This window comes from Micromonospora sp. NPDC001898, assembly GCF_042891255.1.
Classification (GTDB): domain Bacteria; phylum Actinomycetota; class Actinomycetes; order Mycobacteriales; family Micromonosporaceae; genus Micromonospora.
The window spans coordinates 1-57,671 of record NZ_JBIATC010000007.1 but is presented as its reverse complement, the minus strand read 5'-3'; the positions used below and the strand labels follow the sequence as shown (position 1 = coordinate 57,671).

The 57,671-nt window shown below is 72.6% G+C and carries 42 protein-coding genes and 1 pseudogene (1 of these 43 running past the window's edge); 18 read left to right on the top strand and 25 right to left on the bottom strand.

Annotated elements, in window-relative coordinates:
* Both ACFYZF_RS17805 and ACFYZF_RS17800 read right to left on the bottom strand, forming a co-directional pair.
* Nucleotides 1-1,878: the 5' portion of a tetratricopeptide repeat protein gene (locus ACFYZF_RS17805; RefSeq protein ID WP_387021721.1), read on the bottom strand. It extends 330 nt beyond the left edge of the window; the window shows 1,878 of its 2,208 coding nt (coding positions 1-1,878); its start codon is at nt 1,876-1,878; the stop codon falls past the left edge of the window.
* The gene (locus tag ACFYZF_RS17800; RefSeq protein ID WP_387021718.1) at nt 1,878-3,533 is read right to left on the bottom strand and encodes a trypsin-like serine peptidase; all 1,656 of its coding nucleotides are present in this window, start codon (nt 3,531-3,533) and stop codon (nt 1,878-1,880) included. Before ACFYZF_RS17800 ends, ACFYZF_RS17805 begins: the two co-directional genes overlap by 1 nt.
* Before the next feature lie 996 nt (nt 3,534-4,529).
* Between ACFYZF_RS17800 and ACFYZF_RS17795 the strand changes: the two genes are divergently transcribed.
* Both ACFYZF_RS17795 and ACFYZF_RS17790 read left to right on the top strand, forming a co-directional pair.
* Nucleotides 4,530-5,774 (top strand): MFS transporter, encoded by a 1,245-nt coding sequence (locus ACFYZF_RS17795; RefSeq protein ID WP_387021716.1) that lies wholly within the window; start codon nt 4,530-4,532, stop codon nt 5,772-5,774.
* A 137-nt stretch (nt 5,775-5,911) separates the two neighbouring features.
* Nucleotides 5,912-6,838 carry an alpha/beta fold hydrolase gene (locus tag ACFYZF_RS17790; protein WP_387021713.1) on the top strand — a complete coding sequence of 309 codons (927 nt, stop codon included), beginning with the start codon at nt 5,912-5,914 and terminating at the stop codon, nt 6,836-6,838.
* 95 nt (nt 6,839-6,933) lie between these two features.
* Here ACFYZF_RS17790 and ACFYZF_RS17785 read toward each other — a convergent pair whose 3' ends face one another.
* Nucleotides 6,934-8,163, bottom strand: a complete 1,230-nt coding sequence (locus ACFYZF_RS17785) for a PucR family transcriptional regulator (protein ID WP_387021710.1) — start codon at nt 8,161-8,163, stop codon at nt 6,934-6,936.
* 86 nt (nt 8,164-8,249) lie between these two features.
* Between ACFYZF_RS17785 and ACFYZF_RS17780 the strand changes: the two genes are divergently transcribed.
* Together ACFYZF_RS17780 and ACFYZF_RS17775 are read left to right on the top strand one after the other, a co-directional pair.
* The gene (locus ACFYZF_RS17780) at nt 8,250-9,341 is read left to right on the top strand and encodes a ferredoxin reductase (RefSeq protein WP_387021707.1); all 1,092 of its coding nucleotides are present in this window, start codon (nt 8,250-8,252) and stop codon (nt 9,339-9,341) included.
* A 14-nt stretch (nt 9,342-9,355) separates the two neighbouring features.
* Nucleotides 9,356-10,498 (top strand): fatty acid desaturase family protein, encoded by a 1,143-nt coding sequence (locus tag ACFYZF_RS17775; RefSeq protein WP_387021704.1) that lies wholly within the window; start codon nt 9,356-9,358, stop codon nt 10,496-10,498.
* Nucleotides 10,499-10,501: 3 nt separating this feature from the next.
* Here ACFYZF_RS17775 and ACFYZF_RS17770 read toward each other — a convergent pair whose 3' ends face one another.
* A complete protein-coding gene (locus tag ACFYZF_RS17770) occupies nt 10,502-12,667 on the bottom strand; it encodes a tetratricopeptide repeat protein (protein ID WP_387021701.1) in 2,166 nt (721 codons plus the stop codon).
* A gap of 194 nt (nt 12,668-12,861) precedes the next feature.
* On the opposite strand from ACFYZF_RS17770, the gene ACFYZF_RS17765 reads away from it, so the two are divergent.
* From ACFYZF_RS17765 to ACFYZF_RS17750, 4 genes are all read left to right on the top strand, one after another.
* Complete coding sequence (locus tag ACFYZF_RS17765; RefSeq protein WP_387021698.1) at nt 12,862-13,416, top strand: hypothetical protein; 555 nt, start codon at nt 12,862-12,864, stop codon at nt 13,414-13,416.
* 258 nt (nt 13,417-13,674) lie between these two features.
* Complete coding sequence (locus ACFYZF_RS17760) at nt 13,675-14,388, top strand: cupin domain-containing protein (protein ID WP_387021695.1); 714 nt, start codon at nt 13,675-13,677, stop codon at nt 14,386-14,388.
* Nucleotides 14,389-14,422: 34 nt separating this feature from the next.
* A complete protein-coding gene (locus ACFYZF_RS17755) occupies nt 14,423-15,280 on the top strand; it encodes a TauD/TfdA family dioxygenase (protein WP_387021692.1) in 858 nt (285 codons plus the stop codon).
* On the top strand, nt 15,277-16,866 hold the full coding sequence (locus ACFYZF_RS17750) for a pyridoxal phosphate-dependent aminotransferase (protein WP_387021690.1): 1,590 nt from the start codon (nt 15,277-15,279) through the stop codon (nt 16,864-16,866). The genes ACFYZF_RS17755 and ACFYZF_RS17750 overlap by 4 nt, the downstream gene beginning before the upstream one ends.
* Here ACFYZF_RS17750 and ACFYZF_RS17745 read toward each other — a convergent pair.
* Nucleotides 16,853-18,235, bottom strand: a complete 1,383-nt coding sequence (locus ACFYZF_RS17745; RefSeq protein WP_387021687.1) for an aldehyde dehydrogenase family protein — start codon at nt 18,233-18,235, stop codon at nt 16,853-16,855. The two genes, ACFYZF_RS17750 and ACFYZF_RS17745, sit on opposite strands and share 14 nt — an antisense overlap.
* 177 nt (nt 18,236-18,412) lie before the next feature.
* Here ACFYZF_RS17745 and ACFYZF_RS17740 point away from each other — a divergent pair, with 177 nt between their 5' ends.
* The 4 genes from ACFYZF_RS17740 to ACFYZF_RS17725 all read left to right on the top strand — a co-directional run bounded on the left by ACFYZF_RS17740 (nt 18,413) and on the right by ACFYZF_RS17725 (nt 22,367).
* Nucleotides 18,413-19,222, top strand: coding sequence for a BtpA/SgcQ family protein (locus ACFYZF_RS17740; RefSeq protein WP_387021684.1), 810 nt, complete (start codon nt 18,413-18,415; stop codon nt 19,220-19,222).
* Entirely contained in the window at nt 19,219-20,274 is a 1,056-nt protein-coding gene (locus ACFYZF_RS17735) for an SIS domain-containing protein (protein WP_387021681.1), read from the top strand. Before ACFYZF_RS17740 ends, ACFYZF_RS17735 begins: the two co-directional genes overlap by 4 nt.
* Nucleotides 20,275-20,337: 63 nt before the next feature.
* Nucleotides 20,338-21,360 (top strand): LLM class flavin-dependent oxidoreductase, encoded by a 1,023-nt coding sequence (locus tag ACFYZF_RS17730; protein ID WP_387021678.1) that lies wholly within the window; start codon nt 20,338-20,340, stop codon nt 21,358-21,360.
* Nucleotides 21,357-22,367 (top strand): aldose epimerase family protein, encoded by a 1,011-nt coding sequence (locus ACFYZF_RS17725; RefSeq protein WP_387021675.1) that lies wholly within the window; start codon nt 21,357-21,359, stop codon nt 22,365-22,367. The genes ACFYZF_RS17730 and ACFYZF_RS17725 overlap by 4 nt, the downstream gene beginning before the upstream one ends.
* Nucleotides 22,368-22,420: 53 nt before the next feature.
* On the opposite strand, the gene ileS is transcribed toward ACFYZF_RS17725, so the two are convergent.
* The 5 genes from ileS to ACFYZF_RS17700 form a co-directional block, all read right to left on the bottom strand.
* On the bottom strand, nt 22,421-25,543 hold the full coding sequence (gene ileS / locus ACFYZF_RS17720) for an isoleucine--tRNA ligase (protein WP_387021672.1): 3,123 nt from the start codon (nt 25,541-25,543) through the stop codon (nt 22,421-22,423).
* Between the two features lie 338 nt (nt 25,544-25,881).
* Nucleotides 25,882-26,874: an NAD(+) diphosphatase gene (nudC, locus tag ACFYZF_RS17715; protein ID WP_387021670.1), complete on the bottom strand. Its 993-nt coding sequence runs from the start codon at nt 26,872-26,874 to the stop codon at nt 25,882-25,884.
* A 2-nt stretch (nt 26,875-26,876) separates the two neighbouring features.
* Nucleotides 26,877-28,490, bottom strand: coding sequence for a class I adenylate-forming enzyme family protein (locus ACFYZF_RS17710; RefSeq protein ID WP_387021667.1), 1,614 nt, complete (start codon nt 28,488-28,490; stop codon nt 26,877-26,879).
* Nucleotides 28,491-28,492: 2 nt separating this feature from the next.
* Nucleotides 28,493-28,795 carry a phosphopantetheine-binding protein gene (locus tag ACFYZF_RS17705; RefSeq protein WP_387021665.1) on the bottom strand — a complete coding sequence of 101 codons (303 nt, stop codon included), beginning with the start codon at nt 28,793-28,795 and terminating at the stop codon, nt 28,493-28,495.
* 130 nt (nt 28,796-28,925) lie between these two features.
* Complete coding sequence (locus ACFYZF_RS17700; RefSeq protein WP_387021662.1) at nt 28,926-29,450, bottom strand: GNAT family N-acetyltransferase; 525 nt, start codon at nt 29,448-29,450, stop codon at nt 28,926-28,928.
* A 91-nt stretch (nt 29,451-29,541) separates the two neighbouring features.
* On the opposite strand from ACFYZF_RS17700, the gene ACFYZF_RS17695 reads away from it, so the two are divergent.
* The 3 genes from ACFYZF_RS17695 (at nt 29,542) to ACFYZF_RS17685 (ending at nt 34,541) form a co-directional block, all read left to right on the top strand.
* On the top strand, nt 29,542-30,723 hold the full coding sequence (locus ACFYZF_RS17695) for a hypothetical protein (RefSeq protein WP_387021659.1): 1,182 nt from the start codon (nt 29,542-29,544) through the stop codon (nt 30,721-30,723).
* A 96-nt stretch (nt 30,724-30,819) separates the two neighbouring features.
* Complete coding sequence (locus ACFYZF_RS17690) at nt 30,820-32,688, top strand: ABC transporter ATP-binding protein (protein ID WP_387021657.1); 1,869 nt, start codon at nt 30,820-30,822, stop codon at nt 32,686-32,688.
* A complete protein-coding gene (locus ACFYZF_RS17685) occupies nt 32,685-34,541 on the top strand; it encodes an ABC transporter ATP-binding protein (protein WP_387021653.1) in 1,857 nt (618 codons plus the stop codon). The genes ACFYZF_RS17690 and ACFYZF_RS17685 overlap by 4 nt, the downstream gene beginning before the upstream one ends.
* 78 nt (nt 34,542-34,619) lie before the next feature.
* On the opposite strand, the gene ACFYZF_RS17680 is transcribed toward ACFYZF_RS17685, so the two are convergent.
* The 10 genes from ACFYZF_RS17680 to ACFYZF_RS17635 all read right to left on the bottom strand — a co-directional run bounded on the left by ACFYZF_RS17680 (nt 34,620) and on the right by ACFYZF_RS17635 (nt 50,687).
* Nucleotides 34,620-35,813, bottom strand: coding sequence for a glycosyltransferase (locus ACFYZF_RS17680; RefSeq protein WP_387021650.1), 1,194 nt, complete (start codon nt 35,811-35,813; stop codon nt 34,620-34,622).
* A 30-nt stretch (nt 35,814-35,843) separates the two neighbouring features.
* Nucleotides 35,844-37,004, bottom strand: coding sequence for a BtrH N-terminal domain-containing protein (locus ACFYZF_RS17675; protein ID WP_387021647.1), 1,161 nt, complete (start codon nt 37,002-37,004; stop codon nt 35,844-35,846).
* 139 nt (nt 37,005-37,143) lie between these two features.
* Nucleotides 37,144-39,126, bottom strand: coding sequence for a B12-binding domain-containing radical SAM protein (locus tag ACFYZF_RS17670; protein WP_387021645.1), 1,983 nt, complete (start codon nt 39,124-39,126; stop codon nt 37,144-37,146).
* 707 nt (nt 39,127-39,833) lie between these two features.
* Nucleotides 39,834-41,516, bottom strand: a complete 1,683-nt coding sequence (locus tag ACFYZF_RS17665; protein WP_387021642.1) for a long-chain-fatty-acid--CoA ligase — start codon at nt 41,514-41,516, stop codon at nt 39,834-39,836.
* Between the two features lie 142 nt (nt 41,517-41,658).
* On the bottom strand, nt 41,659-41,838 hold the full coding sequence (locus tag ACFYZF_RS17660; protein ID WP_387021635.1) for a hypothetical protein: 180 nt from the start codon (nt 41,836-41,838) through the stop codon (nt 41,659-41,661).
* Between the two features lie 95 nt (nt 41,839-41,933).
* A complete protein-coding gene (locus ACFYZF_RS17655) occupies nt 41,934-42,647 on the bottom strand; it encodes a spermidine synthase (RefSeq protein WP_387021633.1) in 714 nt (237 codons plus the stop codon).
* Nucleotides 42,648-42,880: 233 nt separating this feature from the next.
* Nucleotides 42,881-43,249: a DUF4180 domain-containing protein gene (locus ACFYZF_RS17650; RefSeq protein ID WP_387021631.1), complete on the bottom strand. Its 369-nt coding sequence runs from the start codon at nt 43,247-43,249 to the stop codon at nt 42,881-42,883.
* A complete protein-coding gene (locus ACFYZF_RS17645) occupies nt 43,242-43,700 on the bottom strand; it encodes a helix-turn-helix domain-containing protein (RefSeq protein WP_387021628.1) in 459 nt (152 codons plus the stop codon). The genes ACFYZF_RS17650 and ACFYZF_RS17645 overlap by 8 nt, the downstream gene beginning before the upstream one ends.
* A gap of 128 nt (nt 43,701-43,828) precedes the next feature.
* Nucleotides 43,829-49,294, bottom strand: a complete 5,466-nt coding sequence (locus tag ACFYZF_RS17640; protein WP_387021625.1) for a carboxyl transferase domain-containing protein — start codon at nt 49,292-49,294, stop codon at nt 43,829-43,831.
* 301 nt (nt 49,295-49,595) lie between these two features.
* Entirely contained in the window at nt 49,596-50,687 is a 1,092-nt protein-coding gene (locus ACFYZF_RS17635; RefSeq protein ID WP_387021623.1) for a GH25 family lysozyme, read from the bottom strand.
* Nucleotides 50,688-50,901: 214 nt separating this feature from the next.
* Here ACFYZF_RS17635 and ACFYZF_RS17630 point away from each other — a divergent pair, with 214 nt between their 5' ends.
* Entirely contained in the window at nt 50,902-51,786 is an 885-nt protein-coding gene (locus tag ACFYZF_RS17630; RefSeq protein ID WP_387021621.1) for a peptidoglycan DD-metalloendopeptidase family protein, read from the top strand.
* A 45-nt stretch (nt 51,787-51,831) separates the two neighbouring features.
* Here the strand turns inward: ACFYZF_RS17630 and ACFYZF_RS17625 are convergent, their stop codons facing one another.
* From ACFYZF_RS17625 to ACFYZF_RS17615, 3 genes are read right to left on the bottom strand one after another with little or no spacing between them, the layout of a single operon-like run.
* Nucleotides 51,832-52,572, bottom strand: coding sequence for a class I SAM-dependent DNA methyltransferase (locus ACFYZF_RS17625; protein ID WP_387021618.1), 741 nt, complete (start codon nt 52,570-52,572; stop codon nt 51,832-51,834).
* Between the two features lie 51 nt (nt 52,573-52,623).
* A complete protein-coding gene (locus ACFYZF_RS17620) occupies nt 52,624-52,815 on the bottom strand; it encodes a DUF397 domain-containing protein (protein ID WP_350888303.1) in 192 nt (63 codons plus the stop codon).
* On the bottom strand, nt 52,806-53,573 hold the full coding sequence (locus tag ACFYZF_RS17615) for a DUF5753 domain-containing protein (protein WP_387021615.1): 768 nt from the start codon (nt 53,571-53,573) through the stop codon (nt 52,806-52,808). Before ACFYZF_RS17615 ends, ACFYZF_RS17620 begins: the two co-directional genes overlap by 10 nt.
* A 361-nt stretch (nt 53,574-53,934) precedes the next feature.
* Between ACFYZF_RS17615 and ACFYZF_RS17610 the strand changes: the two genes are divergently transcribed.
* Nucleotides 53,935-54,198, top strand: coding sequence for a hypothetical protein (locus tag ACFYZF_RS17610; RefSeq protein ID WP_387021612.1), 264 nt, complete (start codon nt 53,935-53,937; stop codon nt 54,196-54,198).
* Nucleotides 54,199-54,401: 203 nt separating this feature from the next.
* On the opposite strand, the pseudogene ACFYZF_RS17605 reads toward ACFYZF_RS17610, so the two are convergent.
* Nucleotides 54,402-55,031: pseudogene (locus ACFYZF_RS17605) on the bottom strand (aldo/keto reductase); the annotation flags it as partial.
* A gap of 216 nt (nt 55,032-55,247) precedes the next feature.
* Here ACFYZF_RS17605 and eccB point away from each other — a divergent pair.
* The gene (gene eccB / locus ACFYZF_RS17600; protein WP_387021609.1) at nt 55,248-56,627 is read left to right on the top strand and encodes a type VII secretion protein EccB; all 1,380 of its coding nucleotides are present in this window, start codon (nt 55,248-55,250) and stop codon (nt 56,625-56,627) included.
* A 148-nt stretch (nt 56,628-56,775) separates the two neighbouring features.
* On the opposite strand, the gene ACFYZF_RS17595 is transcribed toward eccB, so the two are convergent.
* Entirely contained in the window at nt 56,776-57,393 is a 618-nt protein-coding gene (locus ACFYZF_RS17595) for a class I SAM-dependent methyltransferase (protein WP_387021607.1), read from the bottom strand.
* Nucleotides 57,394-57,671: the final 278 nt, after the last annotated feature.

Genomic DNA, 57,671 nt, shown 5'->3' with positions numbered 1-57,671 from the left:
CGTCCCGAGCACCCGGGTGGCGGCGATCCGGGCGGCGTCGTAGTGCCGGGAGACGCGGGGGACCTCGTCGAGACACCGCACCGCCGCCGCGCGGTCACCGGTGGCCAGCCGGAGCCGCGCCAGCCCGAACGCGGCGCTGGCCGCCGACTGGTCCCGACGCCACACCGTGTGGTAGTACCGGCCCGCCAGCTCCGCCCTGCCCTGCTGCTCGTAGCAGTAGCCGAGCGCCAGCTTCGGCGCCACCTCGCCCGGCAGCTCGCGGTACGCCTCGTCGAACCTTCCGGTGGCCTCGGCCACGTCGGACCGGGTCAACGCCAGCAGCCCCTCGTGCCAGGTCAACCGCCAGTCGGCCACCGCGTCCTCGCGGAGCAGGGCACGGGCGGCGGCCAGCGCTTCCCCGGCCGGGCCCGGCTCGGCCAGCTCCAGGTGGGCCCGACAGCGGGCCAGGTGCAGCTCGACCGACTCCGCCTCGACGGCCGCGAGCCGGGCCAGCAGGCCGCGCGGGTCAAGGGCGCCGATCAGGGCCAGGGCCGGCGTGGCCGGGTCGCCGGTCGCGGGCCGGGGCACCGGCAGGCCGACGGCCACGGCGGCCGGGTCCGGGCGACCGTGGTACGGCAGCTCACCGGCCGCCGGCTCGATCCACGTGGCCAGCGGCGGCACCACGCCGAGGCCCGCGTCGAGCAGCGCGGCGGTGGGTGCGAACACGGCGGACGGCTCCTGCGCCCGGCCCGCCGGCAGATCCGGTAGCAACTCGCGCAGCACGCCCCTGAGCTGCTCGGACATCTCGGTGGCGGACGCGAAGCGGCGCCGCCACCCGGCCTTGGCCCGGCCGACCAGCCGGCGGAAGGACTCCTCCCCGACCGGGTCGGGGGCCAGCGGTCGGGCGACGGGTTTGCTCAGCTCCTCCAGCAGGACCCCGGCCGCGTACAGGTCCGACCGCACGGTGAACCCGTGCGTCGCCATCTCCTCGTCGCCGACCCGGTACGGGTGGGGGGTGAGGACCCGCGGGCTGGTGTCGTCGTCAGCCCGGCGCGCCCCGCCGAGGTCGATCAGCTTGATCCGGTCCCCGGTCCGGATGACGTTGCCCGGGTGCAGGTCGATGTAGAGCAGGCCCTTGCCGTGCAGGTACTCCAGCGCGGTCAGGATCTCGTGGCCGTACGCGAGGATGTCCACCAGCGACAGCGTGACGCCCGCCCGGCCGAGACGGACGGCCAGGAGCAGCTCGTGCAGCGACATCCCGGCGAGGTACTCCATCACGATGTAGCTGGTCTGCCCGCCGAAGAGCCGGTCCTCGGCGGTGACGAAGTTGAAGATCCGGACGATGCTCGGATGGTCCAGTGTGGTCAGGAACCGCCGTTCGGAGACCTCGATCGCCAGCGCCCCCGCGCTGGTCTTGTTGAGCAGCCGCTTCAGGGCGACCGGGTTGCGGTCCAGGTGGGTGTCCTCGGCGAGGTAGACCTGCCCGAGACCGCCCCGGGCCAGGTACCCGACCACCTCGTACTGGTCGGCCACCAGGTCGCCGGGATGCAGGGCGGGCACGAACGCGAAGGGCGTCCCGCAGGCGGGGCAGTAGCCGTGGTCGAGCCGGTCGGCCCCACCCCGACCGACCCGGCCCCCGCACTGGGCACAGGACCGGCTGCCCTCGGGCACGCTGAGCTGGGGCGAAACCCGGCCGTGCCGGGGGAAGGACAGCACCGGCAGCGACACGAGGCCGGCCACCGTCCAGGAGCTGTCCCCGACCGGCTCACCGGCCACCGGACCGCCCGGGAGCACGGGCTGCGCCGCCGGCCGCCCGGGCTCGGGCGTGAGGCCGCAGACCGTGCAGAAGCCGTCGGCGTCGACGTCCCCGAGGCACCCGGGGGTACGCGGGCAGCGCATCAGGACGGCCCTCCTTCCTGCTGGTCGTCGAGGGCGCGCCGGACCTGGTCGGCGTACCCGTGCACGGCGGCGGTGGCCTCGGCGAGCTCGCACTGGCCGCCCCGGAGCAGGTCGTGGGCCCGCCGGTAGGACGCCCCCAGTTCGTGGTGCTCGGTGAGCCCGCCGACGCCGGCGCGGGCCCGTTGCGCGTCCAGCAGCCCCCGCAGCCGCTGGTGCGTGGCCGCCAGCTCGGTCAACCGACGCTGCAGCTCCACCACCTCGTGCAGCGCCTGGTCGGCGGCCCGCTCCGCAGCAGCCAGGTGTTCGGGCAGCGGGCCCGGGTCGGGCTGCCCGGCTGCGGCGCGCAGGGCGGTGAGCCGGACCCGCAGCCGGGTGGCCCGGGCGGGCACCGTCGGCAGCCCGGTCAGCTGCGTTGCCAGCTCGCGGTGGTGCGCGCGGGCCAGGCCCTCGGCGGCGCGCAGCCCGGCGATCCGCCGGGCGAGCAGCCTGAGCCGGACGTCGATCGCGGGCCCCCGGAAACCCAGCAGCACCCGCAGGTCGCGTTCGGCCGCCCGGTCGACGATCGGCCCGACCACCTCGGTGAGGAGCTCGTCGGGGTCGGTGGACTCGTCCACGCCGTCGATCAGCACCGATCGTGGCGCCGCCGCGCCGACCAGGTCGCCCACCGGGCCCGCCGCCGGCTCGCCCGCGCCGACGAACTCCAGGATCCGTTCGGCCAGCTCCCGGGGCGGCTTGCCGGAGGCGTCCAGCGACAGGTCGATGCTGCCCAGCGGCGGGACGGTGGGGTCGCCGTCGGGCTCGGCCGGTCCGGCTGAGGCCGGCCGCAGCTCCCGGCTGGACAGCACCACCGCCCGGCGCAGCGCCGCCGACACCGTGGACCCGGGTCGGCCGGTGACGATCACCAGGACGTTCTCGGGGGAGTGGCGGGCGTAGAGCCGGGCGATCCGCAGCTCAGCCTGGCCGTCCCGGTGGCCCGGGCTCAGCGAGGCGAGCTCCTCGTCCACCGAGGACCCGCCGACGACCCACCGCGCGACCGCGGGCGCGTGGCGCAGGATCGTCTCGACCGGGACCATGTACGAGCGGCCGGCGGTCGGGTCGCTGTAGTAGGAGACCACCATGCCGACCACGTGGCCGGTCCGCTCGTCGACGGCCGCCGCCCCGCTGAACCCGCCCCGCACCCACAGGCCGGGGTTCGCCGGGGTCATCTGCACCTGCTCCCCGCCCGGCCCGACCTGCCCGTCGAGGACGGCATGGACCGTCTCGCCATCGCTGAACTCCCTCGGGAAGCCGAAGGCGTAGACGTGCTGCTGCCAGAGGGGGAGCCGGCGCAGCTCGGCGCCGTGCTGGCCGGGGACCGGGTCCGCCAGTTCGAGCAGGGCGACGTCGCCGTGGCCGTCCCCGTCCAGCGGGGCCCACCCGCCGGGGGTCACGCGCGCCGGCCGGGTGGCCAGGTGCGGCAGCCGGACCAGGTCGACCATGACCCGGGTGGCGGGCGGGCCGCCCGTCGCCGCCCCCCGCCGGCCGGCCGAGCTGTCGATGACGTGGGCGCAGGTGAGGACGTGCCGGTCGCCCAGGAGCGTCCCGCTGCCCAGAATCAGGCCGCTATCCCCACGGATGCGCACCGGCCATGGCTGGCGACCATGACTCTCCTTCACCCAGAGCATGGTATTCGCACAATCTTCATTCGGTGGGGCACGGCATCGACCGTTGTAAGAAATGCGACTCGGGTGCGGAACGATTCCGCCCCCGCGAGGGCCTGTGTCGGAGGTCGGAAGCGGGTGAGGTCTTCGGTAGCTGGTTCAGCGAGGAAGCAGGACCTGAAAGCCGGAGACCTTGTGGGCACCCAGTCGCCACCCGCTTCGACAAGCTCGCCGTGCGCTACGAAGCCACCGTGCAGATCGCCGCCATCAACGAGTGGCGGTGACTGACTTCGACACAGGCCCCAGGGCCCCGTAGCGACACTCACCATCATGGTTGTCGGTGCGGTAGCTGCGGCTTGATCGATAGATCGCGGCGAAACCCCTGACCAGGGTTGTAGGTCCTGGCCGATGTGGGTGGGCGTGTGAGGTGTGGGACAGCGGGCCCGCCGTCCAAGCGGCTGACGGGCCAGGTGGGTGATGCCCCCTCGCCCCCTTTGCTCTGCTGCCGCCACCGCAACACCAGCACCGCCCGCACAGCATCGCCCGCACAGCATCGCCCGCACCAGCACCGCTGTGCAGCACCAGCACCAGCACCAGCGTGGTGCAGCCGCTTCGCGTCGGGCGCCGGCAGTGAGGCCGGCAGAACCGTCACGCTCCGCGAGCGTTGCGCCGGGGGCAGCAGAGCAAAGGGGGCGGTGCGGGGTTGTCCGCCGGTCGGCGACGACACCCGCGTCGGCGCCCCGCCCCCGCGCCCTAAGTGGGGTGGGCTTCACGATCGTCTGCTGATTTTGGAGAGCTCGCCCGGCGTGTCGTCTCATAAATCAGCAAACGATCACGCCACGACAGGACGCGACGTTACCGCGCACATCGTCGCGACCACAGGGTGGTTGCATCGACGATTTCGACACAGGCCCTAATTCGGCTAATTGCGGATGGCGCAATTCCCGCCGACCGCGGTCGGCCGAAGTGGCCCGCCCGCCCGCCGCACCGCCGTCGGCTACCCTCGTCCCGGTGACGGTCACCACGGGGGTGTCGGCCGCGCCCGCCTCGCTGTGGCGCAACCGCGGCTTCAACGCGTTCTGGTCGGCGCAGATCCTCTCCGTGCTCGGCGACTCGTTCTCGCAGCTCGCCGTACCGCTGCTGGTGCTCGACGCGACCGGCTCGATCGCCACGGCCGGGCTGCTCACCGGCGTCTCCGGCACGGCGGCGGTGGTCGCCGGCCTGCTCGCCGGGGTCGTGGTCGACCGCTTCGACCGGCGGGCGCTGCTGATCGGCGCCGACGTGGCGCGGATGCTGCTGTTCGCGGCGGTCCCCCTCGTGTGGTGGCTGGCCCCGGCCCCGCCGATCTGGCCGCTGTTCGTGCTGCTGCCCCTGGCCGCGGCGGCCGGGATGCTGTTCCAGGTCGCCGCCGTCAGCGCGATGCGCGGCCTGGTCCCCGGCCCGGAGCTGACCCGGGCGAACGGCCGGCTGTACGCCGGCACCGCCCTGGCCTCCGTCGGGGGGCCCGCGCTGGCCGGCCTGGTGTCCGGCTGGCTCGGCCCGGCGAGCGCGATCGCCGTCGACGCCGCGAGCTTCGGGCTCTCCGCGGCGCTGTTGATGCTGGTGCGGTTGCCCGGGCGGGCCGTCCCGTCGGCCGAAGCGGGCGACCGGACGGGGCCGTTGGCGGAGTTCCTGGCCGGCGCGCGGTTCCTGCTCCGTCACCCGGTGCTGCGCCCGCTGACCGCGCTGCTGACCGTCTTCCTTCTGCTCACCTACGGCATGGACGACGTGGTCATCTACCACCTCAAGCACGGCCTCGGCCAGTCCGACGGCATGGTCGGCCTGGTGCTCACCGCCGGGGCGGCCGGGACGGTGACCGGCTCGCTGGTCGTCGCGCCGCTGCGCCGGCGGTTCGGGTTCGGCGCGTGCTGGATCGGCGCGGTCGCGGTCACCGGCGTCGCCGTCTCTGCCCTTGCGTTGACCGGCCGGCCCGTCGAGGTCGGCGCGCTGATGCTGGTCTACTTCGGCTGCCTGAGCATCGGCGGCATCTGCTCGCTGTCGCTGCGCCAGGAGGTGACGCCGGAGCATCTGCTCGGTCGGGTCACCGCCGCGTTCTGGACGATCCACTTCTCGCTCGGCGGCGTCGGCGCGGCGGTGTTCACCTGGCTGGCCCAGCGCCACGGGGCCCCGCTGACGTTCGCCCTGGCCGGCGGCGGCTGCCTGGCCGTGACCCTCGCCGCCCTGTTCACGGCGGTCCGCCGGGCGGGCCCGGCCTGACCGGAAACCGCAGTGGAGGTCGCGACAGACGCGACTGAGGTGTACGAGCCGACGCGTCGACGACGGGCAGCCACCCGATCGGGTGACCGCCCGTCGTTGCGGCTCGGGGTCGCACGGTCGCTGTCAGACTCGGCCGCATGTCCAGCACCGGGGAGATCATCGCGCTCAGGGACGGCCGCCGTGCTGTGGTGCACCGGCTCGGGGCGGGCGGCAACCGGGTGGTGGTGTTCTGCCACTCCGCCCCGGGGGCGGGCGCCTTCGATCCGGACCCGGCCGTCACCCGCGCCGCCGGGGTCACCCTGCTCGCTGTGGACCGGCCCGGCTACGGCGGCTCCGACCCGGCCACCGGCTGGGCCGACGTGCCCGCAGCCGCCGACGACCTCGCCGAGGTGCTCGACCAGCGGGGCCTCGGCCCGGTGCCCGTGGTGGGCTGGTCGGGCGGGGGACGGGTCGCCCTCGCGCTGGCCGCCCGCCGGCCGGAGCTGGTGAGCCGGCTGGCGGTGCTGGCCACCCCCGCCCCCGACGAGGAGGTCCCCTGGGTCGACCCGGGGCAGCGGGACATGATGGCGACGCTGCGCGGCCAGCCGGTCGACCAGGTCCGCGCCCGGCTCGACGCCGGGCTGGCCGGGATGGTCCCGGCCGACCCGTGGGACGCGCGGGCGTACCGGATGCTGCTCGGGGCGGGCCCGGCCGACCAGCCCGCGCTGGACGCCCCGGGCGCCGCCCGCCGGATCGGCGACATGCTGGCCGAGGCGTTCGCGCAGGGCGCGCGGGGGATGGTCGACGACATCGCCGGGTACGTGCTGCGCCCCTGGGGCTTCACCCCCGACCAGGTACGCGCGGCCACCCTGCTGCTGTACGGCGCCGACGACGGTCTGGCCGGGCCGGAGCACGGTCGGTGGTGGCGCGACGCGTTGCCCGACGCGCGCCTGGAGGTCGTCCCGGACGCCGGTCACCTGCTGGTGGTGCCGGCCTGGTCCCGGGTCCTCAACCACCTGGTCGGGCCGCCGGCGCGAAGCACCTCCGCCCGGGAGGCGGTCGCGTTCATCCTGCGCGCCCCGTGATCCCCGGGTCCGCGCCCGCACCCCCGTGCCCCTGAGTCGACGACGGCCCGCTGCCCGGCCGGGGCCTGCCGGCCGTGCCGGCCCGGCCCGGGCCGTCAGTCCGATTCCGTCGGGGCGGGCAGGATCGCCAGGGCCAGCGTCAGGTCCAGCACGGTCGCCGGGTCGTGCAGCCGGTCGCCGTACATCTCCCGCACCTTGGCCATCCGGTAGCGCACGGTCTGCGGGTGCACGAACAGGGTCGCCGCCACGTCGTCGCGGCGCCCCTGGTGCAGCAGCCAGGCGCGCAGCGTCTCGGCGAGCCGGTGGGCGGTGGCCGGCGGCAGCGACGCCAGCGGGCGCAACACCTGGGCGCGCAGGTCGGCCAGGGCCTCCGGGTCGGTGCTGAGCAGCAGCTCGGCGAGGTGCTGCTCAGTGTCCAGCGGCGCATCGGCCCCGACGCGGGGCAGCCCGAGCCGCAGTGCCCGGGTGGCCCGCACGTACGACCCGGCCACCCGGTGCCACGGCCGCGCGGGCCCCAGCACCGCGCGGTGCCCGTGCAGCACCCGGGCGAGCGGCCGTCGCCGGCCGCCGTGCGCGTCCGGCACCAGCAGCACGGCCAGTTCCTCGGTCGGGTCCACCCCCGGCATGTCCTCGCCGCTCTCCAGCGTGTGTGGGCTCAGCGCGGTCAGCACGGTGCGCAGGCTGCTGCGGGGCAGCAGGACGACGGTCAGGGTCTGCGGCACCGGCCAGTCCGCCCGCTCGGCGCCGAGGCGCAGCACGTCCTCGGCCTCGCCGGCCAGCAGTTGCTGGCTCAGCCGCTCCAGGTACCGCCGCCGGGCCCGGCCGACGGTGGCCAGCTCGTCGGCGTGCCCCGCCACGCTGGCGGCGGACAGCTCGTCGATGTAGGCGAACATCAGCTCGGCGAACTCGGCGACCGTCGCCGCGGCGAGCCCGCCGCGCACGGTGGTGGTGGAGACCTCCCGCCAGGACACCCGCGCTCCCACCCGGTACGCGGCGAGCAGCGCGTCCATGCTGCGCCCGGAGCGGGCCTCGCCGCTGCCCAGCGCGTACGCGGCCTCCAGGGCCGAGAGCAGCGGGGCGCTCGGCTCCGAGGGCTGGGGACGCCCGAGGAGCTGGAGGAACGTGCCCAGCGCGATGCGAACGGCGTTCTCGATCTTCGCCCGCATCTGGCCGGTCAGTGCGCCGGAGTAGGCGGGCACCTCGGCGGTGATCGCGGTGATCGTCCGCTCGGCGACCAGGGGCAGCGCGGCGCGTAGCCGGGCGGCCATCGGCTCGTCCAGTTCGAGGTGGGCAGCGCGGCGGCTGGTCCCGGACCCTTCCGACATAGATTGTTCTCCCGGAACAAGACCCTACGGTTGATTCACCTTCCTTGGCCAAGATGTTATGCGACCGGGCGGGTCACCCTGGTGGCATGACCACCACCGTCCCGCGCCCGCCCGGCAAGCTCACAGTCCGGGACAGGCTGTTCCGGCTCGCCGAGACGGCCACCACACCGCTGCTGCCCGAGGACTACCTCGACCTGGTCGCCCCGCTGCGTTCCGGGGCAGCCCTGCGCGGGCGGATCGTCGATGTCCGCCCCGAGACGCGGGACGCGGCGACGGTGACCATCCGGCCGGGGCGGGGCTGGCGCGGGCACACCCCCGGGCAGTACGTCCGCCTCGGCGTGGACGTCGACGGGGTCCGCCAGTGGCGGGCGTACTCGCTCACCTCGGTCCCCGGCCACCGCGACGGGCTGATCTCGATCACCGTGAAGGCCATCCCGGACGGCCGGGTCAGCAACCACCTGGTCCGCCGGGTGCGGCCCGGCACGATCGTCCAGCTCGACCAGGCCCAGGGCGACTTCGTGCAGCCCGCGACCGCCCCGGACCGGATCCTGTTCGTCACCGCGGGCAGCGGCGTCACCCCGGTGATGGGGATGCTCCGCGCCGGCGCGACCGGCCCGGCCGACGTCGTGCTGGTGCACTCCGCGCCGACCCCGGCCGACGTGGTGTTCGCCGACGAGCTGCGCGGCCTGGCCGGGCGGGGCGCGATCCGCCTCGTGGAGCGGCACACCGACACCGACGGCGTGCTCGGCGTGGCCGAGCTGGCCGACCTGGTGCCCGACCACCTCGACCGGCAGACCTGGGCGTGCGGCCCGGTCGGCCTGCTCGACGCGGTCGAGGCGCACTGGGCCGCCCACGGGGCGGCCGACCGGCTGCACACCGAGCGGTTCCGGCCCACGGTGATCTCCCCGGGGGCCGGGGGCGCGGTCACCTTCACCCGGGCCGGGGTCACCGTGGACGCCGACGGCGGCGCGGCCCTGCTCGACGTGGGCGAGGACGCCGGGGTGCTCATGCCGTCCGGGTGCCGGATGGGCATCTGCTTCGGCTGCGTGGTGCCGCTGCGCCAGGGCGCCGTCCGTGACCTGCGCAACGGTGACGTCACCACCGCCGTTCCCGGTGACGGCGTGCTCATCCAGACCTGCGTGTCGGCGGCGGCCGGTACCTGCGACATCGACCTCTGACAGGAGAATCGGACTTGACCACGATCCAGAAGAAGCCCGTCAACCCGATCGCCCACCTCACCGCCGAGGACATCGACACCCTGGGCAGGGAGCTCGACGCCATCCGGGACCGGGTGGTCGCCAGCCGGGGGGAGTCCGACGCCGCCTACATCCGCCGGGTGATCTCCACTCAGCGCAGGCTGGAGCTGGGCAGCCGGGCCGTGCTGCTGTTCTCGCTCTTCCCGCCGGCCTGGCTGGTCGGCACCGCCGGCCTCGCCGTGGCCAAGATCCTGGAGAACATGGAGATCGGCCACAACGTCCTGCACGGCCAGTGGGACTGGATGCGCGATCCTAAGATCCACTCGACCACCTGGGAGTGGGACCACGTCTCCCCGGCCGAGCAGTGGAAGCACTCGCACAACGAGCTGCACCACACCTACACCAACGTGATCGGCAAGGACAACGACCTCGGGTACGGCATCATGCGCGTCGACGAGGAGCAGCGGTGGTACCCGATGCACCTGGGCCAGCCGCTGTGGAACCTGATCAACGCCTGCTTCTTCGAGTACGGCATCGCCGCGTACGACCTTGAGCTGGGCCGCAACCTGCGCAAGGGCCGGCACAAGGCCCCCGAGTTCCGGGCCCGCGCCCGCGCGGTCGGCCGTAAGATCCGCCGCCAGTTCCTCAAGGACTACATCATCCACCCGCTGCTGTCCGGGCCGTCGTTCCTCAGCACCCTGGCCGCCACCTTCACCGCGAACCTGATCCGCAACCTGTGGAGCCACTCAGTGATCATGTGCGGGCACTTCCCGGAGGGGGTGGAGACCTTCGAGAGGAGGTCCATCGTGGGCGAGACCCGGGGCGAGTGGTACCTGCGGCAGATGCTCGGCTCGGCCAACATCAGCGGCAGCCGGCTGATGCACATCATGACCGGCAACCTGTCGTTCCAGATCGAGCACCACCTCTTCCCGGACCTGCCGAGCAACCGGTACCAGGAGGTCGCCCCCGAGGTGCGGGCGCTGTTCGCGAAGTACGGCCTGACGTACACCGTCGGCCCCCTGCCGAAGCAGGTCGCCTCGGCCTGGTGGAAGGTCATCCGGCTCTCCCTGCCCAACCGCTCCACCCCGGCCCCGCGCCCGGTGGACGACCTGCCCACCCCGGCGCTGGCCCAGGTGTAACCGTCAGAGCGGCCCCGGCCGGGTGCCACGATGGACCAGCCCCTGCCGGGTGGCCCGGGTCTCGGGGTGGTCGACGCCGAGCACCCGGCACTGTGCCTCGAACACGCTGTCCCGCTCCCGCCGCGCCTGGGCGACGTGCCCGCGCGCCTCCGCCAGCACCGCCAGGTTCGCCCGGATGGCGAGGGTGTCCGGGTGCTCGTCCCCGAGCAGCCGACGTTCGACGTGGTAGACCTCGTCGTACTCGGCCTGGGCCTCGGCGAGGCGGTTCTGGGCGTGCAGGCACAGGGCCAGGTTGTGCCGGGTCGCCAGGGTGTGCCGGTAGTCGGGGCCCATCGTCCGCTGCTGGGCATCGAGGATGGCGCGGTAGTCGGCCTCCGCCGCGGCCAGCCGGCCGGTGTCCTGCTTCAGCCGGGCGAGGTTGTGCCGGGTCGCCAGCGTGTGCCGGTCATCCGGACCGCGGACCCGGATGCGGTCGGCGAGCACCGCCTCGTACTCGGCCTGGGCCTCCGCGTGGCGTCCCAGTTCGTGCCAGACCAGGGCCCGGTAGTGCCGGCTGCGGATCGTCTCGACGTCGTCGGGGCCGAACACCTCGTGACGCGCGGCGTAGACCCTCTCGTAGGCGTCCAGCGCCTCCCGGTACCGGCCCCGCGCGTGGTGCACGACGGCCTGGTAGTGCAGCGCGCGGAGCGTCTCGGCGTGCCGCTCGCCCAGATCCCGGGTCGCCAGCCGCCCGATCCGCTCCAGCTCGGCGTCCGCCGCCAGGTACAGGCCGCGGGCGTGCATGGAGCGGGCGGCGAAGTTGGCCGCGTAGCAGGCGTCCTCGACGACCTGCGCCGGTTGCCCCGGATTCCGCAGCAGCATGGTGATCATGTGCAGGGCGTGCGGGGTGACCGACTGCCACGTCGGCCAGCTGGAGATGTCGTCGGGCGTGACTCCGGCGACGGTGCTGGACCGGCGGACCAGGGTGGTCAGGACGACCAGGTCGCCCGGCTCGGCGGGAAGCTCCCGCTCGGCAGCGTCGCGTACCAGCGGGTGCAGGGCCAGCGACGCCCGCCCGTCGGACGACAGCAGGTCGATCAGCCCCAGGTCGCGCAGGGCTGCCGCGGCCCGGCCGAGCTGCTGGTTCGTCGTCCCGGGGAGGCCGGCCAGGTTCAGGCTCGTGGCGTTGAGGACGTCGGGGCAGGGGATGGGTGCCGGGGCCAGGTGGGCGGCCAGGCGCAGCAGCGTGATGGTCAACGGTGGCTCGCGCCGCCGGAGCAGGTCGAGGGACATGTCCCAGGCGCGGTCGACGAACTGCTGTCCCGGGCGGACGAGGTCCGGGTCCCGCAGGGCGACGCGGCCCGCGTCGACCGCGACGAGGTAGCCGCGGAACGTCGAGGGCACCGCTGGGTCGGGCCAGGCCGTGTCGCGCGCCTGGCTGAGGTACGCCCCGGCGAGCCGCAGCGCCAGCGGCAGGCGACCGAGGCGATCGACCAGACGGCGCGCGTCCTGCGGATCGTCGTCGTCGACGCCGATGTGGTCGCGGAGGACGGCGACGGCGTCCGCCTCGCCGAGCATGTCCACCTTGTGCCGCACACACCAGTGCCCCCACCCGCTCGGATCCGACGACCGGCTCATGATCAGCACCATGCCGTTGCTGCCCTGGTAGGGCCGTACCCAGCCCCTCCCGTCGGACAGCGGCCCGGTAGCGGCGGCCAGCAGCGCCGGATCGTCGGCGTTGTCGATGACGAGCAGCCACCTGGTCGTGACGTTCGCCAACGCCAACCAGAGATGGTCCGCGGGATGACCGCTGAGCATCTCGACGTCGCTGACGCCGACCCGGCGCAGCAGCGCGCGCATGTGCTCGACCAGGCTCGGCTCGTCGTCCGCCTTCGCCCACCAGGTGGTGACGCCGGCGCCGAGGGCGCGCTGCACCAGTTCCAGGGCGATCGCGGACTTGCCGCTGCCGCTGAGCCCGTGCAGGACGTGCACCCGGGGACCCGATCCGGCGAGCGCGCCGCTCAGCTCCTCCAACACCAGGTCCCGGCCGCGGATGGGTAGGTGCGGGTTTCGCCGGCCCATCGGCGGGGTCAGCGACGCCGCCGTGGCCTTCCGGTCAGCCGCGACGGCGCGCTCCGAGCGGTCAGCCGTCACCACGGCGTCGGGCGGGCTGTGACTCTGCTCCACCATGCCCCATCCTCGTCGCCACGGACCGAGCGCCGGCAGGCTCCGGCGCACACCCTGCCAATGATCGTCAACGGTGGACGGGAGGGCCAGCCCTGTCGTGTTTCCGTCAACGCTCCGTGCGGTGCGCCGACCGACGTACCGGAGCGGGCCGCGGGGGAGGGGCGCCGTCGACCGGTCCGGTCCGGGACACTGTGCGGATGTCCCTGTCGACACCTCTGTGGGTGGCACTGGCGGTGGCCGCCCTCGGCGTCCTCGGCACCCTCGCCGCGTCGATCGTCACGCAGGTGCTCACCCGCAGGCGCGACGACCGGCGCTGGTCCCTGGAGCGCGAGGAACGCGCCCGGCAGTGGCAGCGGGAGGACGCCGCCCGCTGGCTCGCCGACCGGCGGGCCGCGTACACCGAACTGCTGGTGGTCCTGCACGAGCAGGACCGGGTCCTGGAGGCGGTGCGCCGACGGCAGGCGCAGGCCCTGACCCTCGACGGCCCGGTGTCCGCGCGCCTGGCGGCGCTCAGCGACCCGATCGACCGGGCCTGGCACGCGGTCGAGCTACTCGCTCCCGGTGAGGTGACCCGGATCGCCGGGGAACTGACCAGGGAACTGCGGGATCAGGGCGACCAGGTGCTGGGGAGGGTCACCGGTCCGCCCGGCGGCCCGGCTCCGGGGGACCGCCAGGAACGGTTCGCCGCGCTCGGTGCGGCGATGCGGAAGGACCTCGGGGTCCAGATCCGGGAGCCCGATCCGCTTCGCTGACCGGCCTCCGGTCGCCCAGCAGGCCAGCTCGCGACCGGGCGTGGCCTCTTTGCGCCCCAGCGTCATCAATTTGCGCCCCGGCGTCATCAAAAGGACACGGCCAATGGCTCCATGGTTATCGGAACTGCCCCCGTTGTGGGCACCCTGACCTGGATGTATGACATTGCGTCAATGTGTTGGAGCTTTCGGTGACTTCATAAGTGTTTCGAGCTTCGGTAGCCTGATCAACAATCGGCGTGTTGACTACGGAGGGTATCAATGGCGCAAACACACCGCTCCGTCGTTTCCATGGTGGATTCCTTGAGTCACGAGCTCGAACACCTCGATCCGGTCGAGCGTCGACAGCTGTTGATGCAGATGGTGCGACTCCTGGCGGCCACCCCGGGAACGCAGCTCCAACTCGGTGACGGTGCGTCCGACCGGGCCGGAGAGAACCGTGCGGTGGCGCTCTGCGAATGGGCACTCGATGCAGGGGCCACGGAGAGTGAGCAACTGCTCAAGGTCGACATGCGACCCGGCGAGATCCAGATAGCCAAGACGCGCGAGGCGACCGGCCGGTCTCTGATCACCAACGGGTTCCTCGGCGCCGACCTCATCCATGTTCCCGCGGGCGAGGGATTCGCTCCGCACACCCACCCCGGCGATCACCTTCTCTTCGTGGTGGGCGGTCGCGGCACCATCACCGCCGCCGGTGAGATCCTGGAGACGACTCCGGGGCTGGTGTACATGGTGGACGGCGCGCAACCGCATGCGGTCGGCGCGATCACCGACCACGTCCTGCTCTCGGTGGGCGTCGCCCACCAGCCGCTCGACAGCGCGAACCGGCAGGAACTGAGGCCGTTCGAGGATCTGCTGACCGACGACGGACACATCGTCTGCCGCATCTGCGGCATCAAGGCCGGTAGCGGGAACGAGTTGCGTGCCGCGGGATGCTCGCACGGTCCCGTCGTATTCGGCGCCACCGGTGCCTGACACCCCAGGCCCGACACCCATGCGTGGGAGCTTCTTGGAGCGACCCCACGACCGGCACTTCGGGAAGCGGGCCGAACTCCTCGGCGGCCGACCGCTCCCGCCGCCCGCACTCGTGCCGGAGCCCGTGCCGGCCGGGAGCCCGGTGGGCACGGTAGAGGCAGTGCTGCGCCGCCAGCTCACCGAGCACGGACTCGGCCTCGTCGATCTCGGTGAACCGATGACCAGTGCCGGCCTGCTGGAGCTGGGTCACCGGTTCGGCGAGGTCATGCCGGAGACCGATCCGGCTGTGCTGCCCAACGTCGAGGACGGCCGGATCCTGCACCTGATCAGCGCCGAGGGGGACACCGCCGACGCCACGCGGCAGCCGTTCGCCACGAGCGCCCTGAGCCTGCACACCGAGGGCAGCGGGCGGCCGACCGGTAGCCAGCCGCGATACATCGTCCTGATGTGCCTGCACGCCGGGGACGACGAGAACGCCGCGCAGACCGTCCTGGTCCCGTTCGCCGGGGTCGACGAGCGGCTCCAGCCCGCCGACCGGGAGATCCTCGCGCACGTCCGGTACGACCGCCCCGGCGTGCCGCCGATCCGGCGACGGGTGGACGGGCGGCCGGTCTTCTCGTTCCGCGACTTCCAGTCCGACACGCTGCGCTGGGTGTCCGACACCGACCAGTTCGACGCCGCGACGGTCCGGGCCGCCCTCGCCGCACTGCTCGCGGGCATGTACGAGGGCGACGTCGCGCGAGGGCTCCAGTGGCGTCGCGGGCTCCTCGCGGTCCTGGACAACACGTACGTCTTCCACGGCCGATCAGCGGCGCCGTTCCAGGGCTCGACCCGCCACCGGCATCTCAAGCGACTGCGAATCACGGACCGATCGGGGGAGGTGGCCGGATGACGGATGTCGAAGGGCTGTTCAGTGACGTCGGAGCGCCCCGGCTGTCGGTCGTGCCCGCCGATGTCGAGATGCTCGCGGCGCAGCGCCCCGATCCCTCGCGGGCATCGATTGCCCTGGACCCGGGCCCCGACGCGCGGCTGCTGGAGGTGTACGCCCGAGCGGTGAACCCGCAGGACCCGTTCGAACTCCGCGATCTCTACCTGGGCCGGGTCGAGTGCGAACTCGGGGTGGAGAGCCACCGCCCCGACCTGGCGGCCCGGTGGCGGCAGTCCCGGCACAGACGCGAGGTGGACGCCGCCACGGTGCTCTCCTCACGGGCGACCGTACGTTTCGTCAAGGAACTGTTCAACTCCTACTTCCGCGACGACCTCTACGGCGACCTGCGCTCGCAGGCGGGGATCATCCTCTCCAGCGGGTCGGTGGACGAGGAGCACTGGGGTCTGCCCGGCGCGTTGAAGGACTGCATCTCCTACGCCCTGAGCCGGGACTGGTACGGGTACTCCGACTCCCGGGGGCGTGAGCCGGCCCGGGATGCGGTCGCGGCGTACGAGTCGGCCCGGCTGCCCAGCGCGGGATACACGGCCGACAACGTGGCGCTGACCATGGGCGCGACGCTGGCGATCAGCACGCTGGTCGACTTCATCCTGCTCGAGGCGAGCCCGGGCGGCGGCGCGTCGCTGTGCGCCATACCCAACTATCCGCCCCTGGTGGAGTCGGTGGCCCGTCGAGGGCCGGTGTCGCTGGTGCCGCTGGCGTCCACCGCGGACGGTCGGACGTCGCTGCGACCGCTGATCGCCGCGCTGCGCCCGGACACGCCGATCGTGCTGCTGCAGACGGCCGCGAACCCGACCGGCGCCCTGGTCTGCGAGGACGAGCTGGAGCTGCTGATCAAGTCCGCCTCGCCGAACACCCTGATCGTGCTGGACGAGTGCCACGAGTGGTTGGGGGAGCCGGTTCCCACCTCGCCGGCCCGTGCCGCGGCCAACGTCATCCGGGTCAGCAGCCTGTCGAAGAACTGGTCCGCCCCGGGCCTCAAGATCGGCTGGCTGATGGCGGACAGCGGTTTCATCGATCGCTACTACGAGTACGCGTCGACCACCTTCGGCGGGCCGCCGTCGTTCTTCTACACCGTGGTCGAGGTGCTGGCCCGGATGGAACGGTGGCTGATCAGCGGTGACGAGGAGTTGACCACCGCGCACTGTCGGGAGTTCGAGTCGACGTACGGCCTGCGCCTGCCCAACCTGCAGCGCGCGTACGACAGCTACCGGGCCGAGCGGAGGGCCCGCGAACGGTCCCTGACGCTGATCCGCGACGCCTACCACAACGGCATCCGACTGCCGGGGGTCTCCGTGCTGCCGGCGCGCTACTCCATCAACCTGACGACGTCGTTCGACGACCACGAGGACTCGTACCTCTGTTTCCGGGAACTGTTGCGGGAGACCAACGTGTCCCTCTTCCCCGGCATTCTGACCTTCTGCCTCTCCGGCGCGTTCATGCGGCTGACGACGTCCCGGCCCTGGTCGGACTTCGCCGAGGCGATGCCTCGGCTGCGGCGCTACCAGGAGCGTGAGGTCAAGCCAGTCTGACCGTCACCGTCTTCGGTCGCTGGAACTCGGTGAGGGCGAGGACGCTCAGGTCGGTGCCGTGACCTGACGCTCCTCGCCCGCCGTGTGGCAGCTCGGGGCACTGCTCCAGAACGCAGTTGACCCACACCTCGCCGGCGTCGAGCGCCCGGGCGACGGAGAGCAACTGGCCGGTCCCGGCGCCCCAGACGCTGCCCGCCAGCGCCTGGTCGACACCGTTGGCGAGGCGGACGGCGTCATCGATGTCCTCGGCGGCCTGCACGGTCAGGCAGGGGCCGAACAACTCGTTGGCGACCGCCGGATCGTCCGGTTCCAGGTCGGCCAGGATCCGCCCTTCGGCCCAGTAGCCGTCCTCGTGGGAGTCGTCGCCGAGCGCCAGCCCGGCGGAGTGGCTCACCCCGGCGGCGGAGCCCGAGATGATCTGCCGGTAACGGCGGATCTGGTCGGCGTTGTTCAACGGGCCGAACGAACGGCCGGCCTGCCGCTGGCTCATCGCCTCAGCGAGACGGTCCACCACCTCGGCGTAGTTCGACCGTAGCGTGATCACCCGAGCCGGTGCGGCGCAGCTCTGCCCGGCGTTGTAGGTGGCCGCGCCGGTCAGGTCGGCGTAGGTGTGCTCGGGCGCGTCCGGCAGCACGATCGCCGGGCAGTTGCCCCCGAGTTCCAGGCTGACCCGGCGCAGCCCCGCCCGGGCGGCCACGTCCCGGCCGCCGGCGATGCTGCCGGTGAACGCGATCGCGTCGATGGGACTCTCCACCAGCAGCCGGCCCGTCGCCCGGTCGCCGGGCAGCGCGTTGAGCACTCCCGGACCGAGTGAGTCCCTGGCGTCCCTGGCCAGCAGCAGCGCGCTGTCGGGAGTGCTCTCGGCCGGCTTGAGGAGCACCGCGTTCCCTGCGGCGAGCGCCGGCCCTATGCGCCAGGCGGCCATCAGGATCGGATAGTTCCACGGCACGATCGCACCGACGACGCCCAGCGGCTCCCACCGTACCCAGCTCTCCCGGTTCGGGAGGTGGTGCCCGGCAGCGGGCGCCAGCGCGGCGCGCACGGCGCCGGCGTAGAACCGCAACAGGTCGATGCTGTCGCGGATCTCGCCTTCGGCCTCGTGGGCCGGCTTGCCGGTGCCGGCCTGTTCGGCGGTGACGTACTCGCTCAGGGCGCCGTCGATCCGGTCGGCGAACGCCAGGAGACGGCGGCTCCGCTCGCCCGTCGGCAGCCCGGCCCAGGACCGCTGGGCCTCCCGCGCCGCCTCGACCGTCTCGGTGACCGTCGACCCGCCCGCACCGGCCAGGTCTGCGCGGACCCGCCCGGTGCGTGGGTCGGTGAGCCGGAGACCGGTCGGTGAAGGCGGGACGTCAACGGCTTCTGCGGTCATGGGCATGATCCTAACCGGGAGGACGGCGCGATGTGGATCTCGTCGGTCCCGCCTCCCGCGCGGGTCGGCCGGACACCTTCAGGCCCGGGCCGCCATCGACTACGCTCGCCGGGGCACGGGAAGCGCGCCGATGGAACGGCTGACGACAGGGCTCGGCCGGGCTGTGAGGGAGATGCCATGGGACTGCCCGTGCCGACCAGAACCTGTTACGGGGTCGTGCATCTGGCCCCGCTGCCGGGCACTCCGTTCTACGAGCCCGATTCGTTGCGTCACACGCTGGCCCGCGCGGTCGAGTCGGCGCGTGCCCTAGACCGGGGTGGCGCGCACGGCTGCCTGTTGCAGACCGCGGACCGGGTCTACGGTGTCGAGGACGACTGTGATCCCGCACGGCTCGCGGCCGTCGCGGTGATCACCGAGGCTGTCCGGGCGGCGACGGACCCGGCTTTTCGGGTCGGCGTTCAGATCATGCGGAACGCGACCAGGGCGTCGCTGGCCGCCGCTAAGGTCTGCGGTGGGAGTTTCGTCCGGGTGGGCGCCATCGTCGGTGAGACGTTGAGCTGGCAGGGCACGGTGCGACCCGATCCCGCCTCGGTGATGGCGTACCGCCGGGCCATCGACGCGTGGGACGTCAAGGTGATCGCCGATGTCGCCAGCATGCACTTCAGCTGGCCGAACGGCGACAAGCAGCCCGGCGAGGTGGCCCGCGCGGCGATGAACGCGGGCGCCGACGCCGTCTGCCTGGGAGACCCGGACGAGTCCCGTACCCTCGAACTGATCTCGCAGGTCCGGCGCGCGGCCCCGGCGGCTCCGATCTACCTGGCCGGTCACACGGACCACGACAACGCCGCCCGGCTGGTCGGCGCCGCCGACGGTGTCTTCGTCGGGGGCTGTGTCACCGTCGGCGGCTGGGCCGGGGACGTGTCCGAGCAGAAGGTCCGGTCCTACATGGAGATTTTGAACTCGCTGTCGCCCCGGGAGACCGCGTGAGCGCCTACACGGTGGCCGCGATGCGCGCGGAGGTCGACGGCCTCGCCTCTGACCTGGCCGTGCTGACCGGTGCACTCGGCAAGCAGCTCGACGAGCTGCGCTCCGTCGAGCCGGCACCCCGCCGGATCGTCCTGGCGGGCAGCGGGGACTCCCTGTACGCCGCCCAGGCGGCCGAGTACGCCTTCGACCGTTTGCCGCACACCACCTGCGTGCTTTACGGCACGCAGCGGTTGCTCGACTACGGCCTCGGCCGATCGCTCCCGGAGCCCGCCGCGGCGACCCTGGTGGTGGGCGTCTCCGCCTCGGGCACCAGCGTCGCGCTGGCGGCCGGGCTGGAACGGGCCCGGGCGGACGGCTTCCGCACCCTCGCGATCGTCGGATCCGCCGACACGCCCGTGGGCCGCAGCGCACACCACAGCGTCGCCACAGAGCTGCCGAAGCGCCCGCCATCCCCGGGGATCCGGAGCTATCAGGCCAGTCTTCTCACCCTCCTGCTCCTGGCCGAGGGTTATGCGGACGCCTCGTCGGCCTCCACCGTGCCCGGGGGCGACGGGCTCGCCGCCCTGCCGGACATGGTGGAGTGGGCGGTGCGGCAGCAGGCGGAGCCGTGCCGACGGTTGGCAGAGCAGATCCTGCGGACAGTTCCGGTGCAGGTGCTGGGTGGGGGGCCGGCTCTGGGAACGGCACGGTACGCGGCGGCGAAGATCATCGAGGGTGCCGGAGTGCCGGCGCTGGGCCGGGACCTCGAGGAGTGGTGGCACGTCGAGCGGTTCGCCACCGAGGCAGGCGCGCCCCTGATCGTGCTGGCGCCGCCCGGGCCCAGCCACGAGCGCGCCGTGCGGCTGTGCGCGCAGGCCCGCGACCGTGGTCACCTGGTGGCCGCGTTGGCCGAGCCCGGCGATGAGGAGATCCGGGAACAGGCGCACCTGGTGCTGCCGCTGCCCGGGGGGTGTTCCCCGGCCTGGTCTCCCCTGATCGAGCACGTCTTCGCCGCTCCGCTGGCCGCCGACCTGGCCGAACTGCTGGGCCGGCCCCCGTTCCACCGTCGTTGAGGGCGTCCCCAGGTGGGCGACGTAGATGCGCGTCGGGCCGACGGAGACCTTAGGGTCGGCGCCATGAACGCTGTCAGCCCGGCCCGCGACGGCCACGCGCACATCCCACCCCCGACCAGGCTGTACGGTGACGCCCTCCGGTTCGGGATCCACTCCGGACAGTTGCACGGCAGCTACGAGATCTGCCGTGATCTCTGGCGGCGGGCGGAGCACCTGGGCTACGACTGGATCTCGCTGATCGACCATTTGCGACCGCATCTGTACGGCCCCGACCAGCCCTGCTTCGAGGGCATGACGCTGCTGGCCGCTCTCGCCGCGCAGACCGAGCGGATCCGCTGCGCCATGCTGGTCACCGGCGCGATGTGGCGGCATCCCGCCGTCACCGCCGCTGCCCTGGCCACCATCGACCACGCCTGCGACGGGCGGCTTGAGGTGGGTCTGGGTGCGGGCGGGCCGGATCTGGCCTACGAGCAGTACGGCATCCCGTTCCCCTCCGCCGCGGAACGGATGGACCGGCTCGACGAGACCTGCGAGATCCTCCGGCGGCTCTGGACGGAGCCCGAGACGACGTTCGAGGGGCGGCACTTCCGGCTGGACCGGGCCCGGCTCGCGCCGAAGCCCCGCCAGGCCCACGTGCCCCTCGTGGTGGGCGGGAGCGGGGTGCGGCGGACGCTGCGGACAGCGGCCCGGCATGCCGATATCTGGAACACCCTGGCGACCACCACGGAGGACTACGGTCGTCAGCTCGCCGCCCTGCGCGGGCACTGCGTGGAGGTGGGGCGCGACGAGGCCGGCATCCGTCGATCGGTCACGTTCCGGGCGGTGCTGGTCGAGCGGGCGTCCGACGTCGACGCGAGATCGGCGGAGCTGTTGCGCGGAGCGCCGGACGAGGTGCGTGCCGAGTACCTGAGCTTCGGTGCGCCCGAGCAGTGTGTGGCGGACCTCAAGCCGTACGTCGACCTCGGCGTCCGGGACTTCCTCCTGGCGGTCAAGCCGCCGATCGACTGGCAGACCGTGGAACTCATGATCACGCGGGTGGCCCCGGCGCTACGTGAGTACGCGTCGTCGCGGGAGGTCCGAGGATGACGCAGCCCGATGCGCCGCGCGTGCGGCGGCGGCAGGTCGGCGTGACCGGTCCCGACGGACCCGACGCCGGACGGGCCGTCGACGAGATCACGCTCTCGGCGGGTGACATCGACGTGACGGTCTGGACGTACGGCGCGACCCTCGTCGAGGTGGTGGTGCCCGACCGGGCCGGCGACCGCAGCAACGTCGTGTGCCGGCTGCCGGACCTGGCCGCGTACGAGGACCGTGCGCTCAACGCCTATGTCGGGTCCACCGTCGGGCGGTACTGCCGTGGCGTCCGGGACGGGACCTTCCTCCTCGACGGCGCCCGGTACTCGCTGGACCGCAACGCCGGCCGCCACCACCTGCACGGCGGTACGAACGGTTTCGACCGCCGGGTGTGGCAGGCCCGCGTCGAGGAGAGCCCGGACGAGGTGGCGGCGGTCCTGACGTTGGTCAGCCCGGACGGGGACCAGGGATACCCGGGGGAGCTGACCGCCGAGGTGGCGTACCGTCTGCACGCCTCGGGCCGGCTCGCCTTCGAGTACCGGGCGTCGACCACCGCCCCGACGCTCGTCGGTCTGACCAACCACGCGTTCTGGAATCTGGCCGGCTCGGGGACCGTGGACACCCACCTGCTCGCGCTCAACGCCGAGCGGATCGTCCCGTTCGACGAGGAGTTGTTCCCGCTGGCCGGCCCACTGCTCCCGCTGGCCGGGACCCGCCTGGACTTCCGTGCCCCGCGTCGCATCGGAACTGCCCGGCTGGACAACTTCTTCGTCCTCGACGATCCACGGTGGGCCGCCGAGCTGCGCGACGAGCGCAGCGGTCGCCGGATGCGGGTGGTCACCGACCAGCCGGGGCTCGGCGTGTACAGCGGCGACGGGCTGTTCGCGCCCCGCGCGGGGCTGGCCCTGGAGGCCGGCGCCTGGCCGGACGCGCCTAACCTTCCGGACGTCCCGTCGGTCCGGCTCGACCCCGGACAGACCTACCGGCACCGTACGGTGCACGAGTTCTTCGTCGGCTGACCCGGCCCGTCGCGTCCCGGCCCACCCGGATGGTGGGCCGGGACGCCGGAACGTCAGGCCCTACGGAGCCAGAACGTCAGGCCGAGCGACTCGTCGGCGAACGCCTCGGGGTCGGCCCACGACGGTTCCCCGTCGGCGCAGTCGGCGGCCAGCACCTCATCCGCGACCAGGTCGCGGTGCTCGGCGAGGGCCAGGGCCGTCTCCTCCCGGGTCGCCCGGTACCGCAGCACGATCCGGTCGGCCACGTCGAGGCCGCTGGCCTTGCGTGCCTCCTGGATCTGCCGGATCGCGTCGCGGGCCACCCCGGCCCGCCGCAGCTCGGGCGTCAGGTGCAGGTCCAGCGCCAGGGTGGCGCCGGCATCGCTGGCGACCGCCCAGCCCTCGCGCGGCGTCTCGACGATGATCACCTCGTCCGGGCCGAGGGTGACAGGCTCATCGCCCACCGTGACCGTCGCGGATCCGGACTCCCGCAGGGAATCCTTGAGGGCGGAGGCGTCGGCCGCCGCGATCGCCGCGGCCACCTGCTGCACCGTCTTCCCGAACCGCCTGCCGAGGGTGCGGAAGTTGGCCTTCGCCGTGGTGTCCACCAGCGATTCGCCGGCCCCGCCCACGGCGGTCACCGACCCGATGTTCAGCTCGGCGGTGATCTCCGCCAGCAGCTCCGGGGACAGCTCCTCGAAGCCCTGTGCCGAGGCCAGCGCCCGGGACAGCGGCTGCCGGACCTTCATCCCGGAGTCGGCGCGGGCGGCGCGACCAAGTTCGACCAGTCGCCGCGCGAGCGCCGTCTGCCGGGACAGGGCCGGGTCGATCAGGGACTCGTCCGCGATCGGGTACGGGGCCAGGTGCACCGACGGCGGCGCGTCCGGGGTGACCGGCACGACCATGTCCTGCCACACCCGCTCGGTGATGAACGGCGTGATCGGCGCCATGAGCAGCGTGACGGTGGAGAGCACCTCGTGCAGGGTGGCGAGCGCCGCCGGGTCACCCCGCCAGAAACGCCGCCGGCTGCGCCGGACGTACCAGTTGGAGAGGTCGTCGACGAACGCGGCCAGCAACCGGCCCGCCTGGTGGGTGTCGAACGTGGCCATCGCGGCGTCCACCTGCTGGACCAGCGTGTTCAGCTCGGAGAGCAGCCACCGGTCCAGGACCGGCCGGTCCGCGGGGGCCGGGTCGGCGCCGGACGGGGACCAGCCGGCGGTCCGCCCGTACAGCGCCTGGAAGGCCACCGTGTTCCAGTAGGTCAGCAGGATCTTGCGGACCACCTCCTGGAGCGCGGTGTGCCCGACCCGTCGAGCCGACCAGGGCGAGCCGACGGCGGCCATGAACCAGCGCACCGCGTCCGCGCCGTGCTGGTCCATCAGGGGGATCGGTTCGAGGATGTTGCCCAGGTGCTTGGACATCTTCCGGCCGTCCTCGGCCAGGATGTGGCCGAGGCAGACCACGTTCTCGTACGGCGACCGGTCGAACACCAGCGTGCCGATCGCCATCAGGGTGTAGAACCACCCACGGGTCTGGTCGATGGCCTCGGAGATGAACTGTGCCGGGTACCGCTTCTCGAACAGCTCGACGTTCTGGTACGGATAGCCGAACTGCGCGAACGGCATGGAACCCGAGTCGTACCAGGCGTCGATCACCTCGGGAACCCGCCGGGCGGTCGTCCCGCAGTGGCAGGTGAACGTGACATCGTCGATGAACGGCCGGTGCGGGTCGAGCCCGGTCACGTCGGATCCGGTCAGCTCACTGAGCTCGGCCAGCGACCCGACGCAGGTCAGGTGCTCGTTCTCGCAACGCCAGATCGGCAGCGGGGTGCCCCAGTAGCGCCGCCGCGACAGCGCCCAGTCGACGTTGTTGTTGAGCCAGTCGCCGTACCGGCCGTACTTCACGGTGGCGGGGTGCCAGGTGGTGCGGTCGTTCTCGCGCAGCAGGGCCTCGCGCACCGCGGTCGTCCGGACGTACCAGGAGGGCTGGGCGTAGTAGATCAGCGCGGTGTGGCAACGCCAGCAGTGCGGGTAGCTGTGCTCGTACGGGACGTGGCGGAAGAGCAACCCCCGGGCGGCCAGGTCGTCGATGAGCGGGCGGTCCGCCTCCTTGAAGAAGACGCCACCGACGAGGGGTAGTTGCGGCTCGAACCGGCCGTTGGGCTGTACCGGGTTCACCATCGGCAGACCGTACGACCGGCAGTTCACCAGGTCGTCCGCGCCGAAGGCCGGTGCCTGGTGGACCAGGCCCGAGCCGCTGTCCGTCGTCACGTACGACGCGAGGATCACGATGTGCGCGTCGGGGATGTCGACCAGGTCGAACGGCGCGTGGTAGCCCCACCGTTCGAGCTCCTGGCCCTTGAACGACTCCCCGGTGAGGTCCCAGCCGTCGCCGAGCACCTGGGCCATCAGGGGCTCGGCGACCACCAGCTGCTCGTTGCCGTCGGTCGCCACCACGTACGTCACGTCGGGGTGCACGGCCACCGCGACGTTCGACACCAGGGTCCATGGCGTGGTGGTCCAGACCAGCAGCGACGCCCGCCCGGCCAGCGGCCCCGAGGCGAGCGGGAAGCGGACGTACACCGACGGGTCGACGACCGTCTCGTACCCCTGGGCGAGCTCGTGGTCGGAGAGGCCGGTCTCGTCCCGGGGGCACCACGGCGCGACCCGGAAGTCCTCGACCAGCAGGCCCTTGTCGAAGATCTGCTTCAGCGACCACCAGACGGACTCGATGTACTCCGGGTCCATCGTCCGGTAGGCGTCGTCCATGTCCACCCAGTAGCCCATGCGCTCGGTGAGGCGGGCGAACGCGTCGGTGTGCCGGGTCACCGACTCGCGGCAGCGGGCGTTGAACTCCGCGACGCCGAACTTCTCGATGTCCTGCTTGCCGGAGAAGCCCAGTTCCTTCTCGACGGCGAGCTCGACGGGCAGGCCGTGGCAGTCCCAGCCCGCCTTGCGGGCGACGTGGAAGCCCTTCATGGTCTTGTAGCGCGGGAAGACGTCCTTGAAGACCCGCGCCTCGATGTGGTGGGCTCCCGGCATGCCGTTGGCGGTGGGCGGCCCCTCGTAGAAGACCCACTCCGGGCGACCGCTGGACTGTTCGAGGCTGCGCGCGAAGACGCTGTTGGCGTGCCAGAAGTGCAGGACCTCGTGTTCGAGATCGGGCAGATCGACCTGAGTCGGGACGCTGCGGTACATGGTTCCTCCGACGGATGCATGGGGTGAAGCTCCGGCGGAGGGACGAGGCCTACGGCCCCGCGGTACCACCCTCCTTGGCCGCGTGCGGCCCTCTCTTTTCGGGTGCGGTCGGTTCTACTCGGCCTCGCGGCCTTTCCTCCGACGGCTCCGGGGTGATCTTCCCGCCGTGCAACACCCCCGGGCTTCCACCATCCCCGGGTCGCTCTTGGCTGCGTACGGCGGTACTCGTCCCCATCTGCGCCTCGCGGCAATATCGTAACCCACGCGTCATATCGCCGGAGCGGACCCGAGGCCGGCGGCACGGGGGTGACCGGCGGCGTCGGCCCGACGGCCCACCGTCACGCCGGCCCTTCGTCCACCGCCGGCCGCGCGTCCGGGCCGCGCGCCCAGTCGGCGAGCAGTGACCAGGCCAGCGACGCCCGTGGGGGCAGGGCGAGGAACCCGCCGGCGGGGGTCTCCACCGGGGCGCCGGCGAGGGCCCCGGCAATCTGCCGACGGGTGAACCAGCCGGCGGCGGCGATCTCGGCCGGGTCGGTCCGGACCGGTTCCCGGGGATCCGCCAGGGCGCGGAAGCCCAGCATCAGGCAGCCGGGGAACGGCCACGCCTGGCTGCCCGCGTACCGCAGGCCGGTGAGCGTGACACCGACCTCCTCAGCAACCTCCCGGGCCGCCGCCTGCTCCGGCGACTCCCCGGGCTCGACGAATCCGGCGACGCTGGAGAACTGCCTGGTCCCCGCCACCATCGTGCCCGGCGCCCGGTGCGCCAACAGGCAGCGCCCGTCGGGCCCGGCCCCGCCGTCGTGCACCAGCACGAGAACCGCGGGGTCGATCCGTGGCCGGACCAGGGCGCCGCTGTCGTCGGCCCTGGCCCAGCCGCCCATGACGGGCCTGGTCGCCGCCCCGGTGGCGGGGGAGTACGCAGCGGCGGCGTGCCAGTTTCCCAGGGCGGTCGCCACGGTGAGCAGCGCCGCCTCCGTCTCGGCGAGCCGGTGCCCGATCCCGCGCAGGTTCCCCCTGCCCGTGATGCCCGTACCCGCGACGACGGGCAGGGGCGCGACGACGGCGAAGACGGGTGTGTCGTCGATCGCGCCGAGGAACAGCCGTTCCCCCGGCGGCGCGTCGGCGGAATCCACCAGCGGCAGCGTGGCGGACACGCCGTCGGCGTCGGGCCGGTCGGAGTCCCGTACCAGGACGTCGCCGCCCCCGGAAACGTCGATGACCAGGACACGGGCTCGCGGCCAGGCATCGGCGATCCATCGCTCGTCGCTGCGGCGACGGCGGCACCGGTCCCACGAGCCCTGCGGTGCCACCGAGGCGGTCCTGTCCGACACGGTTACGGCAGCGGTGCGTCGAGGTGCGCCGCGACCTGTTCGGCCAGCCTCGGCCGGAGGATCTTCCCCGTGGCGGTCCGGGGAATGGCATCGAGTGACAGGACCCGTCGCGGCACGACGGTGGTGGCGAACGAGGCGCGCAGCGCGGTGCCGACATCCGGCCGCTCGCCGGGGGCGAACACCACCACGGCCACGATCTCGTCACCCAGGAACCGGTGCGGCAGGCAGAGGCACGCCGCGTCGCGAACGCCCGGCAGCGCCCGTAGCGCCCGCTCCATCTCCTCGAGGGAGACCGTCTCGCCACGTACCTTGGCGATGTTCTTGCTGCGTCCGGTGATGACGAAGTAGGCCCGGTCGTCGTCCGGGTCGCGTACCGCGAAGCCCATGTCCTGCGAATGGAACCAGCCGTGCCGGAAGGCCTCGGCGGTGGCGGCGGCGTTACCCGCATACCCGGTCATCACGTTGTGGCCACGCATGCACAGCTCGCCGACCTGGCCCGGCTCGGCCACCCTGCCGTCCTCCAGCAGCACGGCGACCTCGTTGCCGGGCATCGCCGCCCCGATGGACGGGATGTCCGCCTCCAGGACCAACCGGCGGTAGGTGTCCGGCGAGACGTCCATGGGCACCGTGGTGGAGAAGTTGGTCGTCTCCGTCAGCCCGTAGCCCTGTAGGACCCGCACCCCGAGACGCCGCGACACCTGCTGCGCGGTCTGGGCGGTCAACGGCGCGGCGGCCGAGACGAAGTACCCGAAGTCTCCCGGCAGCCGCGGCGACCGCCAGGTGTGGGTGAGGGCTTCGAGGAGACTCGGCACCACGCTGGCGATCCGCGGCCGGAACCGTTCGAGCAGCCGGGGATAGCCGAACGGGTCGAACGCGTGCGCGAGCAGCACGTGGGCACCCGCCGCGAGCGGGCCCAGCACGGTGAAGTGGAGCCCGTTCACGTGGTGGATCGGAAGGCACCCCAGGATCCGCTCGCCCGGCCCGATCCGGTGATGGGCGCGCAGCGCGGCGGCGTTCGCCACGACGTTGTAGTGCGACTGCACCACGAGCTTGGAGGCGGCCGTCGACCCGGAGGTGCCGATGAGGAACGCGTCGGCGCCCGGTTCCACCGGCGCGTCCGCCTCACCGGCCGCCGGGTCCGCCAGGGTGGCGGGGTCCGGAATGACCACCGGCGTCAACGACGGGTCGAGGGAGACCGCCGGGGGGTGCAGGACCACCTTCGCCCCGGCGGACTCGACCTGCGGGCGCAGTCGGGCGACCGGATCGGCGGGGCTGAGCAGCAGCACCGCGCAGCCCGCGCGGAGGGACCCGAGGATGCCGATGACCGACCGTGCGTCGTTGACCGGCGCGAGCGCCACGACGTCGCCCGCTCCCACCCGCGCCTCCCGGCGCAGCCAGGCGCCCACTCGTCGGCTCAGGCGATCCACGTCGCGGTAGGAGAGCGTCGTCGTCTCGCCGTCCGCCGTGGCGGTCGTCAGGAAGGCGGCGTCGCCGAGCGTGGCGACCTGGCGCAGGAGAGTCGACACGATGGTGCCGCCGTACTCCCAGGGCGGCCCGAACGGGTGGCCGAGGTAGCTGTGGGCGAGCTCGTGATCCGTGGCCTGACCTGTGCGCATGTCTAGGCGAACCGATTCGGGGAGTGGGGACGATCGAGGTCGCTCGGACCGGGCCCGTCGGCGCCGGTGGGCCCGCGCAGGGCTGCGACCGTGTCCGCGATGGACGTGACGGTGCGAAATGTGGACCAGTCGAGCATGTCGGACGCGAACGTGACCGAGAACCTGTTCTCGATCAGGACGATCAGCTCGACGACGGCGAGGGAGTCGACGCCGAGCGCGGCCAGCTCCGCGTCGGGATCGTCCAGGGCGCGTACGTCGGCAGCCTGCACGTACGGCCGCACCAGCTCGGTGATGGTCCTTCTCAACTCATCCACTACAGAGTCCCGTTCCCTTCGGACGACAGCCCTGGGCTGTCCGTACCCGGCGAACCCCGTCGGGTCACGTCGCTGATTCGTCGCGGCTCGTCGTCGGCCGCTCGCCACTTGTCGCCGCAGGCTATCCGGCGACGAGTTTCTGCAGGTGGACCCGGCGCACGCCGCCGTCGGCCAGGGTCGGCCCGTGCTGGGTGAAGCCGAGCGTGTCGAGCATCCGCCGCGTCGCCAGCAGGTCGGGGTTGGCTTCGCAGCGCAGCACGTCCGCACCCCGCTGGTGAGCGAGCTCGACGGCCCGGCGCAGGCACCGGACGCCGACGATCGAGCCCTCGTACGCCGGCGCGACGGCCAGTCGTTGCAGGTAGACCGGGCTGGTGGCGGGCGGGTAGACGGAGAGGTCCAGGCCGTGCGGGGGCTCCTGGGACAGCGTGAACGAGGCCGCCGCCTCGGTGCCGTGCCGCAGCAGGTGCACCGAGCCCGCCCGCACCCGGCGTTCGGTGGTGTCGAGGTTGCGGACGGGGGCGACCATCCCGTACCGGGCCGCCTGGTGCCCGTCACTGGCACACAGCAGGGCGTGCGCCTCCGACGGATCCGTGGCGACCGCCCACGTCCACTCCGTCAGCTCGCCGTCTGAGCTCTCACTGGACACAGCGGTGAATCCTGCCCGGCCGGTTCTTCCCTCGTCAAGCATGCCGTGATGGCCGGTGCCCACGTGATCAACGGTGGTTACAGTGACCTCCATGACCGCCCACGATGTGTCGACGTGCGCAGGGCCCACATCGGCCGCCGAGCATCCGTTCGACCCGCCGGTCCGGCTCTCGGCCTGCGTCATGGCGCATCCCGCCCGGCAGGCGGCCGCGGAGCGTCTCGCCGTGGCGCTCGCGGAGTTCGACGCGGGCGTGGCGACCGACCCGGAGCCGGGCCGGCCCGGCGGCACGCTGCGCACCTCGCGCATGGCGTGGTCGCGGGTCGCGCCGGGCGCGACGCACCACCTCGTCGTCCAGGACGACTCCGTCCTGGCGTCGGACTTCGTGCGGCGTGCGCTCGCCGGGACACGCGCGCTGCCGGGGCACGCCCTCGGTCTGTTCACCGAGTGGGGGTCGTTCACCTCGTACGCCCTGCGTATCGCCGCGCTCGCCGGTGCCGACTGGGTCGAGGTCGTCGACGGGTACATGCCGGCCCAGGCTCTCATCCTGCCGGCCGAGGTCGCCCGCGAGTTCGACCGGTACGCCGAACGGGCCACCACCGGCGACGAACCGGACGACGAGGTGCTCCTGGGCTTCCTGCGGGCGATGGGCGTGCCCATGGTCGTGTCGGTGTCGAATCTCGTCCAGCACGGCGACGAGGTGAGCATCGCCGGCAACGGCTGGCACGGCCTGCGTAAGGCCGCGTGCTGGCCGGCCGACCCGGTGACGCCGGGCGAGACCGTTCTCGACCGGATCGCACTCGTGCCGTTCTTCTCCTGGTTCACCGGGGACGCCATCTGCCGGTTCCGCGATCGGCCGGCCACCGAGGACTGGCGGCAGGTGCCGGCCATCGACCTGTTGCGGGCCTACGGCCTCGGGGACGACGACGTGCGGCGGCTGATCGCCGACGGAGGCCCGCAGCGCCCGGCCGAGGGCGAGGTGCCGGGCCACCTGACGCAGGCCCTTGTCACGGCGGCGGTCGCCGTGGGGCTCCTGGCCGGTGAGTGCGGTGTCCCTGCCGACGGCGCGCGGACCAAGGAACCGGTCGCGGCCGCCGCGCTGGCCACGCTGGTGCCGGGTGGACTGCGCAACTTCGTGGACGGCCATGCCCTTCCCGCGGTGAGTGAACAACTCGCACCTGTCGTGGACGCGGCGGCGCAGTGGGGCCTGGAAACGGCGCGACGGACGTCCCGCTCCGGCCGCGACCTCCCGGCGGCGCGTCACTCCTCCCGGTAGGCCGGCCCTGTTGATGATCAATCGGGCCGCCGATAGGCTCCCCGAATTTGGTGGTCGGCCCCCACGCCGATGACCGTGGGTGACATGGGAGGTTCGGTGGCACCTCTGGCGCTCGCCCTCAGGGATCGGTCCACCCGCTGGCTCCAGATGCTCCGCCTGTTGCCGCACGCGGGGCGCGGCCTGGCCCTCGGCGCTCTCGCGCTGAACGTCGCGCTCGGCCTGCTGCCGTCGGCGTTCATCGTCTCCACCAGCATGCTGCTCTCTCGGGTGCCGGCCCTCGCCGCGCAGCCCACAGGGCTCTCGTGGGACGGCATCGTGGTCGTCTTCGCGGTGGCGCTGGGCGCGTTCACCCTGCAACAACTGCTGACGCCGTTCCAGTCCGCGGTCACCGAGGTCATCGCGCGCCGGGTCGACGAGGTGTGTATCGGGCGGCTGCTCGACGCGGCGCTGGACGACGCCCCGATCGCCCTGCTGGAGAACCCCGGGGCGCTGGACCTGCTCGCCGACGCGCGGGCGGCGTTCGAGCGGCAGGCGTACACCCCCGGCGACGCCGTCGGCGCCATCCCCTCGCTGGTGTCCCGCTACTGCCAGCTGACAGCCGCCGTGGTCCTCGTCGGCGTGGTGTTGAGTCCGCTCGCGGGGCTGATCCTGATGATCACCGCACTGGTCATCCGGGTGGGAGTTCGCGGCACGCTCGGGCGGTTCGCGGCGGTGTCGGAGTCCCTGGCCGGGCATCGGCGGCGGGCCGGCTACATCGGTGGCCTGGCGACCGGTGCGACCGCCGCCAAGGAGATCCGCGTGTTCGGGCTGCTGGGCTGGCTGCGCGAGCGGTTGCGCGCCGACACCATGGCCAACCTCCGACCGATGTGGGCCGGTAGCCGACGCCTCCAGTTCTGGCCGTTCGTCGGGTTCTCCGCGATCGGGTTCGTCGGCGGAGCGGTCGCCATCACGATGCTGGCCGTGGCGGCCGGCCGGGGGCAGGTCGACCTCTTCGAACTCGCTGTCGCCCTACAGGGAATCCTGATTCCCATGCGCTTCGGCGTCTACTTCCCCGAATGTGATGTGCAGACGCAGTTCGGACTGCACTCGTACCACGCCCTGGAGCGTTTCGAACAACGAGCGGGCGCCGGCCGGCCGGTCGGCGCGCGGGCGACGACAATGCCGGTGCGGCCGAGCCGGGAGATCCGTTTCGACAACGTGAGCTTCCGGTACTCCGCGGACGGTCCCGACGTTCTCGACGGCCTGGACCTCACGCTCCCGGTCGGCCGGTCCACCGCCATCGTCGGCCTGAACGGCGCCGGCAAGACCACACTGGTGAAGCTGCTGGCTCGCCTCTACGAGCCGACGAGCGGGCGGATCACCGTGGACGGGGTCGAACTGGCCAGCTTCGATCCGGACGAATGGCGCCGCCAACTCGCGATGACCTTCCAGGACTACGTCCGCTACGAGCTGACGGTGGCGGAGAACATCGGTCTCGGTGCGCCACGGCTGCTCGCGGACGACGAGGCGATCACGGCCGCCGCCGAACGGGCCGGTGCCCTGGACGCGCTGCGCGGAGTGCCGGACCCGCTGCGGACGCCGCTGTCCTCGCGCTATCCCGGCGGCACGGACCTGTCGGGCGGCCAGTGGCAGCGGATCGCCCTTGCCCGGGCGCTGCTCGCCGTCCACGGCGGTGCCTCGGTGCTGGTGCTCGACGAGCCGACCGCGCAGTTGGACGTCCGGGCGGAGGCGGAGTTCCACGACCGGTTCCTGGCCACCGCGAAGGGGATGACGAGCGTGCTGATCTCCCACCGCTTCTCCACGGTCCGCCACGCGGATCAGATCGTGGTGATCGAGCACGGCCGGGTCGTGGAACGCGGCAGCCACGACGAACTGATCCGGCACGACGGCCGGTACGCCGAGCTGTTCGAGTTGCAGGCGAGCAGATTCCGGGTGGACGCGGCCGAACCGACGGCGGTGGGATGAGAAAGATCGCCCTCGCGGCCGGCTTCCTTCTGCGCCTCGGCTACCGAACCGACCGCCGCAGGCTGTTCACCGCGATCGTCCTGATGACCGTGGGCTATCTCGCGACGCCGTTGATCGGTGTCGTCCTCGCGGACTTCACCAATGCGGCGATCGGCCGGGACGGCACGGTGGCCGTGCTGCTGGCCCTGGCCGTGGCCCTGCTGCTGGTCTTCGAGCTGACCATGATGCACTTCGCGCACCTGTCCTACTTCGAGTTGGGAGACCTGGAGCAACTTGCCCTCACCGACGAGGTCGCCTCGATCGTCCACGGCAGCGCCGGCATCGAGCACTTCGACGATCCGAGGTTCGTCGAGGCCCTGACCCTGGTGAACGAGAACCTGATCCGGGTGCGGAACGCGCTCGAATCGACGCTGCAGTTGGGCGGGGTCGTGTTGCAGATCGGCCTCACCGCCGTGCTGTTGGTCGGCGTCGACCCGTGGCTCGTCATGCTGCCGCTCGCCGCCCTGCTGCCGGTGCTGCTCAGCAACCGCGCGCAGCGGGTGATCGACGACGCCCAGGAGGCCGCCGCCGTCGACATCCAGGTGTCCCGGCACCTGGTGAAGGTGGCTACGACCGGAAGCTCCGCGAAGGAGATCCGGCTCGCCGGCGCCCGGGAGGCGGTGATCTCGCGGCAGCGAGCAGCCTGGGCCGCGACGACCGGCCGGCTGTGCAGGGCGCACTGGCGCAGCGCCCTGTTGCGTGCCTGCGGGCAGGTGCTGTTCGCGGCTGCGTACGGGACGGCGATCCTCCTCGTCGTCCGCAGCGCGGTGCGCGGCGAGGCGAACATCGGGCAGATCGTGCTGGTGCTCACCCTCGCGGTCCAGGTCAGCGTGCAGGTGTCCGGTCTGCTGGGGATGCTCGGGACGTTGCAGCAGATGGGTCGTACCGTCGAGCGCATCGACGTGCTGCGGCAGCTGACGGCCGGTCCGGGGCGTGCCCCCGCGATCGGCCCGGTCGGTCCTCCTGCCGCCCCGCCGACGTCGGATGCCCCGCAGGAGCCGGCCGGCCAGAAGGTGGTGCCGCGGACGCCCGCCCGGCTGCGTCGTGGGATCCGGCTGGAGCAGGTCTCGTTCGCCTATCCGGGCGCCGACGCGCCAGTGATCCGGGACGTCTCGATGGAGATCCCGGCCGGCAGCACGTTGGCGCTGGTGGGTGAGAACGGTGCGGGCAAGAGCACCCTGGTGAGGATGATCTGTGGCCTCTGCCAGCCGACCTCGGGCCGGATCACCGTCGACGGGATCGACCTGCGCGAGTTGACCCCCGAACACTGGCGGTCCCGGGTCGCCACGCTGTTCCAGGACTTCGCGCGCTTCGAACTGCTGCTTCGGGAGAACGTCGGGCTGGGCCGGCTGGCGGCTGTCGACGCCGACCAGGAGATCCTGGCGGCGCTCGACCGGGCCGGTGCGCGGGGCATTGTGCGGAGGGTTCCCGATGGCCTCGACGGTCTGCTCGGGCACAGCTACGGGGACGGAATGGAGCTCTCCGGCGGGCAGTGGCAGACGTTGGGACTCGCCCGGACCCTGATGCGACGCGACCCGCTGCTCGTGGCCCTCGACGAGCCGGCGGCGGCCCTGGACGCCCTGGCGGAACACGCACTGTTCGAACGGGTCGTGAACACCGCCGCGGACGTGCGCGGAGAGCGCGGAGCGATCACTCTCTTCGTGTCACACCGCTTCTCCACCGTCCGGGCGGCGGATCAGATCGCCGTCCTCCGTGGCGGGCGGCTGTGGGAGATGGGCAGCCACGACGCGCTGATGAGCGCGAACGGCCTCTACGCCGACCTGTTCACCGTCCAGGCGAACGCCTACCGGTGACGGTGGCCGCGCGTCGGCGGCCGGTTGCCCCGGCCGCCGACGGTGGGCGGCGTCGTTCGACGGCCACCCGGCGAACGCCTACCTCGGGTCGGCGAACCTCGCGTCCACCGGGTACCGGACCTCGGTGCGGGCGGACGCCGCCATGAACTCGCAGTAGGCGAGGTGATAGGCGAGGCCGGCGAAGTGCGGAACCGTCTCGTTGAACAGATACGTGAAGTGGTCGATCTCGACGCGCCCGCGCCAGTCCTGCAGGAGGAGACCGGCGTTGCGGTGGGCGACCCCGCGCAGGATCTCGGCGGCGGCCTCGTACTCCTCCCGGGCCTGGCGGATCAGCCCGCGGTTGATCTCGGCGTGCAACAGGCCGGGTTCCAGCGCGAGCGCCCCCGTGAAGGCCGCTTCGGCCTCGTCCAGCTCGTTGAGCATGAGGTGCAGGACGCCGACCATGTTGAGGAAGATGGAGTCCTCCGGGGCCAGCCTGGCCGCGGTCTGGAACGCCGCGAGGGCGTCGTGCGGACGATCCGCCGCACGGAGCACGTGGCCGTGGTAGGCCCACACCCGTGCTGCCGACGGGTCCGACTCGACGGCCTTGGAACTCCACTCGACCGCCTGCTCGAAGTTGCCGAGGGCGCGGTGCAGGAAACCCGCGTAGGCGGGCCACAGGCCGAGTTCGGGGTAGTCGGCGATCTGCTTCTCGGTGAGGTCGAGGTAGCGCCGCAGCTTGGCGGTGCGGTCCGCGACCGGCCGGACGTTGCCGGGATGATTGAGGACCAGACCCGAGGACGCGATGACGCCCCCCATGTCCTGCACCGCGTCCTCCACCGATTCACCGACGAGCCGCCGGTACCGGATGTCCGGGTGGCTGCGGAAGAGCCGCGTCGGGCGGTCGACCCAGATCGCGCCCACGGCCGTGAGATTGAAGCGCAGGACGGTGTAGGCGAGATGGTCGTCGGGCGCCTGCTCGATGAGGGCGGCGACCCGTGGCCACTCGGTGGCGGGAAACTCCTCGTCCACGTCGAGGAACAGCACCCAGGGGGTCTTCACCTGCTCCAGGGCCAGGTTCCGCGCGGCCGAGTAGCCGCCGTCCATCGTCGTCTGGATGAAGGTGTCGGTGTGGGAACGCGCGATGTCCTGGGAGCCGTCGGTCGAGCCCGTGTCCACGATGACGACAGCACCGCAGACGGGACCGGCCTCCGCGAGGCACCTCGGGAGGAACGCGGCCTCGTCCTTGACGATGAGGCACAGCGTCAGCTCCGGAATTTTGATCTTGTTCACCATTTCTCCATATCTCGGATCAGGGCCCGGCTAACCGCGCCCCATCGCCCGCCGGACCGTCGTCGCCCAGGCCCGCTCGGCCGTCAGAGCGTCGTCGTAGGTCTGCGCGAGCTCGTCGTCGAGCTTCCCGCCGTGGGCGAGCGCCCGCTCCACGAGCGCGCGCCACCGGCCCGCTGCGGCTGCCGCTGCGAGCTGGCAGGCCGCCGCGTCGGCGGGGCTCACCCCGGCCCGGTAGAGGACCAGCCGCGCCGCGGCGCCCAGGATGTGTTGGCTGTCCACGTATCCGAACTGACGCCACGCCGACTCCGGCGCGACCCCGGCCAGGAACTCGGCCTTGGCCCGTACCGGCTCCTCGCCGGCGAGAACCGCGTCGGCCACGTCCGCGAGCTCGTTTGCGGCGTCGCGGACCACCGCGGCGGCAGTCGTCGGCGTCGGCCCGGCCGAGACGGTCAGCACCTGCCCGACCAGGTAGGGAACGCCGTGTGCCGCCCAGGCCGCGTGCGCGCGGGCGAGGTGTTCGCTCGGCACGTAGGCCGTCGTGCAGATGTCCCCGAGGACCTGCCGGAGGGTGACCGTCGGCTCGAACGGCACCGCGAACCGCAGCGGGGTCTCCCAGGGATCGGGCGGCCCCTGCCCGCCCGTCGAGTCGACGTGGAACAGCCGGGCGTTCGTCAGCGACTCGAGATGCAGCCCGTCCAGCACGGTGAACATCTCGCGCTGCTTGCGGTAGCCGGTCACCACGGTGACGTGCCCCGAGTGATGGCCGTCGTAGTAGGCGCGGCACGACGGCAGCTCACCCATGTCCATGGGGAGCAGCGGGACGCGGTCGTCGCGCAGGAGCCCGGCGAGTGTCTCCACCACGTTCTCGCCCCCGGAGCTGAACGTGTCCAGACGCAGACCCAGGTGCGCGCGGAAGATGCGGTCCTGCACCGCGTCCACCTCGGCGCCCATTCCGGTGTCCCAGCCTGTCGCGCTGTCGGCGCCCCGCCAGCGGTCGCCGACGTCGTAGCGGTCCCACCGGTGGTCGTAGTGGACCCAGAGCTGGAAGTGGACGTAGAAGGCGTCGTGCCGCTCCCGGCCCCATCGGGACGCGGCGAGCGCCCGGGGCACCCAGAAGCAGTGCAGCCCGTCCCGGTCGTACATGAGTGGGACGTGCGAGTGGGTGAAGCCGTCCAGGTCGATGTCGTCCATGTGTTCCCCCACGCCAGTGGTCGTGCCGCATCGGCTCATCCGATGTCCGGCGTTCAGATCCAGGGCCGACGGTCATGCGTTCTCGCCCGGGTCAGCGGGCGGCGTCGGTGACGTCGTGTGCCGACGCCGCCCGCCCCGATCAGGCCGGCAGGGACTCCTCGCAGTGTTCGAGGTGCCGCCGCCGGTTGGCGTTGGTGCTGGCGAAGCTGCGCAGATAGACCCGTCGGATGTCGTCGCGGCCCCGTGCGTCCCAGAGCCGTTCGTGGTGCTGGTAGCCCTCGATCCGCAGGGAGAACTTCGCCGGTGTGGCGAGGGCGAAGTCGGCGAGCGGCCGCCTGAAGTTGGAGTCTTTCCATCCGACCAGGTCGTAGCCGGACTCCAGGACCACGGTCTCGGGCACGGGCTCGTGCAGCGGGATGAACGACTGGATCTGCAACTGGGTGATCACGTCCAGCTGTTCCAGGAACGCGTCCGACGGCACCTCGCCGGTCGATTCGCGGTAGAGCCGCAGGCCGCTCTGCGCGAACTCGTGGACGACCTGGGCGAACCGGCCCTCGGTGAACAGGTCGCTGAAGACCGCGTACTGGTAGCGCATCGCCCCGAACTGGTTGTCGGTGACCTGCTCCGGCTGCCGCTCGGCCAGCTCGCGGATGAGCTCGGCGACCTCCTCGCGGGTGTCGCGCATCATCGCCCGGTGGCCGGTGAGGAACCGGCCGGCGAACTCGGCCAGGGTCGGGCACTGCTCGGGATCCGCCAGCATGGAGCGGATCACGGAGGTCGCCCGGACACCGTTGGTCTCGAAGAAGAAGACCAACTCCCGCAGCCAGCCGTAGAAAAGCGCGAAGTTGAAGAAGAAGATGAACTTGAAGAACCCGAGATACTCCTGCTCCGGAATCGTCGAGGTCGCGACCACGAGTTCGTCCATCTCGAAGGTCTGCACGGATTCGTACTCGGAGTATCCGTTCTCGGACAGGGCGAAGCGGGTCTTCAGGCCGAACTTCTCGCGGTACTCCGCGAAGGCCATCTCGGCCTGGTCGAGGATGTTGAGCGCGTAGATGACGACGTTGTCGAAGCGGTAGTCGAGAACCTTGTCCAGGGAGTTCGTGAAGGACTCGATCGTCTCCCCGGGCAATCCGAAGATCAGCTCGGTGGAGAGCACCAGGCTGTGCTCCCGGGCGAAGGCCGCAGCCTCCTCGATCGCGGTGTCCTTGACGTTGACCCGCTTGATGTTCTTCAGGACCTGCTTGTCCAGCGACTGGAAGCTGATGTTGAGCGGGATGAGGTCCCGCATGAGCAGGGTCACCTGCTTGACGTTCTTGGTCAGGTGCTTGTCGGTGTAGACCTGCACCACGGAGGGGTAGGAGTACGTGTCCTTGACCTTCCGGATGTGCTCGGCGATCTCGACGTCGCGGGGGAGGATCCCGAAGTTCTCGTCGGCGATGCGCAGCAGGGGGTTCGATGTTCGAGCCTGGATGTAGTCGACCTCCTCCTTGACGCGCTCCACGCTGAACGCCCGCAGCTTGGACCACCAGTCGTGACCCGCCACGCAGAACGTGCACCGGTACGGGCAACCGCGTGACGTCTGGAGCAACGGGATGAACTCGGGATTCGCCAGGAAGTCGTCGCACAGGCCGGTCAGGTAGGGCGACGGGATCTCCTCCAGGACGCCCACCCGGTCCAGCGGGTCGCCCTGGAGGATCAGCCCCTCCTGCGTGAGCGAGTAGCACCCGTCCACCACCGTCCCCTTGACGTCGCTGGGGTCAGCCAGACCCAGACACGTCTCGACGAGGTTGGCGAGCGGGTGCTCGCCCTCGCGGGAGATGTAGAAATCGGCGGCCTGGTTTCTGCGCAGGCCGGCCTGCGCGATGGGCTTCTCGGTGGGGATGTTCGGCCCGGCCACCGCGACGACGACCTTGGGGTGTCGCTGCTTCACGACACCGATCACCGCGTTGGTCAGTGCGGTGTTCCACGAGTAGTTGCCGAACGCGAAGACGTCGGGCACCTGCTCGTTCAGCGCTTCGTTGATCTGCTGCGTCGTGGCGAGTTGCTTGATCTGGATCGCGTCGCCGAACCGTGCCTTCAGATAGGAGTGCACGTAGGTCATTCCGAGCGGAACCGTCACGCGCAGGTTCTTTCCAGTCGTGCTGTGCAGGTGCGCCAGGAAGACGACCAGCGGCCGGCCGATCGCGGCTGCCCGAGTGCCGTGCCCGAGAGTACGAGCATTGAGGCTTCCGACAGGAATGAAGGTTTGTCCAGACTGCTCGATGACCATGTTTGCCTGCCCTCTCGGCATGGTGGACCGGCGACTCGTCCGCCAGCTCGGTGGAATGCTCGGTACGGTCGCCCGGTGGGGAGGATGAAGGACCAGAATGGATCGCTTTGACCGGCGTCGGCGTCGGCGTCGACAGAGACCGGCGGGGACTACGTCGCGTTGCTCCGGTGTGGAGCGCACGCCGTCCGGTGTGCTTCGTGGGGCGCGACGACGTCGGTGAGGGAGCGCGACACCGCACGGATTGAGCTCTCACAGGGCGCACCCGAGGCCACCGGGCCGAGGCCGGCGTTGCGCGGGCCGGCGGCGGGCTCGGGAGGAGGGTGAACAGGGGAAACCTTCAAGCCGCATCCTTCCCGCGAACGCTGGTCGGCTCGGTGATCTTGCCGAGGTTGGGTTCGACGGTACGCGATCGAGCGGCCTGGCACGACCCGTCACGGGCTTCGATTTCCCCTCGGCGGCGCATCCATGTAGGGGCCCATGACGGTGTGAGATTTTGGCGTCGCGAACGGTGTTGCCAGGGCGGGCCGGGCGGGCTGTCGCCTGCCCCGGCCGTGCCGTCAGTCCCCGGCGAGCAGCCGGTCGCGGACCTCCCGGCGCAGGACCTTGCCGATCTGCGAGCGGGGCAGGTCCTCGACGATCACCACCCGGCGGGGGACCTTGTAGCCGGCCAGGTGCTCCCGGCAGCCGGCCCGCAGCGCGGCCTCGTCGAGGTCGGCGTCGGGGTGCGGGACCACCGCCGCGACGACCTCCTCGCCGCCGTGCTCGCCCGGCAGGCCCACCGCGGCGGCGTCGCGTACGCCGGGCAGCCGGCGCAGCGCGTCCTCCACCTCGGACGGGTAGACGTTGAAGCCGCCGGTGATGATTAGTTCCTTGATCCGGTCGACCACCGTGACGAACCCGTCCGCGTCCATCGTCACGATGTCGCCGGTGCGCAGCCAGCCGCCGGGCAGCAGCACCTTCGCGGTCTCATCGTCGCGTTGCCAGTAGCCGGTGAACACCTGCGGGCCGCGGACCAGCAGCTCGCCGGGCTCGCCCGGGGCCCGGTCCCGGGACGGGTCGTCGGGGTCGACGACGCGCACGTCGGTGGAGGGGAAGGGCACCCCCACGGTGCCGGGCCGGCGGGCGGGGGAGACCGGGTTGCCCAGGGTGACCGGCGAGGACTCGGTCATGCCGTACCCCTCCACGAGTAGGCCGCCGGTCACCGACTCCCACAGCTGCACGGTGGCCGGTGGCAGGGCCATCGCGCCGGAGAGGGCGTACCGGACGGAGGTGAGGTCGACGCCGCGCTCCCGGGCGGCGGAGGCCAGCCGCTCGTAGATCGGCGGGACGGCGGGCAGGAACGTCGGCGGGCGGCGGCGGGCCGCGTCGAGGACCTGGTCGAGGTCGAAGCGGGGGAAGAGCACCAGGGTCGCCCCGATGCTCACCGAGAAGGTCAGGCAGAGCGTGAGCCCGTACGCGTGGAACAGCGGCAGCACCGCGTACACCGTCTCCGCGCCGTCGCGCAGGCCCGGCACCCACGCGCGGCCCTGCGCGGCGTTGGCCCGCAGGTTGCGGTGGGTCAGGACCGCGCCCTTCGGGGTGCCGGTGGTGCCGCCGGTGTACTGCAACAGCGCGGTGTCGTCCGGGCCGGGCGCGGGATGGTCGGCCGGCAGCGGACCGGTGGCGGCGACCAGGTCGGCCCAGCGCGTCGCGCCCGGGGCCGGGCCGGTCATCGCCGCCCGGGTCGCGCGGGCGCTGGGCAGCGGCAGCCGCAGCGCCCACCGCTTGAGCCGGGGCAGCGCGCCGGTGAGGTCCACCGCCACCACGGTCTCCACCGCGCCCCGGCCGCGCACCAGTGGGGCGACCTTGTCCCAGACCACCGCCACCCGGGCGCCGTGGTCGGTGAGCTGCTGGTCCAGCTCCTGGGCGGTGTAGAGCGGGTTGTGCTCGACCACCACCGCGCCGAGCCGCAGCGCCGCGTAGAAGGCGACCACGTGCTGGGGGCAGTTCGGCAGCACCAGGGCCACCCGGTCGCCCCGGGCGACACCGAGCCGGCGCAGCGCCTCCGCCGCGCGGGCCACCTGGCCGGCCAGGTCCGCGTACGTGGTGGTGGCGCCGTAGAAGTCCAGCGCGACCCGGGGACCGAACCGCCGGGCGGCGTCCCCGAGCAGGTCGACCAGCGAGCCCGGGGGCTCGGCGATGGTGGCGGGCACGCCGGGGGCGTAGCTGCGCAGCCAGGGCCGGTCGGCGGTGGGTTCCACTCGGCTCTCCTCGGGCGTCGGGCGGCCGACGGGGGACGTCGTCGACCGGCCGTCAGCTTAACCCTACGGCTCGGTAACCTACGGTTGCGTAGGTCACTCGCCGCCGGTGCCGGCCGGCCCGGTCAGCGTCGATCGGCCCCGGTCAGCGCCGGCCGGACGACCGGTGGCGTGCCACCTGGCGGCCCTTCAGGAACGCGAGCACGATGACCACGACCAGCGCGATCAGCCCGATGATCACCAGCCATCGGACCGCTTCGAGGAGCAGTCCGAGCAGGATCAGCACGCCGCCGACGACGCCGACGACCCAGAGCATGGCTCGCATGTCCACCTCCCGTGACCGAGGGACCGCCCGTCCTGGACGGCCTTTCCCGGTCCCGCCGCCGCCATGCCTGCCCGGGCAGGCGGGCCGCGAGTCGGCTACCGGCGGGCGACGTAGACGGTGTTGGCGGACTCCCGGCCCTGCAACGGGTTGGGAAAGCGGACGACGTGGGCCAGCGAGGTCGGGAACACCCCGGTGAGCACCCGCTGGAAGTCGGTGTCCGGCGGGTCGTTGGACCACAGGGCGAAGACCCCGTCCGGGTGCAACAGGTCGGCGAGGCGGCGCAGGCCGTCGGCCGTGTAGAACGGGGCGTGACTCGGGTGCAGCACGTGCCGGGGGGAGTGGTCCACGTCCAGCAGGATGGCGTGGAACCGCCGGCCGGCCTCGTCCGGGTCGAAGCCGGCCCCGTCGGCCACCGCCGCGAAGAAGTCCGCCCGGACGAACCGGGTGCGCGGGTCGTCGGCCAGCCCCGACGCGAACGGCAGCAGGCCCCGCCGGTGCCAGTCGATGACGTCCTCGATCGCCTCCACCACCACCAGGGAGCGGACCCGGGGGTCCTCCAGGGCGGTGCGGGCCGTGTAGCCGAGGCCCAGGCCGCCGACCACGACGTCGAGGGCCGCGCCGGCGAGCGGCGCGAGCCCCAGCCGGGCCAGCTCGATCTCCGCCACCGGGAAGAGGCTGGACATCAGGAACTCGTCGCCCAGCTTGACCTCGTACACCTCGCGGTCCAGCGCGGGGTCGTGCCGCCGGCGCAGGCTGATCTCGCCGATCGGGGTCTCCCGCCAGGCCAGTTCCTCGAATCGCACGCCCACGCGGTTTCCTCACTTCGGCCGGGGTCCGAGCGGATGCTACCGCCCGCGCGGGCCCGGCCGCCGCAGCAACCCCATCCGGTACGCCCGCATCGCGGCGAGCGCGGTGGCGGCGGACGGAGGCTGCGGCACACCCCGTCCGCCCCAACATCGTGCTCTTTCATGGAATTAGTGGCCTCCTGCGCGGGGGGAGGCCACTAATTCCATGAAAGAGCGTGATCATGCGGGAGCGGGGTTCAGGTTCGGGCGGTGAGTCGGGCTTCGAGCGCGTCGAGGTCGGGCAGGAACCACACGTGCGCGGCCAGGTTCGACTCGTGGACCAGGGCGCGCAGGGCCGAACTGGCTGCCAGGTGCCGCGAGATGTCGCCGAGGACGGCCAGGCGTAGCCGGTAGTTGACGAACTTCTGCATGACCTCGCCCGCGAAGCCGGTGCCCAGGGAGAAGAAGTCCTCGCCCAGCCGGCTCGCGGGCACGGCCACCACCTCGGCGCCGAGGAAGGCCGCGCCGATCAGGTCCAGCGCGTCCTGCACGGTCGTCACCGGCGGGCCGGCCGGGTCGCAGACCAGCACGGCCACCCCGGCCAGCTCCCGCACCTCGTCAGGCATCGTCGACCTCCCCGGCGAACAGGCCGTTGTCGCCGTCGAGCACGGCGTCGAGCAGGCGCAGCAGTTCGGCGGTGGCGGCGGCGTCGCCCAGGATCACGATCTTCATTCGGTGTCGCTCCTCGTCGTGGACGGTCTGGACGCGCAGCGGGTGCGCGGGGTCGTGGCCGGTGTTCGCCGCGGCCAGGACGAGCGTGCCCAGCCGGTCGGCCGCCGCCCGGTCGACGCCGTCGATCTGCACGATGCTGGACACCTCCACCGACGCGCCAACGGCTCGGGTGGGCGCAGGCTGGGACCGCCCGGTCAGCGCGTCGAGATCGGCGCGGGCGATCCGGTACTGCTTGCCGATCCGTACCGCAGCGAGCCGGCCCGAGCGGATGTAGCCGCGCACCGTGCGCACGTGCAGGCCGAGCAGCTCGGCCACCTGCTCGACAGAGTACATTTCTTCCTTCATCGTTCCCTATCATAAGCACAATAGGGAACGATGGGGACTCCGGGGCGTCTCGCGGGGTCGCCTACAGCAGGAAACCGTGGCCCTCCTTCGCGCGGAGGCCACGGTTTCCTGATCGTGCAGCGGGATCGTCAGCGCAGGCGGGACTCGATGGACTCGATGATCCGTGGGCGCAGTTCCGCGGCGCGGATGACGGCGTCGACGGAGCCGACCTCGACCGCGCGCTGGATGTTGTGCACGCGGTCGAACTCCGCGGCCACCTCGCCGAGCTTCTCCGGGCGGACCGTCGAGCGGAGCTCGTCGAGCTCGGCGGTCAACGCGGCGCGGTCGGCGCCGGAGGCCGCCGCGACGCGGGCCTCCAGGTCCCGCACCCGCGGGTCGGCCGCGGTGCGGGCGTTGACGTCGCCGGAGAACACCACCGCGGCGGCGGGAGCGCCGCCGAGCACCGAGGCGAACGAGCCTTCCAGCGCGAGCACGGTCATGTTCGGGTTCAGCGCCTTCGAGAACACCACGAACGCGCCGCCGTGGTACCGCGAGATCACGCAGAACACGATGGGCCCGCGGAAGTTCACGATCGCCCGGCCGATCTCGGCGCCGTACTCCAGCTGAAGCTTCCGCATCGACTCCGGCGAGCCGTCGAAGCCCGACAGGTTCGCCAGCACCACCAGCGGCCGGTTGCCGCTGGCCGCGTTGATCGCCCGCGCGGCCTTTCTCGATGACTGCGGGAACAACGTGCCAGCCGTGTAGGTGTCCGGGCCGTCGGTGGGCGGGAAGCCCCGCCGCTGCACCGACCGTGACTCGATGCCGAGCAGGCACACCGGCATGCCGCCGAGATGCACGTCCTGCACCACCGCGGTCTCCGCGTCGGCCATGCCCGCCCAGCGTTCCAGCACCGGGTGGTCCTGGTCGGAGAGCGCCCGCATCACGGACCGGATGTCGAACGGCTTCTTGCGGTCCGGGTTGGCCTCGGCGGAGAAGATCTCGCCGACCGTGGTGAAGTCGCTGCCCGCCACGGTGTGCGGGAAGTCGGAGATGTCACGGTCGACGGGGTCGTTCGTCCTCGCCCGCCGTGGCCCCTCCTCGCCGGGCGCGACGTACGTGTGGTCGTAGTGCGACATCAGCACGGCCCGCGCGGCGGTCAGGCTCGGCGCCCAGTACTGCGCCTGCCCGTTCGGGCCCATCACCCGGTCGTAGCCGCCGATGCCGAAGTTGTCCTCGGCCGACACGCCACCGGAGAAGTCGAGCGACTGCTTGCCGGTGAGCACCATCGCCGAGTCCGGCGTCATCACCAGGATGCCCTTGGTGTGCATGAGCATCGTCGCCTCGGCGTTCCAGTACGGCTGCGCGCCGACGTTGATGCCCGCGACCACGATGTTGATCTCGCCGCCGTCCTGGGTGAACTCGACGATCCGCTTGAGCGTCGCAGCCACCCAGTCCATGTTCTCCGTGCCGGACTCCATGGAGATCCGCGCGCCGGAGGACAGCGCGTACCACTCCAGCGGCACCTGCATCCGCTCGGCCAGGTCCAGCGCGGCGTTCACGCGGCGGCACTCCGGCTCCGACAACGCCCCAAGCGACTTCGTCGGGTCGCCGAGCAGCACGACCCTGGTGACGCCCTGCGGGTGTCGCCGGGTCGGCGTGGCGACCACGCCCGCGACGATCGCCGCCCGGTTGCGGCCCTTGGGCCGGTCGACCGGAACCAGCACGTGGTTCTCGTCGAGGTCGTGCTCGACGAAGTCGCCGAGCAGCCCGGTCAGCTCGTACGGGTACACCGTGTTGCGGCTGCTCGCCCGCAGCACCTTCAGCCGGTAGTCGTCGAGCGGCTCGACCGGTTCGTCCGACGGCTCGCCGATGGTCAGCTCGGTGCCGCCGGTGGCGTCGAAGGAGATGCGTACGGCGATCTTGGTCAGCTCACCGGTCGTCCGGTCGCGCTGCCGCGCGATGAACAGGATCTCCTCCAGTCCGGCGCCCGCGGTCGTCGGCAGCACACGCCCGGCGATCGTCTCCAGCTCGGCGCGGGTGAGGTCGCTCGGCGGCCAGACGTAGATCACGATCCGGTTGGTGTTGAAGCGCTTCTTCGACGGCCGCCGCGACTGCGCGCGGCGGATGGAGTCGAGGCAGGTGGCGACGGTGTCCTCGGCCGTGGGCAGCGCGATCAGCCTGCCGTCGTGCTCGCGAAGCTCGGTCAGGTCGCGTACCTGGGCGAACGCGACGAGCCGGTCGTCCGACGGGTTCTCCCGCGCCTCGCACTGGAAGAGGTAGACCTCCTCGTCCGACGACGGCAGCCGGGTGAGGTCGAACTTGCGCAACCGCTCAAGCTGCATCCGCTGCGCGATGTACGGGTGCAGGCCGCGGATCAGCCGCTCCTCGGCCATCCCGGTGGTCGACGGGCGGAACGTGAAGTGGTGGTGCATCACCGCGCCGCGGCTGCCCGCGACGGTGGCGGTGAGCCTGCTGACGTGGCTCGGCAGCGGGTGCGCGGCGATGACCTCGTGCAGGGCGGCGGCCATCGCGTCGGAGTCCTCGGGCTGCCCCTCCCACGCGAGGTAGATGTCGGCGTCGATGGCCTCCTGGCCGTTCGCCAGCTCGGCGAGCCCGCGCAGCGCGTCGCCCAGCGCCTCGAACCTGACCGCCGAGGTCACCAGCCGCGAACCGGCCCGCTCGGCGACCACGAATCTGCAGCCCGAGACGTCGCCGGTGCGGACACCGGTGAGGCCCTTGTTGCCGTAGTACCGCCGGGTCAGCACCTCCAGCAGCACCGAGTTGTCCATGGCGCCGCGGACGAGCCGCTGGCCGAGTAGCCGTACCAGGGGCTCGGTGCTGCGTACCATCTCGGCGATGCGCTCGGCGCGGTCCGGCGTGTCCGGGTGCTCGTCGAGGAAGCGCAGGTGCTTGCGGACGCCGGCGTACACGAGGGCGCGGTTGCGGCGCAGCAGCGGCTGGCCGAACCACGCGAACACCACGCCGCGGGCGAGGTCGGCCACCACGGGGAAGCGGACCTGCGTCGCGGCCACCAGCCGTTCCAGCGCGAGACCGGCGGGCTCGCGCAGCGTCTCGTCCGGCGGCGGCTCGCGCAGCCACGCCCGCAGCAGCGTCGTGACGACCATGGCGTCGGTCGACGCCCGCTGTAGCGCGAGGAAGATCCGGAACACCGCGGCTTCGAGCTCGGGCGAGCGCTCCAGGTCGGGTACGCCGTAGTGCCCGAGGGCCTTGGCGAGCTTGGCCTGGAACGCCTCCGGCAGCCCGGCCCGCTCGACGTCGAGGCTCTGCAGATAGGTGTGGAAGTGCTCGCGGTCGCTGTGCACGTGGCCGTCGCCGCCGCCGTCCTCACCCGCCGGCCGGTTGCGGCTCAGCTCCGTCAGGTCGGCGAACAGGGAGACGAGTTCGAGCTCCTCGGCGAGGGGGCGCGTGCGGTCCTCGGTGCTCCTCCGGCGCGCGGCGAGGTAGTCGTCGAGCACGCGGCGCTCGTCGTGCGGGTCGACGTCGTAGCCCAGCAGCAGGCTGCGCAGGTCTTCCTGGCCGCGCCGGGTGCGCTCCCGCGCCGGCACCTCCTCGGGCGCGGCGGGCAGGTCCAACTCGACGGCGTTGCCGGCCGAGGCGTTCTCGGCGTCGGCGTCGTCGTCGGCGAGCGGCTCCAGCCGCAGCAGCGGGGCGCCGGTCTCCACCTGGCTGCCCACGAACACGAGGCATTCCTTCAGCCGGGCCTTGAACGGCGCCCGCAGCACCGTTTCCATCTTCATGCTCTCCAGCACCAGCAGCGGAGCGCCCGCCTCGACCTCGCCCCCGACCTTCAGCGGCGTCGCGACGACCAGCGCGGGCGCGGGGGAGCGGACGACGCCGCCCTCGTCGCGGCTGACCCGGTGCGTCACGCCGTCCACCTCGACCAGGTGGATCGGCCCGTACGTGCTGGTGAGCAGGCGGTACCGGGTGCCGTTGACGAGAACCTGCCCGGTGTGCCGGTCGAAGCGGTCGAGCTCGACGTCGGCGGTGCGGACGTCGTCACCCGCCTCGACGCCGACGCGGAACCGGTGCGCGCCGACCCGCGCCACGCGGACGCGGTAGCCGGCGCCGCGCAGCTTCAGATCCAGCGGGCGGCCGCTCTCGTGCTGCACCTGCGGGCGTCCGCCGAACGCCGTCGACACCAGCCGCTGCCGCTCGGCGCGTTCCTCCTCCTCGTACGCCTCGATGGCGGCGGCGGCCAACGCGACGGCGGAGTGCCGGTGCGTGACGAGCCGGCCCTCGCCGCGGACGCGGTCGATCCAGCCGGTGTCCGCGCTGGCGTCGATCACCTCGGGCTGGTCGAGCAGGTCGAGCACGAAGCTCTTGTTCGTCGCGCCGCCCTCGATGATCACCGTGGTCTGGGCCATCGCCCGGCGCAGCCGGCCGAGCGCCTCGTCGCGGTCGCGGCCGTAGGCGATGATCTTCGCGATCATGGAGTCGAAGTCGGCGGGGATGGTGTCACCCTCGCTGACTCCGGTGTCCACCCGGATGCCCGGCCCGGCGGGCAGGGCCAGCCGCGCGATGCGGCCCGGGGAGGGCGCGAAGTCGCGGTCGGGGTCCTCGGCGTTCAGCCGGGCCTCGATGGCGTGCCCGCGCTCCGCCGGCGGCTCACCTTCGAGCCGCCCGCCCGAGGCCACGTGCAGCTGCGCCTTGACCAGGTCGAACCCGGTGGTGGACTCGGTGATCGGGTGCTCGACCTGTAGGCGGGTGTTGACCTCTAGGAACGCGAACAGCTTGTCGCCGGGGTGGTAGAGGAACTCGACGGTCGCCGCGCCGCGGTAGCCGACCGCGAGGGCCAGCCGTTCGGCCGACGTCTTGAGCTCGGCCGTCTGCGCGGGGCTGAGGACCGGCGACGCCGACTCCTCGATGACCTTCTGGTTGCGCCGCTGCACCGAGCAGTCGCGGACCCCGAGCGCCCAGGCCGTGCCCTCGCCGTCGGCGATCACCTGGACCTCGACGTGCCGGGCGCCGGTGACCAGGCGCTCCAGGAACACGACGCCGCTGCCGAACGCCCGCGCGGCCTCCTGGCTGGTGCGCTCGTAGGCGTCGGCGAGTTCGGCCTCGTTCGTGACCACGCGGATGCCGCGCCCGCCGCCACCCGCGGTCGCCTTCAGCATCAGCGGGTAGCCGATCCCGGCCGCCGCCGTCAGCGCGGCGTCCAGGGTCTCGACCGCGCCGCGGCTCCACGGCGCCACCGGAACGCCGACCTCCTCGGCGATCAGCTTCGCGCCGATCTTGTCGCCGAGCTTGCGCATGGCCTCCGCGCTCGGCCCGACGAAGGTGACTCCGATCTTCTCGCACAGCTCGGCGAACGCCGGGTCCTCCGCGACGAAGCCCCAGCCGACCCAGGCGGCGTCGGCCCCGGTCTCCACCAGCGCGCGTTCCAGCACCTTCAGGTCGAGGTACGGGCGCGCGGACGCGGGACCGAGGTCGTAGGACAGGTCCGCCTCGCGGACGAAGGTGGCCGTACGGTCGACGTCGGTGTGCAGGGCGACAGTCTCGATTTGGGTCCTGGTCTCCGCGGCGATGTCCCGTACGGCGTGGATGAGCCGCATGGCGGCCTCACCACGGTTGACGATGGCGACACGACTGAACACCCGACCGAACCCTTCTGTAGTCCGACGACGGGTGTGCCGCGACACGGCGACCCCCGGCAGTGTTCACCCTTCCGTCTGCCGGTGGGGAGCGCCATGTCGCAGACAACGCACGCTGGACGGCGACAGTTGTAGGAAACCTACAAAGACCGTTGGCCGCACACGCCTAACCAGGGCGGGTGCGAACGGAGTGGGGGCAATTTTCGCTATACGTCGACTGTGACGCGGATCACGATCGCAGCGGGCGGCGGCGCAGGCCGATCCCCGGCCGCCCCGCCGCCCCGCTATCCCGCCGTCCCGTCGGTCAGTCCCACCGGTCCTGGTTGAGGAACCGGGCGAAGCCCCGCCACGAGTTCGGCCCCATCGCCCCGTCGATCGGGCCGGTGTAGCCGTAGCCTGCGGCGAGCCGCTGCACGGCCTTCCACGAGTTCGGCCCCATGACCCCGTCGATCGGGCCGGTGTAGCCGTAGCCGCGCATGGCCCGTTGCAGCGCCGCGTAGGTGTTCGCCCCCGGCACGCCGTCGATCGGCCCGGTGTAGCCGGACGTGATGGACAGCCAGTTCTGGGCGCGCATCCACATGACCGGCCCAGGGGTGCCGTCCTGCTCGGTCGTGGTCTTGGGCAGCGGGTCGTCCGCCGGCGGGTCGGTCGGTCCGCCGGCGACGATCTCGAACGCGCTCGGCTTGGCCACGTTCAGGTCCACCCGGGCGATGCCGCCGGTCGATCCCGCCGAGCTGTACTGGTGTGCGCTCCAGGTCGGGTAGGCGCCGCCCAGGTTCGGCTCGCCGGGGTAGCTGCCGTTGTTGGCGCCCCACATCGCCACCCAGAGCTTCACGCCCGCCGCGATCGTTCGCGGCCACGTCCGGGAGCGCAGGTCGGTCGCGCCCATGTACAGCCAGGGCACGTGGTTGCCGATCCGGTCGCGCATCCGCTGGAAGAATGTCGTGACCTCGGTGTCGTTCCACAGTCTCGTCGAGTCGTCGAGCACCTCGTTGTCCAGCGCGATCACGTCGCCGGGCCGGTAGTCGCGCAGGTGGGCGGCGAAGTAGTCGGCGGCCTGGGTGGGGGTCTGGAAGTCCCCGGCCAGCCAGTAGTGGCCGACCCTGAGCCCCGCCGCCCGTGCGCCGTTCACCTGGATCGCGTACTGCGAGCCGATGTACGGGCCCGCTGACAGCTGGGAGCCGCCGGCCTTCACGATCACGAACTGGTGGCCGTCGGCGCGGACGTCGGCGAAGTCGATGCCGGCCTGCCAGGTGGCCACGTCGATGCCGGACACCGTGCCGGGGGGCACCGCCGCAGTGGCGGGTGTCGCGGTGGCGGGCGTCGCCCCGACGCTCACCGGCAACGCGACGGCGATGGCGAACGCCACCGCGAGCCGCCCCAGAGCGGCGGTCATGCCGGGTCTCCTTCGGGAGCGCCCGGGGCCACCGGGTGGCGAGCTGGCCGTTCCGCACGCATCGATGATCATCGAGCAATGGTAGAGGCTGGCCGGGTGTGGCACTACCCCTATGCCGGGCGTGCGGGCCGGGCCTTCGAGCATTGATGTACGCCACTCTAAGGGCTACCCTCTGCACGTCAATGATCACCTACGACCGTGCGGAGGAACGATTATGGGCCGTGAACACCTGCCCGGTTGCTGTGGCGGTGGCGGAGAGCAACCGCAGGCCGGGCTCAGCCGCCGTACGCTGCTGCGCGGCACCGCCCTGACCACCGGCGCCCTCGCCGTCGGCGGTGTCTTCGGCCTGCCCGGGATCGCCCACGCCGCGCCGTCGATCTACAACCCGTTCGCCGGATACGCGATCACCGGATCCTGGCAGGACCACCTCAACAGCGGCTCGCTCGGCGGCATCGACTTCGGGATGGGCGTCGGCACCAACCTGCCGGCCTGCGGTGCCGGCACGATCCAGAACATCCCGAACAACGGCACCGGCGGGCACACCGTCACGATCCACCACGCGGACGGATACCGCAGCCAGTACATGCACCTGTCGCAGTTCCTGCTGGCCAACGGCGCAGCGGTCGGCGCCGGTGCGATCGTCGGACGGTCCGGAGGTGCCGTCGGCGCCCCCGGTTCCGGCAGCTCCACCGGCCCGCACCTGCACTGGCACATGATCAACCCGAGTGGGGTACGGATCAACCCGCTCACCTACATCGGCCAGAACCCGGGCGGCGGCCTGCCCAAGACCTCGACCGAGCAGGACGGCATCCCGGGCACCATCTTCTACAAGCGGATGCAGAACTGGCTGCGGATCACCTCGGGCTACACCGGGCCGATCGACGGCGTGCCGGGGGCGAACACCTACGCGGCGCTGCAACGGGCCATGCGCGGCTACGGCTACACCGGCCCGATCGACGGGGTCATGGGGCCGAACTCGTGGAAGGCCGTGCAGCGGCTCGCCGCAGGCTACGGCTACACCGGCCCGATCGACGGGGCGATGGGGCCGAACTCGTGGCGGGGCTTCGCCCGGTTCCTCAACCAGGACCGGTGGAACTGACCCTCCCCGGACCCGCGTTGCCGGCCGGCGCACCGTCGACGACGGTCAGTCGGCCGGCTTCTCCCAGACCGAGACGTGCCCGGTGCTCTCGTGGGTGAAGGGCTCCCGGGCCCATCCCGCCCAGCGGTCGCACAGGTGTAGCCCGGCGAGCTGGGCCATCAGGTCCAGCTCGCCGGGCCACACGTACCGGAACGGAATCGAGCGGAACTCGCCGCGCCCGTCGACGACCTTGACGTAGTTCGAGCTGCACGCCTGGGTGGCGGTGTCGAAGACGTCGTACGCCCACCGGGTCGGGCTGGTGTGCCACAGCACGACGTTCTCGCCGGGCGGGAGCTTGCGCAGCGGCGGCACCTCCACCTCGATCACGAAGCGTCCCCCGGGTTCGAGGTGCGCCGCGACGTTACGGAAGCAGGCCACCTGCTCCGCCTGGCTGGTCAGGTTCATGATCGTGTTGTAGACCAGGTAGGCGAGCGAGAACGTCCCGGCCACCCTGGTCGTCGCGAAGTCGCCCATCGTCACGCCGACCGCGTCGCCGCCGGGCTTGGCGCGTAGCCGGGCCACCATCGCCCGGGACAGGTCGACGCCGTGCACCGGCACCCCGCGACCGGCCAGCGGCAGCGCGATCCGTCCCGTCCCGACGCCCAGCTCCAGGGCCCGGCCGCCGCCGGCCAGCTCCGCCAGCACGTCCACCGTGGCGGCCAGCACGCCCGGGTCGAACCGCTCGTCCGACGGGTCGTCGTACCTCGCCGCCACCCGCTCCCCGAAGTGTCCGTCCCCGTCGTCCATCGACGGACCGTATCGCGACCGCCTCCCGGGACGCCGGGAATTACCGGCGGGTCAGCTCCGGCCGGCGACCCGGGCGACGAAGGTGCGCCAGGCTGCCGGGGGAAAGGTGAGGGCCGGGCCGGCCGGGTCCTTGCTGTCGCGTACGCCGACGACGCCCGGGAGGTTGTCGGCCACCTCGACGCAGGCTCCGCCGTTGCCGCTGCTGCGGCTGCTCTTGCGCCACCGCGCGCCAGTCAGCTCCATGTCTGCGCCACCTCCGTGATCAGCTCGACCGATTGCCAGTGGGACAGCGCCTCGCCGCGCACGTTCTCCCACGCCCCCAGTATCGCCGCGATGTCGTCCGGGTCGCTGACCACCTGCCCCTGGATCTGGTTGTCCAGGTAGCCGGCGAGCCGGTGGTCCGCGCTGGCCGCGATGACGAACGGCCCGTTCAGCCCGGCGTACGCGCCGACCCGGGACGGCACGACGTGCACCCGCACGTGCGGGTGCGCGCACGCCGCGACCAGGGCGTGCAACTGCTCGCGCATGGTCGCCGGGCCGCCGACCGGCCGGCGCAGCACCGCCTCGTCGACGACGGCGGTGAACTGCGGCGGGTCGTCGTGGCGCAGGATGTCCTGGCGGGCCAGCCGGGTGGCCAGGTGCCGCTCCACGTCGCCCCGGGCGATCAGGCCGGTGCCGCCGAGCACCGCGCGGGCGTACGCCTCCGTCTGGAGCAGGCCGGGCAGCACCATGGACTCGTACCAGCGCAGCGAGACCGCCTCGCGCTCGATCTCCTGCCACGGCCGGAACCAGATGGGCTCCCGACGTCTCGATGTGTCCGCCCAGATGTCCCCGATGTCCCGGCCGAGGACGGCCGCCGCCGCCGCGCGGTGCCGGGGATGGGGGATGCGTTCCTCGTGCAGCCATCGCGCGGTCGTCTTCGGATCGACGCCGACCTCTGCGGCGAGCGAGTCGGTGGTGTGCCCGGTGTCGTGCAGCGCGGCCCGGAGAGCGTCGTTCAAGGCCCCTCCCAGGGGGATGTCAGGGATGTCTGCTGACCATACCCTTACGCCCTGTATCTGGGCCATCACGCGCGGCAGGGTTTCTCCGCAGAGGACGGCGCGCCCGGTGGAGGCGATGGCCCGGCGGTCGCGCCTGTCGGCCGCCCCGCGCACCCGGCGCGGGGCGGCCTCCAACCGGGGCGGCCTCCAACCGGGGCCGACGACAGGGGGAGCCATGCTGCACAGAGGAGGCCGGAGCCGGTCGCGCCGTGGACCGGGCTGCGGATGCGTACGCTGCCGGGAACACCGGGCCAGGAAGCCGACGGCGGAGCAGCCGCCCGTTTCCCCGTCCCGCCGCCCGGCCGGTGAACGGGAGACGCCGGTGAGCCGCCTCCCGCCCCGGCCGCACCTGCCGATGCGTCCCGCCTGGCTGTGCCGGTCCTGCGCCGCGCCCTGGCCGTGCGGCCCGGCCCGGCTCGACCTGCTCACCGAGTTCCGCGGCCACTCGATCGCGCTCGCGTTCTACCTGGCCGCGTCCATGTACGAGGCGAGGGACGACATGCACCGCCTGGGCGCCCGCCCCGCCCCGGGCGTGCTGCACACCCGCTTCCTCGGCTGGCTGTCCCCCCGCCGCCGCCCCCGGTAACGCCCGCCCGAACCAACTCCACGGCGAGGGCCGGACGCCGTCCTCGACGTCAGCCCGGCGGCCCACCCGACCACCGACCGCACCCCACCGGCTGCGCCACGGCAGCAGTGGCGCGGCCGGCGAGATCGGCTACCCGCGCGGGTCGATTCGACGTAGTGGGGGCAGTCGCTGCCGTGGGCCGGGACCGGGCCGCCGGGCCGGGCTCACACGCCCGGTTCGGCCTGCTCGGCGATGGCGTCCAGGCGGGCGAACTGCTCGCCGGTGAGCGCGATGTCGAGCGCGCCGAGGTTCTCGTCCAGGTGCCTCGGTGAGGTGGTGCCGGGGATCGGCACGATGTTCGGGGAGCGATGCAGCAGCCAGGCCAGGGCCGTCTGCGCGGGGGTGGCGCCGACCTCGGAGGCGATCTTCGCGACCGGGCCGTCGTTGGTGGCGTGGCTTCCGATGGCGATGGGGAAGAACGGCAGGAAGGCGATGCCGCGCTCCGCGGTGAAGTCGACCACCGCCTCGTGCTCGCGGTGGGCCAGGTTGTACCAGTTCTGCACGGACGCTATCGGGGCGACCTGGAGTGCCTCGCGCAGCTGGTCGACGGTCACCTCGGACAGGCCGATGTGGCGGACCTTGCCCTCCTGCTGAAGCTGCCTGAGCGCACCGATCTGATCCGCGAGCGGGACCTCGGAGTCGATGCGGTGCAGCTGCAACAGGTCGATCCGCTCGACCTTGAGCCGGCGCAGGCTGAGCTCGGCCTGCTGCCGCAGGTAGGCAGGGTGACCGACGGGCACCCACTCGGCCGGGCTCGGCCGGGTCATGCCGATCTTCGTGGCGATCACGACGCCGTCCCGGTACGGGTGTAGCGCCTACGGCGGCACTGCCCGGACCGCGACGACCGACTGCCCCGTACACCTCCTCCTTCCCGAGGTCGGGCAGGTACGCGCCGACCCAGTGGAACACCACCAGCGTGGTGCCCCGGCCCCCGGTCGGCGACGGAGGGTCTTCGGGGGATCGACGCAGCGTTTATCCTGTGCCCCGACCGACCCGTCGGAGGGGACCGCATGCCGTCGCGGCAGGACCAGCTTCACTCGTACCAGTTCACCGTCCAGCGGGCGGTCGCCGCCCTGGTCATGCGGGAGACCGACCCGGCGCGGTCGCCGTTCCGCCGGCTCGCCGGGGCCGGGCTGGCCAGCGTGCTGGTCGCCGCGATCGTCCTCGGCGGCTTCGCCCTGTACGGGCTCTTCACCGGCGGCGGCAGCAAGTGGCGCGACGCCGGCGCGGTGATCGTGGAGAAGGAGTCCGGCGCCCGCTTCGTCTACCGCGACCAGAAGCTGCATCCGGTGCTCAACTACGCCTCCGCGCTGCTGATCATCGGCGCCGAACGCCCGCAGACCGTGCTGGTCGCCCGCCGCTCGATCGAGGGGGTGCCGCGCGGCCTGCCGCTGGGCATCCCCGACGCCCCGGACTCGCTGCCCGAGCGGTCCCGCCTGTCGACGGCCCCGTGGACGGTCTGCTCGGTCGCTACCACCGAGGCGGAGCGGGCCGCCCCCCGCTCCGCCGTGCTGATCGGGGTGGCCGCCGTCGGTGGCCGGCCCCCGGGCGACGACGCGGTCCTGCTCCGGCACCCCGGCGGTGGCCTGCACCTGGTCTGGCACGCCCGCCGGTACCTGTTGAGGGACGCCGGCCGGTCGCTCGCCGCGCTCGCCGCCACCCGGCAGCGCGCGGTGCCGGCCGCGTCCGCCCTGATCGACAGCATTCCGGCCGGGGCCGACCTCGCCCCGCCGGAGCTGCCCGGTCTCGGGCGGCCCTCGGCCCAGGTGTCCGGCGCGGCGGTCGGCGACGTCTTCCTAATCCGTAACTCCGGCGGTGGCCGACAGTACGCCGTCGCCCTGCCCGACGGACTCGCCGGAATCACCGAGTTGCAGGCCAACCTGCTGCTCGCCCGCACCGGCCAGGGCGAGCCGGAGGCGCTGACCCTCGGCCGGTTCGCCGCGCTGCCCAAGCAGCCCGACCTCGTGCCGACCGGGCCGACCGCCCCGCCGACCGGCCCGCCCCGGCTGGCCGCCCCGGACGGTGGAGCGCTCTGCGTCGGCGTCGGCGATGACGGGGAGGTCCGCGACGTGCGGCTCGGCGCGGCCGTGCCCGACCTGAGCGGCAGCCCGCAGGCCGTGGGCGCGGCGGCGGTCGCCGACCACGTGGTGGTCGAGCCGGGGCACGGCGCCGTCGTGGAGTCGGCCGCCGCGCCGGGGGCCACCGGCGGTGCGGTCTCCGTCGTCACCGACCTCGGCCGGCGGCACGTGCTGGCCGACCCGGAGGTGCTCGGCGTGCTCGGCTACCGGGACGTGACGCCCGTCCGGTTGCCCGCCGGCCTGGTCAGCCTGGTGCCCGCCGGCAGCCCGCTCGACCCGGCCGCCGCCCGCGCCGCCGCCGCGTCCGCCTGAGGGTAATCAGTCGGCAGGCCACTACCAGCCTGCCGGCGACCGGTGCCATGGTCGGCCTACGGGGCCAGGGCTCCGCCCTGAACCGGCGAACAGCATGACGGTCCCCGTGCCAACCCGCCGCCCGCAACCACGGCGACGGCGGGGCGGGTCAGCCGACGGTCGGGTCGGCGGGGCGGCGTAGCACGGTGACCGCGAAGTCGGCGTCGTCCCGCCAGGGGCGCAGGTCCCAGGTGGCGAAGCGGTGCTCCCGGCGCAGCCCGGCGGCGACCGCGTCGGCGTCGAAGTCGGCGAGCGGGTAGCCCCGGTCGGTGCCGAAGCCGACCACGACCACGCCGTCGGGGCGCAGGTGGGCGGCGACCCGGCGGAGCACCTCCGGCTCGGTGCCGGGGGCGACGAACGCCATCACGTTGCCGGCCACCACGGCGGCGTCGAAGGGCTCGGCCTCGCCGGCCGCCGCCAGGTCCAGCTCGGCCAGGTCGCCGACCAGCCAGCGGGGGCCGGGGTGATCCGCCCCAGCGGCCTCGACCAGAGCCGGGTCGGCGTCCACGCCCACCACCGTGTGGCCCCGGGCGGCCAGCGCCGCGCCGACCCGCCCGGTGCCGCAGCCGGCGTCCAGGATCCGGGAGCCCGGCGGCACCAGCGCGTCGAGCAGCCGGGCCTCCCCGGCCAGGTCGGCGCCCTCGGCCGCCAGCCGACGGAAGCGGTCGATGTACCACCGCGAGTGCTCGGGGCCGGTGTCGGTGGTCCAGCGGGTCGGGTTGGCCATGACCCCACGCTAGCCGGGGTCAGTGGTCGGCCGGACGGCCACCCGGGGAGGCTGCGGGAAAGGTCACCGTCGGTGCTGCGAGAGGGCCGGGCGGCCCCCGGTGGGGCCGTGGCGACCAGGACGGGCGGGAGGTGACCTTGGGCCGGCCGGTACCGGCCGGGCGGTCTCAAGCGGTGGTTGCAACATCGAGGAGCTGGGACATTCTCTCACCAGGGGTGTCCCAGTCCAGGGTTTGTCGGGGGCGTCCGTTGAGTTCGTCGGCGATGGCGTCGAGGTCG

Coding starts and splice junctions, on each gene's coding strand:
- ACFYZF_RS17790 (WP_387021713.1), top strand. CDS start 5,912: ATGTCCAGCACCGGGGAGATCATCGCGCTCAGGGACGGCCGCCGTGCT.
- ACFYZF_RS17785 (WP_387021710.1), bottom strand. CDS start 8,163: ATGTCGGAAGGGTCCGGGACCAGCCGCCGCGCTGCCCACCTCGAACTG.
- ACFYZF_RS17780 (WP_387021707.1), top strand. CDS start 8,250: ATGACCACCACCGTCCCGCGCCCGCCCGGCAAGCTCACAGTCCGGGAC.
- ACFYZF_RS17770 (WP_387021701.1), bottom strand. CDS start 12,667: ATGGTGGAGCAGAGTCACAGCCCGCCCGACGCCGTGGTGACGGCTGAC.
- ACFYZF_RS17765 (WP_387021698.1), top strand. CDS start 12,862: ATGTCCCTGTCGACACCTCTGTGGGTGGCACTGGCGGTGGCCGCCCTC.
- ACFYZF_RS17760 (WP_387021695.1), top strand. CDS start 13,675: ATGGCGCAAACACACCGCTCCGTCGTTTCCATGGTGGATTCCTTGAGT.
- ACFYZF_RS17750 (WP_387021690.1), top strand. CDS start 15,277: ATGACGGATGTCGAAGGGCTGTTCAGTGACGTCGGAGCGCCCCGGCTG.
- ACFYZF_RS17745 (WP_387021687.1), bottom strand. CDS start 18,235: ATGACCGCAGAAGCCGTTGACGTCCCGCCTTCACCGACCGGTCTCCGG.
- ACFYZF_RS17740 (WP_387021684.1), top strand. CDS start 18,413: ATGGGACTGCCCGTGCCGACCAGAACCTGTTACGGGGTCGTGCATCTG.
- ACFYZF_RS17730 (WP_387021678.1), top strand. CDS start 20,338: ATGAACGCTGTCAGCCCGGCCCGCGACGGCCACGCGCACATCCCACCC.
- ACFYZF_RS17725 (WP_387021675.1), top strand. CDS start 21,357: ATGACGCAGCCCGATGCGCCGCGCGTGCGGCGGCGGCAGGTCGGCGTG.
- ileS (WP_387021672.1), bottom strand. CDS start 25,543: ATGTACCGCAGCGTCCCGACTCAGGTCGATCTGCCCGATCTCGAACAC.
- ACFYZF_RS17710 (WP_387021667.1), bottom strand. CDS start 28,490: ATGCGCACAGGTCAGGCCACGGATCACGAGCTCGCCCACAGCTACCTC.
- ACFYZF_RS17695 (WP_387021659.1), top strand. CDS start 29,542: ATGACCGCCCACGATGTGTCGACGTGCGCAGGGCCCACATCGGCCGCC.
- ACFYZF_RS17685 (WP_387021653.1), top strand. CDS start 32,685: ATGAGAAAGATCGCCCTCGCGGCCGGCTTCCTTCTGCGCCTCGGCTAC.
- ACFYZF_RS17675 (WP_387021647.1), bottom strand. CDS start 37,004: ATGGACGACATCGACCTGGACGGCTTCACCCACTCGCACGTCCCACTC.
- ACFYZF_RS17660 (WP_387021635.1), bottom strand. CDS start 41,838: ATGCGAGCCATGCTCTGGGTCGTCGGCGTCGTCGGCGGCGTGCTGATC.
- ACFYZF_RS17650 (WP_387021631.1), bottom strand. CDS start 43,249: ATGCCTGACGAGGTGCGGGAGCTGGCCGGGGTGGCCGTGCTGGTCTGC.
- ACFYZF_RS17645 (WP_387021628.1), bottom strand. CDS start 43,700: ATGAAGGAAGAAATGTACTCTGTCGAGCAGGTGGCCGAGCTGCTCGGC.
- ACFYZF_RS17635 (WP_387021623.1), bottom strand. CDS start 50,687: ATGACCGCCGCTCTGGGGCGGCTCGCGGTGGCGTTCGCCATCGCCGTC.
- ACFYZF_RS17630 (WP_387021621.1), top strand. CDS start 50,902: ATGGGCCGTGAACACCTGCCCGGTTGCTGTGGCGGTGGCGGAGAGCAA.
- ACFYZF_RS17625 (WP_387021618.1), bottom strand. CDS start 52,572: ATGGACGACGGGGACGGACACTTCGGGGAGCGGGTGGCGGCGAGGTAC.
- ACFYZF_RS17620 (WP_350888303.1), bottom strand. CDS start 52,815: ATGGAGCTGACTGGCGCGCGGTGGCGCAAGAGCAGCCGCAGCAGCGGC.
- eccB (WP_387021609.1), top strand. CDS start 55,248: ATGCCGTCGCGGCAGGACCAGCTTCACTCGTACCAGTTCACCGTCCAG.
- ACFYZF_RS17595 (WP_387021607.1), bottom strand. CDS start 57,393: ATGGCCAACCCGACCCGCTGGACCACCGACACCGGCCCCGAGCACTCG.